The sequence below is a fragment of the Streptomyces sp. CBMA291 genome (assembly GCF_014596525.1).
Lineage (GTDB): Bacteria > Actinomycetota > Actinomycetes > Streptomycetales > Streptomycetaceae > Streptomyces.
The window spans coordinates 1-56,136 of the sequence record NZ_MSJP01000098.1 but is presented as its reverse complement, the minus strand read 5'-3'; the positions used below and the strand labels follow the sequence as shown (position 1 = coordinate 56,136).

At 71.9% G+C, this 56,136-nt stretch carries 52 protein-coding genes and 5 tRNA genes (1 of these 57 only partly in view); 12 read left to right on the top strand and 45 right to left on the bottom strand.

Annotation, left to right across the window (positions count from 1 at the left end):
• The 7 genes from lepB to BU197_RS23735 form a co-directional block, all read right to left on the bottom strand.
• Positions 1-795: the 5' portion of a signal peptidase I gene (gene lepB, locus BU197_RS23765; protein WP_188270339.1), read on the bottom strand. It extends 57 nt beyond the left edge of the window; only the first 795 of its 852 coding nucleotides appear in the window; its start codon is at positions 793-795; its stop codon lies beyond the left edge, outside the window.
• Between the two features lie 69 nt (positions 796-864).
• The gene (gene rplS, locus BU197_RS23760) at positions 865-1,215 is read right to left on the bottom strand and encodes a 50S ribosomal protein L19 (protein WP_017235933.1); all 351 of its coding nucleotides are present in this window, start codon (positions 1,213-1,215) and stop codon (positions 865-867) included.
• A gap of 125 nt (positions 1,216-1,340) precedes the next feature.
• A complete protein-coding gene (gene trmD, locus BU197_RS23755) occupies positions 1,341-2,162 on the bottom strand; it encodes a tRNA (guanosine(37)-N1)-methyltransferase TrmD (RefSeq protein WP_188270338.1) in 822 nt (273 codons plus the stop codon).
• Positions 2,159-2,788 (bottom strand): ribosome maturation factor RimM, encoded by a 630-nt coding sequence (rimM, locus tag BU197_RS23750; RefSeq protein ID WP_188270337.1) that lies wholly within the window; start codon positions 2,786-2,788, stop codon positions 2,159-2,161. Before rimM ends, trmD begins: the two co-directional genes overlap by 4 nt.
• A 139-nt stretch (positions 2,789-2,927) precedes the next feature.
• The gene (locus tag BU197_RS23745; RefSeq protein WP_014153811.1) at positions 2,928-3,167 is read right to left on the bottom strand and encodes an RNA-binding protein; all 240 of its coding nucleotides are present in this window, start codon (positions 3,165-3,167) and stop codon (positions 2,928-2,930) included.
• A gap of 2 nt (positions 3,168-3,169) precedes the next feature.
• Positions 3,170-3,613 carry a 30S ribosomal protein S16 gene (gene rpsP / locus BU197_RS23740; protein WP_188270336.1) on the bottom strand — a complete coding sequence of 148 codons (444 nt, stop codon included), beginning with the start codon at positions 3,611-3,613 and terminating at the stop codon, positions 3,170-3,172.
• A 155-nt stretch (positions 3,614-3,768) separates the two neighbouring features.
• A complete protein-coding gene (locus BU197_RS23735) occupies positions 3,769-4,362 on the bottom strand; it encodes a hypothetical protein (RefSeq protein ID WP_024755886.1) in 594 nt (197 codons plus the stop codon).
• Between the two features lie 413 nt (positions 4,363-4,775).
• Here BU197_RS23735 and BU197_RS23730 point away from each other — a divergent pair, with 413 nt between their 5' ends.
• Positions 4,776-5,585, top strand: a complete 810-nt coding sequence (locus tag BU197_RS23730) for a class I SAM-dependent methyltransferase (RefSeq protein WP_188270335.1) — start codon at positions 4,776-4,778, stop codon at positions 5,583-5,585.
• A gap of 151 nt (positions 5,586-5,736) precedes the next feature.
• On the opposite strand, the gene ftsH is transcribed toward BU197_RS23730, so the two are convergent.
• The 6 genes from ftsH to BU197_RS23700 form a co-directional block, all read right to left on the bottom strand.
• Complete coding sequence (gene ftsH / locus BU197_RS23725; RefSeq protein WP_188270334.1) at positions 5,737-7,665, bottom strand: ATP-dependent zinc metalloprotease FtsH; 1,929 nt, start codon at positions 7,663-7,665, stop codon at positions 5,737-5,739.
• A gap of 335 nt (positions 7,666-8,000) precedes the next feature.
• On the bottom strand, positions 8,001-9,554 hold the full coding sequence (ffh, locus tag BU197_RS23720; protein ID WP_188270333.1) for a signal recognition particle protein: 1,554 nt from the start codon (positions 9,552-9,554) through the stop codon (positions 8,001-8,003).
• Positions 9,555-9,690: 136 nt separating this feature from the next.
• Positions 9,691-12,450 (bottom strand): [protein-PII] uridylyltransferase, encoded by a 2,760-nt coding sequence (locus BU197_RS23715; protein WP_188270332.1) that lies wholly within the window; start codon positions 12,448-12,450, stop codon positions 9,691-9,693.
• Between the two features lie 284 nt (positions 12,451-12,734).
• A complete protein-coding gene (locus tag BU197_RS23710; RefSeq protein WP_188270331.1) occupies positions 12,735-13,073 on the bottom strand; it encodes a P-II family nitrogen regulator in 339 nt (112 codons plus the stop codon).
• Entirely contained in the window at positions 13,070-14,428 is a 1,359-nt protein-coding gene (locus BU197_RS23705) for an ammonium transporter (protein ID WP_188270330.1), read from the bottom strand. Before BU197_RS23705 ends, BU197_RS23710 begins: the two co-directional genes overlap by 4 nt.
• Positions 14,429-14,838: 410 nt before the next feature.
• Positions 14,839-16,308, bottom strand: a complete 1,470-nt coding sequence (locus BU197_RS23700; RefSeq protein ID WP_188270329.1) for a hypothetical protein — start codon at positions 16,306-16,308, stop codon at positions 14,839-14,841.
• Positions 16,309-16,736: 428 nt separating this feature from the next.
• Here BU197_RS23700 and BU197_RS23695 point away from each other — a divergent pair, with 428 nt between their 5' ends.
• The gene (locus BU197_RS23695; protein WP_188270328.1) at positions 16,737-17,387 is read left to right on the top strand and encodes a bifunctional DNA primase/polymerase; all 651 of its coding nucleotides are present in this window, start codon (positions 16,737-16,739) and stop codon (positions 17,385-17,387) included.
• Between the two features lie 144 nt (positions 17,388-17,531).
• Here BU197_RS23695 and ftsY read toward each other — a convergent pair whose 3' ends face one another.
• Positions 17,532-18,770 (bottom strand): signal recognition particle-docking protein FtsY, encoded by a 1,239-nt coding sequence (gene ftsY / locus BU197_RS23690; RefSeq protein ID WP_188270327.1) that lies wholly within the window; start codon positions 18,768-18,770, stop codon positions 17,532-17,534.
• A 179-nt stretch (positions 18,771-18,949) separates the two neighbouring features.
• Here ftsY and BU197_RS23685 point away from each other — a divergent pair, with 179 nt between their 5' ends.
• On the top strand, positions 18,950-19,918 hold the full coding sequence (locus BU197_RS23685) for an LLM class flavin-dependent oxidoreductase (protein ID WP_188270326.1): 969 nt from the start codon (positions 18,950-18,952) through the stop codon (positions 19,916-19,918).
• Between the two features lie 118 nt (positions 19,919-20,036).
• Here the strand turns inward: BU197_RS23685 and BU197_RS23680 are convergent, their stop codons facing one another.
• From BU197_RS23680 to BU197_RS23665, 4 genes are all read right to left on the bottom strand, one after another.
• Positions 20,037-21,464 (bottom strand): sugar porter family MFS transporter, encoded by a 1,428-nt coding sequence (locus tag BU197_RS23680; protein WP_188270325.1) that lies wholly within the window; start codon positions 21,462-21,464, stop codon positions 20,037-20,039.
• A 164-nt stretch (positions 21,465-21,628) separates the two neighbouring features.
• On the bottom strand, positions 21,629-25,180 hold the full coding sequence (gene smc, locus BU197_RS23675) for a chromosome segregation protein SMC (RefSeq protein ID WP_188270324.1): 3,552 nt from the start codon (positions 25,178-25,180) through the stop codon (positions 21,629-21,631).
• 209 nt (positions 25,181-25,389) lie between these two features.
• Complete coding sequence (locus BU197_RS23670; RefSeq protein WP_030690660.1) at positions 25,390-25,608, bottom strand: hypothetical protein; 219 nt, start codon at positions 25,606-25,608, stop codon at positions 25,390-25,392.
• 393 nt (positions 25,609-26,001) lie between these two features.
• On the bottom strand, positions 26,002-26,283 hold the full coding sequence (locus BU197_RS23665) for an acylphosphatase (protein WP_188270323.1): 282 nt from the start codon (positions 26,281-26,283) through the stop codon (positions 26,002-26,004).
• Between the two features lie 179 nt (positions 26,284-26,462).
• On the opposite strand from BU197_RS23665, the gene BU197_RS23660 reads away from it, so the two are divergent.
• Together BU197_RS23660 and BU197_RS23655 are read left to right on the top strand one after the other, a co-directional pair.
• Positions 26,463-27,425, top strand: a complete 963-nt coding sequence (locus tag BU197_RS23660) for a CAP domain-containing protein (protein WP_188270322.1) — start codon at positions 26,463-26,465, stop codon at positions 27,423-27,425.
• Between the two features lie 124 nt (positions 27,426-27,549).
• A complete protein-coding gene (locus BU197_RS23655) occupies positions 27,550-27,933 on the top strand; it encodes a winged helix-turn-helix transcriptional regulator (protein WP_188270321.1) in 384 nt (127 codons plus the stop codon).
• 32 nt (positions 27,934-27,965) lie between these two features.
• Here BU197_RS23655 and mutM read toward each other — a convergent pair whose 3' ends face one another.
• The 9 genes from mutM to BU197_RS23610 form a co-directional block, all read right to left on the bottom strand.
• A complete protein-coding gene (mutM, locus tag BU197_RS23650) occupies positions 27,966-28,826 on the bottom strand; it encodes a bifunctional DNA-formamidopyrimidine glycosylase/DNA-(apurinic or apyrimidinic site) lyase (RefSeq protein ID WP_188270320.1) in 861 nt (286 codons plus the stop codon).
• A gap of 290 nt (positions 28,827-29,116) precedes the next feature.
• Positions 29,117-29,929, bottom strand: coding sequence for a ribonuclease III (gene rnc / locus BU197_RS23645; RefSeq protein WP_188270319.1), 813 nt, complete (start codon positions 29,927-29,929; stop codon positions 29,117-29,119).
• 20 nt (positions 29,930-29,949) lie between these two features.
• Positions 29,950-30,123, bottom strand: a complete 174-nt coding sequence (rpmF, locus tag BU197_RS23640; protein WP_030496967.1) for a 50S ribosomal protein L32 — start codon at positions 30,121-30,123, stop codon at positions 29,950-29,952.
• Positions 30,124-30,125: 2 nt separating this feature from the next.
• A complete protein-coding gene (locus BU197_RS23635) occupies positions 30,126-30,803 on the bottom strand; it encodes a YceD family protein (RefSeq protein WP_188270398.1) in 678 nt (225 codons plus the stop codon).
• A 135-nt stretch (positions 30,804-30,938) separates the two neighbouring features.
• Positions 30,939-32,006 carry an ATP synthase F0 subunit B gene (locus BU197_RS23630; RefSeq protein WP_188270318.1) on the bottom strand — a complete coding sequence of 356 codons (1,068 nt, stop codon included), beginning with the start codon at positions 32,004-32,006 and terminating at the stop codon, positions 30,939-30,941.
• 110 nt (positions 32,007-32,116) lie between these two features.
• Positions 32,117-32,596, bottom strand: a complete 480-nt coding sequence (gene coaD / locus BU197_RS23625) for a pantetheine-phosphate adenylyltransferase (RefSeq protein ID WP_188270397.1) — start codon at positions 32,594-32,596, stop codon at positions 32,117-32,119.
• Between the two features lie 26 nt (positions 32,597-32,622).
• Positions 32,623-33,207 (bottom strand): 16S rRNA (guanine(966)-N(2))-methyltransferase RsmD, encoded by a 585-nt coding sequence (rsmD, locus tag BU197_RS23620; RefSeq protein ID WP_188270317.1) that lies wholly within the window; start codon positions 33,205-33,207, stop codon positions 32,623-32,625.
• A 67-nt stretch (positions 33,208-33,274) separates the two neighbouring features.
• The gene (gene recG, locus BU197_RS23615) at positions 33,275-35,476 is read right to left on the bottom strand and encodes an ATP-dependent DNA helicase RecG (RefSeq protein WP_188270316.1); all 2,202 of its coding nucleotides are present in this window, start codon (positions 35,474-35,476) and stop codon (positions 33,275-33,277) included.
• A gap of 41 nt (positions 35,477-35,517) precedes the next feature.
• Complete coding sequence (locus BU197_RS23610; RefSeq protein ID WP_223183485.1) at positions 35,518-37,218, bottom strand: DAK2 domain-containing protein; 1,701 nt, start codon at positions 37,216-37,218, stop codon at positions 35,518-35,520.
• A gap of 235 nt (positions 37,219-37,453) precedes the next feature.
• Between BU197_RS23610 and rpmB the strand changes: the two genes are divergently transcribed.
• Entirely contained in the window at positions 37,454-37,639 is a 186-nt protein-coding gene (gene rpmB, locus BU197_RS23605; RefSeq protein WP_003957616.1) for a 50S ribosomal protein L28, read from the top strand.
• A 165-nt stretch (positions 37,640-37,804) separates the two neighbouring features.
• Here the strand turns inward: rpmB and thiD are convergent, their stop codons facing one another.
• Both thiD and BU197_RS23595 read right to left on the bottom strand, forming a co-directional pair.
• Entirely contained in the window at positions 37,805-38,605 is an 801-nt protein-coding gene (gene thiD, locus BU197_RS23600) for a bifunctional hydroxymethylpyrimidine kinase/phosphomethylpyrimidine kinase (protein ID WP_188270315.1), read from the bottom strand.
• Positions 38,602-39,564 carry a thiamine-phosphate kinase gene (locus BU197_RS23595; protein ID WP_188270314.1) on the bottom strand — a complete coding sequence of 321 codons (963 nt, stop codon included), beginning with the start codon at positions 39,562-39,564 and terminating at the stop codon, positions 38,602-38,604. The genes thiD and BU197_RS23595 overlap by 4 nt, the downstream gene beginning before the upstream one ends.
• Positions 39,565-39,797: 233 nt before the next feature.
• Between BU197_RS23595 and BU197_RS23590 the strand changes: the two genes are divergently transcribed.
• Both BU197_RS23590 and BU197_RS23585 read left to right on the top strand, forming a co-directional pair.
• Positions 39,798-40,031: an Lrp/AsnC family transcriptional regulator gene (locus tag BU197_RS23590; RefSeq protein WP_188270313.1), complete on the top strand. Its 234-nt coding sequence runs from the start codon at positions 39,798-39,800 to the stop codon at positions 40,029-40,031.
• Positions 40,032-40,051: 20 nt separating this feature from the next.
• On the top strand, positions 40,052-40,534 hold the full coding sequence (locus tag BU197_RS23585; protein ID WP_188270312.1) for a DUF3515 domain-containing protein: 483 nt from the start codon (positions 40,052-40,054) through the stop codon (positions 40,532-40,534).
• A 103-nt stretch (positions 40,535-40,637) separates the two neighbouring features.
• Here BU197_RS23585 and BU197_RS23580 read toward each other — a convergent pair whose 3' ends face one another.
• The 3 genes from BU197_RS23580 to BU197_RS23570 all read right to left on the bottom strand — a co-directional run bounded on the left by BU197_RS23580 (position 40,638) and on the right by BU197_RS23570 (position 43,623).
• Positions 40,638-41,777, bottom strand: coding sequence for a D-alanine--D-alanine ligase family protein (locus tag BU197_RS23580; protein WP_188270311.1), 1,140 nt, complete (start codon positions 41,775-41,777; stop codon positions 40,638-40,640).
• 95 nt (positions 41,778-41,872) lie between these two features.
• The gene (locus BU197_RS23575; RefSeq protein ID WP_188270310.1) at positions 41,873-42,874 is read right to left on the bottom strand and encodes an NAD(P)H-dependent glycerol-3-phosphate dehydrogenase; all 1,002 of its coding nucleotides are present in this window, start codon (positions 42,872-42,874) and stop codon (positions 41,873-41,875) included.
• Positions 42,871-43,623 carry a lysophospholipid acyltransferase family protein gene (locus BU197_RS23570; RefSeq protein WP_188270309.1) on the bottom strand — a complete coding sequence of 251 codons (753 nt, stop codon included), beginning with the start codon at positions 43,621-43,623 and terminating at the stop codon, positions 42,871-42,873. Before BU197_RS23570 ends, BU197_RS23575 begins: the two co-directional genes overlap by 4 nt.
• 126 nt (positions 43,624-43,749) lie before the next feature.
• On the opposite strand from BU197_RS23570, the gene cofC reads away from it, so the two are divergent.
• Together cofC and BU197_RS23560 are read left to right on the top strand one after the other, a co-directional pair.
• Entirely contained in the window at positions 43,750-44,415 is a 666-nt protein-coding gene (gene cofC / locus BU197_RS23565) for a 2-phospho-L-lactate guanylyltransferase (RefSeq protein WP_188270308.1), read from the top strand.
• A gap of 10 nt (positions 44,416-44,425) precedes the next feature.
• Positions 44,426-44,635: a hypothetical protein gene (locus BU197_RS23560; RefSeq protein WP_188270307.1), complete on the top strand. Its 210-nt coding sequence runs from the start codon at positions 44,426-44,428 to the stop codon at positions 44,633-44,635.
• Between the two features lie 215 nt (positions 44,636-44,850).
• Here the strand turns inward: BU197_RS23560 and BU197_RS23555 are convergent, their stop codons facing one another.
• The 4 genes from BU197_RS23555 to leuC form a co-directional block, all read right to left on the bottom strand.
• Positions 44,851-45,567 (bottom strand): HU family DNA-binding protein, encoded by a 717-nt coding sequence (locus BU197_RS23555; RefSeq protein ID WP_188270306.1) that lies wholly within the window; start codon positions 45,565-45,567, stop codon positions 44,851-44,853.
• Positions 45,568-45,710: 143 nt separating this feature from the next.
• Positions 45,711-45,938 (bottom strand): hypothetical protein, encoded by a 228-nt coding sequence (locus BU197_RS23550; protein WP_188270305.1) that lies wholly within the window; start codon positions 45,936-45,938, stop codon positions 45,711-45,713.
• A gap of 104 nt (positions 45,939-46,042) precedes the next feature.
• Positions 46,043-46,636 carry a 3-isopropylmalate dehydratase small subunit gene (leuD, locus tag BU197_RS23545; protein ID WP_188270304.1) on the bottom strand — a complete coding sequence of 198 codons (594 nt, stop codon included), beginning with the start codon at positions 46,634-46,636 and terminating at the stop codon, positions 46,043-46,045.
• Positions 46,637-46,642: 6 nt separating this feature from the next.
• Positions 46,643-48,067: a 3-isopropylmalate dehydratase large subunit gene (gene leuC, locus BU197_RS23540; RefSeq protein WP_188270303.1), complete on the bottom strand. Its 1,425-nt coding sequence runs from the start codon at positions 48,065-48,067 to the stop codon at positions 46,643-46,645.
• Between the two features lie 140 nt (positions 48,068-48,207).
• Here leuC and ndgR point away from each other — a divergent pair, with 140 nt between their 5' ends.
• Complete coding sequence (gene ndgR / locus BU197_RS23535) at positions 48,208-48,924, top strand: IclR family transcriptional regulator NdgR (protein WP_015036427.1); 717 nt, start codon at positions 48,208-48,210, stop codon at positions 48,922-48,924.
• A gap of 205 nt (positions 48,925-49,129) precedes the next feature.
• On the opposite strand, the gene BU197_RS23530 is transcribed toward ndgR, so the two are convergent.
• The 9 genes from BU197_RS23530 to BU197_RS23490 all read right to left on the bottom strand — a co-directional run bounded on the left by BU197_RS23530 (position 49,130) and on the right by BU197_RS23490 (position 53,158).
• Positions 49,130-49,202: transfer RNA gene (locus BU197_RS23530), tRNA-Glu, on the bottom strand.
• 41 nt (positions 49,203-49,243) lie between these two features.
• Positions 49,244-49,315 (bottom strand) — tRNA-Gln (locus BU197_RS23525).
• Positions 49,316-49,334: 19 nt separating this feature from the next.
• Positions 49,335-49,410 (bottom strand) — tRNA-Glu (locus BU197_RS23520).
• 84 nt (positions 49,411-49,494) lie between these two features.
• Positions 49,495-49,567: transfer RNA gene (locus tag BU197_RS23515), tRNA-Glu, on the bottom strand.
• A 41-nt stretch (positions 49,568-49,608) separates the two neighbouring features.
• A tRNA-Gln gene (locus BU197_RS23510) sits at positions 49,609-49,680 on the bottom strand.
• Positions 49,681-49,772: 92 nt separating this feature from the next.
• Positions 49,773-50,495: an HAD family hydrolase gene (locus BU197_RS23505; RefSeq protein ID WP_188270302.1), complete on the bottom strand. Its 723-nt coding sequence runs from the start codon at positions 50,493-50,495 to the stop codon at positions 49,773-49,775.
• A gap of 26 nt (positions 50,496-50,521) precedes the next feature.
• Entirely contained in the window at positions 50,522-51,997 is a 1,476-nt protein-coding gene (gltX, locus tag BU197_RS23500; RefSeq protein ID WP_188270301.1) for a glutamate--tRNA ligase, read from the bottom strand.
• Positions 51,990-52,784, bottom strand: coding sequence for a fumarylacetoacetate hydrolase family protein (locus BU197_RS23495; protein ID WP_188270300.1), 795 nt, complete (start codon positions 52,782-52,784; stop codon positions 51,990-51,992). The genes gltX and BU197_RS23495 overlap by 8 nt, the downstream gene beginning before the upstream one ends.
• 161 nt (positions 52,785-52,945) lie before the next feature.
• Positions 52,946-53,158 carry a hypothetical protein gene (locus tag BU197_RS23490; protein WP_188270299.1) on the bottom strand — a complete coding sequence of 71 codons (213 nt, stop codon included), beginning with the start codon at positions 53,156-53,158 and terminating at the stop codon, positions 52,946-52,948.
• Positions 53,159-53,742: 584 nt separating this feature from the next.
• Between BU197_RS23490 and BU197_RS23485 the strand changes: the two genes are divergently transcribed.
• A partial coding sequence (locus tag BU197_RS23485) for a nitrate- and nitrite sensing domain-containing protein (RefSeq protein WP_188270298.1) occupies positions 53,743-56,136 on the top strand: 2,394 nt, incomplete at its 3' end.

Sequence of the window (56,136 nt, the reverse complement as noted above, 5' to 3'; positions counted from 1 at the left end):
TACGTCATGTCCGGGCGCCGGCGCGTCGTGTCCAGCGGCGGGTACTCCATGTCCAGGCGCCGGTACGGCGTCGAAGGCGCCGGTTCCGGCCACCGCGGACCAGCGGCCGACGGGCCAGCCGATCCAGTCGGCGCGTCCGATGACCTTGTCGACGGGGACCATGCCGCCGCCGGGGTCGCCGAGGTGGTCGCGGGAGTCGCTGGACTGACTGCGGTGGTCGCCCATCACCCAGAGCCTGCCGGGCGGGACGACGATGTCGAAGGGGACGCTGGACGGCTGGTCGCCGAGCATCAGGTACCGCTCCTCGACGGGGGCGCCGTTGACGGTGAGCCGGTCGTTCTTGTCGCAGCAGATCACCCGGTCGCCGCCGATGCCGACGACCCGTTTCACGAAGTCGGTCTCATCGGGTTCGGCGAGCCCGAGGGCCGCCGCCGCGTCGTGCAGGAGTCCGGTGACCGGGTTGCCCCGGGTCTCCTCCCGTACGAAGGAGCCGGTGCCGTCGAAGACGACGACGTCGCCCCGGCTCGGCTCGCCGCCGAAGCGGTACGCCAGCTTGTCGACCAGGATGCGGTCGCCGACCTGGAGCGTCGGCTCCATGGAGCCGCTCGGGATCAGGAAGGGCTGGAGTACGACATGGCTCAGGAGCAGCAGGAAGGCCACGCAGGCGGCCCCGATGAAGGCGGTGCGCCGCCAGGGGGACGGGGCCGGGGGGTGCTCGGAAACGCGCGCGGAGCGCGACCCGTCCTCCGTGTCGGAAGAGGGGTCGCGCTCCGTGGGCTGTGCTTCGGTGTCCATCGCTGGAAGAGCCTATCCGGCCAGTCCGTGCGAGGGCCCGGAAGCGAAGGGCGTGCCGGGAGCCGGGGCTCAGCGGTCGCGCTTCTCCTTGATCTTGGCAGCCTTGCCGCGCAGCTCACGCAGGTAGTAGAGCTTGGCGCGACGGACGTCACCGCGGGTCACGAGCTCGATCTTCTCGAAGATCGGGCTGTTGACCGGGAAGGTGCGCTCGACGCCGACGGAGAACGAGACCTTGCGGACCGTGAAGGTCTCGCTGACGCCCGAGCCCTGGCGGCGGATGACGACGCCCTTGAACTGCTGGATACGGGAGCGGCTGCCTTCGATGACGCGCACGTGGACGTTCACGGTGTCGCCGGGGCGGAAGGCGGGGAGGTCGGAGCGGAGCGCGGCCGCGTTGACCTGGTCGAGCAGGGAGGCCATGGAGGTCTCTTTCCTCGCTGATGCCACAGGTCATCAGCGGTACGTGATGGTGAAGGAGTGTCGTCCGTTTCGTACGGCGGCGTTCCCCCTGTGGCAGGGGCGCACGCCGGACGGACGACAGCGTCCTATTCTTCCATGTCCTGCGGCTTGCGCCAAAATCGGCCGCCGGGCTCGGGGGCCCAGCCGAGCATGGAGAGGATCTCGCGGTCCTTCTTGTCGAAGGCGGCGGGGTCGCAGCGCTCGATCAGGTCGGGCCGGTTCGCGGCGGTACGCCGGAAGGCCTCGTCGCGCCGCCAGCGGGCGATCTTGCCGTGGTGGCCGCTGAGCAGGACATCGGGGATGGCCCGGCCCCGCCACTCGGGGGGCTTGGTGTAGACGGGCCCTTCGAGGAGGTTGGCCATGGCGCCGGGGGCGAAGGAGTCGTCCCGGTGAGACTCCGCGTTGCCGAGGACGCCGGGCAGGAGCCGGGCGACGGCTTCGGTGACGACGAGGACGGCGGCTTCCCCGCCGGCGAGGACGTAGTCGCCGATGGAGACCTCGTAGACCGGCATCCGGGTGGCGTACTCGTCCATGACGCGGCGGTCGATGCCCTCGTAGCGGGCCGGGGTGAAGATCAGCCAGGGGCGCTCGGACAGCTCGACGGCCAGCTCCTGGGTGAAGGGGCGGCCGCTGGGCGTGGGGACGACGAGGACGGGGCCGTGGGCGCCGTTCTCGTAGCCGTCGGCGAGGGTCTGGTCGAGCGCGTCGCCCCAGGGGTCGGTCTTCATGACCATGCCGGGGCCGCCGCCGTAGGGGGTGTCGTCGACCGTGTTGTGCCGGTCGTACGTCCAGTTCCGCAGGTCGTGGACGTGCACGTCGAGCTGCCCTCGGGCGCGGGCCTTGCCGACGAGGGAGACGTTCAGCGGTTCGAGGTACTCGGGGAAGATCGTGACGACGTCGAGCCTCATGCCTGGCCCTTGCCGCTCTCGCCGTCCTCGGCGCTGTCGGCGTTCTCGGCGTCTTCACCGTCTGCGCCGTCCTCACCGTCCACGCCGTCCTCGTCCCGGGAGGAGGCGATCTCGGCGCGGTCGTCGATGAGGCCGGGCGGCGGGTCGATGACGGCCCGCTGCTCCTCCAGGTCGATCTCGGTGACGATCTCGCTGACGAACGGGATCATCAGCTCGGTGCCGTCGGGGCACTCGACGATGAAGAGGTCCTGGGACGGCAGATGGGAGATCTCGGTGATGCGGCCGATCTCGGTGCCGTCGACGAGGACCACGTCCAGGTCCATGAGCTGGTGGTCGTAGTACTCGTCCTCCTCCTCGGGCAGTTCCGCCGGGTCGACCTCGGCGATGAGGAGGGTGTTGCGCAGGGCCTCGGCGCCGGTGCGGTCGCGGACGCCCTCGAAGCGCAGCAACAGGCGGCCGCTGTGCACCCGGCCGGTCTCGATGGTCAGCGGCCCGATTCCGGCCGGGTCGGTGCGCAGGACGGCTCCGGGTCCGAGCCTCAGCTCCGGCTCGTCCGTCCGCACCTCGACGGTGACCTCGCCCTTGATGCCGTGGGCGCGGCCGATCCGCGCGACTACCAACTGCACTGCTCCACACTCTCCTGTCACACGCTCGTACGACGGTCACACGTACGTACGGCCAGCTTGTACGACAACGGGCCGGGGTGGGCTCTACAGCCCTCCCCGGCCCGTGCCGGCACAACTCAAGGCAATGCTGCCGACCTGCTCAGCGGACCTGGTCCACATCGACGAGGTCGACTCGGATGCCGCGGCCGCCGATGGCGCCCACGACCGTGCGCAGGGCGCGCGCGGTGCGGCCGTTGCGGCCGATCACCTTGCCGAGGTCGTCCGGGTGAACCCGGACCTCAAGCACGCGACCGCGACGCAGATCGCGCGAGGCGACCTGCACATCGTCGGGGTTGTCGACGATGCCTTTCACGAGGTGCTCGAGAGCCTCCTCGAGCATGCTCAGGCCTCGGTCGACTCGGTGGACGCGGCCTCGGCCTCGTCCGCCTTCTTGTCGGCCTTCTTGGCCTTCGGGGTGATGGCCTCACCCTTGTCGTCGCCGCCCTCAAGGGCCTTCGCGAACTCGTCGAACGTGGCGCGCTTGGCTTCCTTGGTCGCCGGGGCGAGCAGGGGCTTCTCCGGGGCGGGGAGGCCCTTGGCCTTCTGCCAGTCGCCGGTGAGCTTCAGGATGGCGAGGACGGGCTCGGTCGGCTGGGCGCCGACGGACAGCCAGTACTGCGCACGCTCGGAGTCGACCTCGATACGCGACGGGTTGTACGTCGGGTGGTAGAGGCCGATCTCCTCGATCGCGCGACCGTCCCGACGGGTGCGGGAGTCGGCGACGACGATGCGGTAGTGAGGCTGGCGGATCTTGCCGAGGCGCTTGAGCTTGATCTTGACTGCCACTGGAGTGGTGTCTCCTGGTCTTGACGTGGTTGGGCACTTTGAGATGCCACGTGGGGTTGCGGTACTCGGATGCCCGATGGACGCGTCAGCCGGAGGAGAGAGGGGTCCTATGCGACTGTCGAGTACAGCTAGCCATTGTGCCACACACCGCGAGGTCAGCTCGCGGCGCCCACGGTCTCCGGAATGCGGAAGGGCTTGCCGCAGCCGCCGCAGACGATCGGCGCCTGGGCGAGCACCGACGGCACCACCCGGACGTTCCGCCCGCAGTCGCAGACGGCCTTGACGCGTACGCCTCCGCCGGAGGAGCCGTGCCGGGCCGCCGGGCCGCGGAAGGAGCGCTTGGTGTCGGCCGCCGTGGCGACCGTGTGCGCCTTGAGGGCGCGCTGGAGCCGCTCGATGGTGGGCCGGTAGCGGCGCCTGGCCTCCGGATTGAGCGTGACCAGGGAGAAGCCGCTGCTCGCGTGTGGCTCCTCGGGGTGGTCGAGCCCCATCTCCTCGGCGATCGCGAGGAATCTGCGGTTGTGGTAGCGGCCGGCGCGGGAGGTGTCGCGGACACCCCGGGCGGCGGCGATGCCGTGGACTGCCTCGTGGAGCAGTCGCTCGAAGGAGAGTTCGGCGCCGCAGGCGGACGAGGACTCTCCGATCAGGGACTCGGGCGCGGCAAGGTCGGGCAGCTCGGGGTGGTGCCGCTGAATGTCGGCCCACGCCTGTGCCAGCTCTGCGGCGAGAACAGGTGGTGTCGTGCTCACGTCGCTTACAACGATCCGAAACGCTCTCGGGTTCCATTCCGGGGCATCTCAAATATTTTGCACGTACCCGTCAGTTGCCATCGATGCGTCGGGACGCGGGCCACTGCGCCGATCTGCGGAGAAGCCGCGCAGGGGACGCCAAGCCGGTGCCTAGTAGCGCATACGCCCCGGCGCGCGCACCCTGTGCGCACGCCCCTGGGGGCGGTTTTCCCGAGCCCGGTCGGACGAAAGGACAAGCGGGCGGGCGGAGTCGTCTCCCGGACCCTACCGGGTCCTGGCGCGCGGGCGCGCACCACCCCGCTCCGGCCGCTCCCCCGGGCGCACCGGTCCGGCGCGTGGACTGGACGCGGTCCGGGAGGCGCGGTTCCCTGGCTACGGGGGGCATTCGTCCGAGCACGGATCGAGGCGCTTTCATGACACCCACGCTCGTCCCGCACCACCCCGCGCGTGACTGGGCCGAGATCCAGGAACGGATGCTCGTCCCGCTCTACGAAGCCGTGTACGAGCGCCTCGGCGTGGGCGCGGGCTCCCGGGTGCTCGGGCTCGGCTGCGGCTCCGGGCTCGCGCTCCTGATGGCGGTGGCCCGGGGTGCCCGGGTCTCCGGCGCGGACCGGGACCACGCGCGCGTGGAGCTGGCCGGACGGCGGCTCCCCGAGGGGGTGACGGTCACCGGGGAGGCCCCGGAGGCCGGTCCGTACGACGTGATCACCGCCTTCCACGCGACGGACGGGCTCCTTCCGGAGCTGACGGCGCTCCTCCGGACGGCACGGCGGGGCACGGCGGTCGCCCTGGCCGGTTGGGGTCCACCGGAGCGGTGCGCGACGGAGCCGGTGCTGCGGATCGCCGCACGGCTCACGCCTCGTAAGCCGCCCGTACGGACCGGGCCCGCACCCTTCCCGGACCGGGCGCCGACGGTGCGGACCGAGCCCGCGCGGCTCTCGGACCGGGCGCCGACGGTACGGGCCGATCTGGACCGGCTGGTGGCGGCGGCCGGTCTGCGGCCGGTGGCCTCGGGGTGGGTGGCCTGCCCCTTCGGGTACGCGGACGAGGCCGGTGCGGTGCGGGGGCTGCTGTCGACGGGTGTCTTCGACGAGGCCCTGCGGGCGACGGACCCGAGCCGGGTGGGCAAGGAGATCGCGGCGGCCCTGGCCCCGTACGCCCGCGCGGACGGCACGGTCTGGATGCCGAACACCTTCCGGTACGTGCTGACCCGGGTGCCGTAGGGACCACCGGGCCCGTCCCGGGAGCCGTACGCCGGACCCGAGGCCCGTCCCGGGAGCCCGCATACCGGGACCCCGCGCGCTGGAAGCCGTACGCCCAAGGCAGTGCACCCGCCGCCCCCTGCCTCCCCCTGCCTTGCTGCCTCCCCGCCCCTTACCCCTCGCCCTCCTCCTTCGTCAGTCGGGTGATGCCCGCCGCGCGGTAGGCGGCGGCTTCCTCCAGGGTCTCGTTCTCCAGGAGGGCGGCGGCCAAGGCGTCGAGGCGGCCGCGGTTCTCCCGGAGCAGGGCGAGGGCGCGCTCGTAGCACTCGTCGACGATCCGGCGCATCTCCGCGTCGACGGTGTCGAGGGTCGCCGGGGCGGCGGAGAGCCCGTACGCCTGCTGGGCGTCGCTCGGGATCGCGGTCAGCCGGCCGACGGTCTCGCTCATCCCCCACCGGCCGACCATGCCCCGGGCGATGCCGGTGACCTGTTCCAGGTCGCTCTCCGCGCCGGTGGTGATCACCCCGTAGACGATCTGCTCGGCCGCCATGCCGCCGAGGGCGCCGATGATCCGGCCGCGCAGGTACTCCTCGGTGTACGCGTACTTGTCGGCGTCCGGGGTGGAGAGGGTGACGCCGAGGGCCCGGCCCCGGGGCACGATGGTGATCTTGCGGACGGGGTCGGCGCCCGGCTGGAGCATGCCGAGGAGGGCGTGGCCGCTCTCGTGGTACGCGGTCCTGCGCCGTTCCTCGGCGGGCATGACGAGGGGGCGTTCCGCGCCCAGCTGGACCTTCTCCAGGGCGTCGGAGAGGTCCGACTGGGTGACGGCCTTCTGCTCGCGCTTGACCGCGAGCAGCGCGGCCTCGTTGGCGAGGTTGGCGAGTTCGGCGCCGGTCATGCCGGGGGTGGTGCGGGCGACCTGCGCCAGGTCGACGTCCTGGGCGAGCGGGATCTCCCGGGTGTGGATACGGAGGATGGCCTCGCGGCCGCCCCGGTCGGGCGGGTTGACGTGCACGATCCGGTCGAACCTGCCGGGCCGGGTGAGGGCGGGGTCGAGGACGTCGGCGCGGTTGGTGGCGGCGAGGACGATGACGCCCTCGGAGCCGGTGAAGCCGTCCATCTCGGTGAGGATCTGGTTGAGGGTCTGCTCGCGCTCGTCGTGGCCGCCCATGCCGGAGCCGCCGCCCCGGGCGCGTCCGATGGTGTCGATCTCGTCGATGAAGATGATCGCGGGGGCGACCTTGCGGGCCTCGGCGAACAGTTCGCGGACCCGGGAGGCGCCGACGCCGACGATCATCTCGATGAACTCGGAGGCGGAGGCGGAGAAGAAGGGCACTCCGGCCTCGCCCGCGACGGCGCGGGCGAGCAGCGTCTTGCCGGTGCCGGGCGGTCCCGCGAGGAGGACGCCCCGGGGCATCTTGGCGCCCATCTCCCGGTAGGCCTGCGGGTTCTTGAGGAAGTCGACGACGTCGTTGAGTTCGCCCTCGACCTCGTCGATGCCGGCGACATCGGCGAAGGTGGTGCGCCGGCCGCCCTCCAGTTCGACCGGTTTGGGCGGGGTCTTGCGGCCGAGCATGCCGCCCGCGCCGCCCATGCCCGCGCTCATCCGCCGGGCGATGAACACCCACAGCACGACGAGCAGCAGCATCGGGGCGAGGGAGAGGAGGAGGTTGGAGAGGAAGCTGCGTTCCTGGACGACAGGCTCGGCGGTGACGACGACGTCGTGCTTGGTCAGCTGGGCCCACAGAGCGTCGTCGGCGAAGGCGGGCCGCTGGGTGCGGAACTTGGTGTAGTCGCCCTCGCCGCCGGGGACGGCCTGTTTCTCCTTCAGCTGCCCCTGGATGGCATCGCCCTTGGAGTAGATCTTGGTGACGTTCCCGGCGGCGACCTGCTTGTCGAACTCGGTGTACGAGATCGTCGGCTCGCCGCCCTCGTTGAAGAACGACAGGACGATGTTGGCGAGCAGATAGACCACGAGGGCGGTGAGGATGAGGCCTCCCCAGCCGCCCGGCATCCGCCGCTTCGGCGGCTGGGGAGGCGGTGCCCCCTCCGAGCGCCAGGGCTGGTCGGTCCGGTCGCGCGGGGGTACGGGGTTGGCCACGTGGCTCTCCTCGGGGCGGCTGTGGCCCCAGTATCGGAGAGCGGAGGGCGGGCGGCACGGCGGACGGTCCCCGAGGGTGACGGGGCCGGGGCCGAGGCCGGGACTACGGGCGGTCCCCCGGGAGGGTGACGCGGAGGCCGGGGACGGCGAAGGGCCCGGAGCGGTCTCCCACCACCCCGGGCCCTTCCCACGTGAGGCCCGCTCGGAGCCCTTTCCCGCGGGGAGGCCGCTCAGGGCCTCCCGTACGACTGACCGACCCGCTGACCCGCTGACCCGCTGACCGGCCGACCGTCGGTCAGGTCAGGTCAGGTCAGGTCAGGTCGAGTCGGCTCAGCTCAGCTCATGAACTTCTTGAACTCGTCGGGCAGCTCGAAGTCCTTCGGGGTCTGGCCGCCCGCCGGGAGGCCGAACGCGCCGCCCGCCTGGGACTGCTCGCGGCGATCGGCCGCCGCCTGCTCCTCGGCCTTGCGCTTCATCGGGTTGCCGCTCTTGCGCTTGCCCTTGGCCTGCTTGATCTGCTTCTTCTGCCGGCCGGGGCCGCCGCCCATGCCGGGCATGCCCGGCATGCCGGGGAGGCCGCCGCCCTGGGCCATGCGGGACATCATCTTGCGGGCCTCGAAGAAGCGCTCGACCAGGCCCTTGACGGCGCTGACCTCGACGCCGGAACCCTTGGCGATACGGGCGCGGCGGGAGCCGTTGATGATGGTCGGGTCCTGGCGCTCGGCCGGGGTCATCGACTTGATGATGGCGGCGGTGCGGTCGACGTCCCGCTCGTCGATGTTGGCGATCTGCTCCTTCATCTGGCCCATGCCGGGCAGCATGCCGAGGAGCTTGGAGATGGAGCCCATCTTGCGGACCTGCTCCATCTGCGCCAGGAAGTCGTCGAGCGTGAAGCCCTCGCCCTTCTTCGAGGCGAGCTTCGAGGCCATCTTGGCGGCCTCTTCCTCGTCGAAGGTCTGCTGCGCCTTCTCGATGAGGGAGAGCATGTCGCCCATGCCGAGGATGCGGGACGCCATGCGGTCCGGGTGGAACGCGTCGAACTCGTCGAGCTTCTCGCCGTTGGAGGCGAACATGATCTGCTTGCCGGTGACGTGCGCGATGGAGAGCGCGGCACCGCCTCGGGCGTCGCCGTCGAGCTTGGAGAGCACGACGCCGTCGAAGCCGACGCCGTCGCGGAAGGCCTCGGCGGTGTTGACCGCGTCCTGACCGATCATGGCGTCGACGACGAAGAGGACCTCGTCGGGGCTGACGGCGTCGCGGATGTCCGCTGCCTGCTGCATCAGCTCCTGGTCGATGCCGAGGCGGCCGGCGGTGTCGACGATGACGACGTCGTACATCTTGGTCCGCGCGTACTCGATCGAGTCCTTCGCGACCTGGACCGGGTCCCCGACGCCGTTGCCGGGCTGGGGGCCGTAGAAGGCCACGCCCGCGCGGTCGGCGACGACGGAGAGCTGGGTGACGGCGTTGGGGCGCTGGAGGTCGCAGGCGACGAGCAGCGGGGAGTGGCCCTGGCCCTTCAGCCAGAGGCCGAGCTTTCCGGCGAGGGTGGTCTTACCGGCACCCTGGAGACCGGCGAGCATGATCACCGTCGGGGCGGTCTTGGCGAACCGCAGTCGGCGGGTCTCGCCGCCGAGGATGCCGACGAGCGCCTCGTTGACGATCTTGATGAACTGCTGCGAAGGGTTCAGGGCCTTCGAGACCTCGACGCCGAGGGCGCGGGTCTTGACTTCCTTGATGAACTCCCGGACGACCGGAAGGGCGACGTCCGCCTCAAGGAGCGCGATACGGATCTCCCGGGCCGCGCCGTCGATGTCGGCCTCGGTCAGGCGGCCTTTACCCCGGAGGGTCTTGAAGGTGTTCGCCAAGCGGTCGGAGAGAGTATCGAACACGGCGCTCGTCGGTCCTTGGGGTCGGGGGCGGGGAATCGCCCTCCAGGGTATCCGGCCCGGCAAAGGAATAGTCCCCGCCCGTCGGGTCGGGCGGGTGGGGCGCGCCCCGGCGCGGCGGGGAGCGCGGCCCCGGCCCTCACGCCGGTGGCTTCGGCGGCTCCGGCTCCAGTGCCGCCTCCAGGGTCTTCGCGACTCCGGCGGCCTCCTCCGCGTCCAGCGGCGACCCGTCGGGCCGGGTGACGTACAGGGTGTCCACGGCGTTCGCGCCCAGGGTCGAGACATGGGCGCTGCGGACCCGTATGGCGGCTCCCTCCAGGGCGTGGCCGATCCGGTGGAGGAGTCCCGGGGCGTCCTGGGCGCGGACCTCGATCACGGTGGCGTGGCGGGAGGCGGCGGGGGCGACGGTGACGCGGGGCGGTGGGGCGGCGGGGCCCCGGCGCCGGGGTCGGGCGGCCTCGCGTGCGGCGAGGCGGGCGGGGAGGTCGAGGGTGCCGTCGAGCGCCCGGACGAGATCGGCCCGGAGCCGTACGGCCTCGGGCAGGGAACCGTAGGAGGCGGCGACCCGCCAGTCCAGGACTAGGACGGGTACGGGGCCGGGTACGGGCGTGGGACCGAGGCCGGGGCCTGGCGCGGGACCGGGTACGGGCTCGGGACCGGGTACGGGGCCGGGGCCTGGCGCGGGACTGGGTGCGGGCGCGAAACCGGGTGCGGGCTCGGGGCTGGGCACGGGACCAGAGCCGGGCGCGGGACCAGGACCCAGTACGGAGCCGGGCGCGGGACCGGAGCCAGGTGCGGGACCGGGGTCGTAGGCGGCGGGCAGGGTGACGGCGCGTAGCTCGGCGGTGCGGACGGTGAGCCGGTGGAGGGCGAGGACCCCGGCGACGGCGGGGAGGACGCCGGGCCGCTCGGGAACCGCGATACGGAGTTCGACGCCGACGGGTTCGGGTGCCTCGGCGTCGTGGGGCCGTTCGTCGTGGGGCCGTTCGTCGTGGGGCCCTTCGGCGTGGGGCCCTTCGGCGTGGGGCCCTTCGGCGTGGGGCCGTTCGGCGTGGGTGTGGAGGGTGAGGACGGGGCCCTTGGTGCGTAGTGCCTCGGCGGCCAGGCGTTCCTGTGCGGCGCCGGGGGCGGCGACGGCCGGGGGGTCCGGCGGTTGCTCCCCCGCGAGGGCGGCGGCGGTGCGCTCGACCAGGTCATCGACGAGTCCGGCGTGCCAGGCGGACCAGGCGGCGGGGCCGGTGGCGAGGGCGTCGGCCTCGGTGAGGGCGTGCAGGAGTTCCAGGGTGCCGGCGGTGCCGACGGCGGTGGCGACGGTCCGGACGGTGGCGGGGTCGTCGAGGTCGCGGCGGGTGGCGGTCTCGGCCAGGAGGAGGTGGTGGCGGACGAGGCGGGCGAGGGTGGCGGTGTCGGCGCGGTCGAAGCCGATGCGCGGGGCGAGGTCGCGGGCGAGGGCCGCGCCGGTGACCCGGTGGTCGCCGGGCAGGCCCTTGCCGAGGTCGTGCAGGAGGGCGGCGACCAGAAGGAGGTCGGGGCGGCCGACGCGGCGGGTGAGGGAGGAGGCGCGGACGGCGGTCTCGACGAGGTGCCGGTCGACGGTCCAGGTGTGGACGGGGTCGCGCTGGGGGCGGCAGCGCACGCGTTCCCAGCCGGGCAGGAGGCGGGCGACCAGGCCCTCCGCTTCGAGGGCTTCCCAGACGGGCAGGGTGGCCGCGCCCGCACCGAGGAGGGTGACGAGTTCCTCGCGTGCCTCGGCGGGCCAGGGCACGGGGAGCGGTGCGCCGTGGGCGGCGAGGTGGCGTACGGCGTGCGGGGAGAGCGGCAGGCCGGACTGGGCGGCCGCGGCGGCGGCGCGCAGGGTCAGGACGGGGTCGTGCGCGGGGCGTGCGGTGCGGGCGAGGACGGCCTCGCCGTCCATCTCGACGACGCCCTCGGCGAGCGGGGTGCGGACGGGGGCCCGTCCGGTGCCGGTCCGGCCGCCGAGGAGGGCCCGGAGGCGGGGTCTGCCGGTGCGGGCCCTGAGGAGGCGGTGGACCTCGCGCCAGGTGACGTCGGCGGCGTAGGCGATGGTCCGGGCGGCCTCGTAGACCTCGCGGAGCAGGGTGTCGGCGTCGGGGAGGCCGAGCCGGGCGGCGACGGCGTCCTGTTCCCGGAGGGTGAGCCGGTCGGTGGCGCGGCCGGTGGCGAGGTGGAGGGCGTCGCGGGTGTCGAGGAGGCGGCGGCGTGCGGCGTCGAGTCCTTCGTGGGGGGCGTCGGCGAGCCAGGAGGCGGCGACGGCGCGCAGTGCCTGGGCGTCGCGGAGCCCGCCCCTGGCCTCCTTGAGGTCGGGTTCGAGGAGGTACGGGAGTTCGCCGGCGCGTACGGCGCGTTCGCGGCAGAGGGCGTCGAGTGCGGGGAGGCGCCGGGGTGCCTGCTCGCGCCAGTCGGCGAGGGCGGTGGCGCGCAGGGTGCCCGCGAGGGCGTGGTCTCCGGCGAGGGGGCGGGCGTCGAGGAGGCCGAGGTGGGCTTTGAGGTCGGCGGTGGCGGTGGCGCGGGCCTCGGCGGGGGTGCGGACGGAGTGGTCGAGGGCGAGCCCGAGGTCCCAGACGGGGTACCAGAGGCGGTCGGCGAGGGCGGCGATGTCCGCCTTGGCGGCGGTGCCGTCGTGGAGCAGGAGGAGGTCGAGGTCGCTGCCCGGGGAGAGTTCGGCCCGTCCGTGGCCGCCGACGGCGACGAGGGCGGTGCCGGGGGGCGGGTGGGCCTCGGTGAAGAGTCCGGCCAGCCAGGCGTCGGTGAGCCGGGCGAGAGCGGCCCGCCGTCCGGGCCCGTCCCGCCCCTCCTCCCGGAGGAGCCGCAGCCGGGCGGCCGGGTAGGCGCCGGGTCCCGTATCGCCGGTGGCTTCGTGTGCTCCGGAGGTGATCATCCGTCGGCTCCTCGGCCTTCCGCCGCCCATCTACGCGGGCGGCCCGTCTACGCGGGTTACCCGTCCACACAGGTCGCCCGTCTACGCGGACGGCCCGTCCACACAGGCCGCCCGTCCACTCGGGCCGCCCGACCCGCACAGGCCGCCGCCCACAGGGGCCACCCGACCGCACAGGCCGCCGCCCAGGCGGGCCACCCGTCCACACAGGCCGCCCGACCCCACAGGCGCCACCAGGCGCCGCGCGTCCCTCCCCGTCCGGCCCCTCCCCGTCCCGCACCTCCCCCTCAGATCGCGTCCGGTCCCCGCTCCCCCGTGCGGACCCGTACCGCCGTCTCGACCGGGACGCTCCAGACCTTGCCGTCGCCGATCTTGCCGGTTCTGGCGGCCTGGACGACGACGTCGATGAGCTGTTCGGCGTCCTCGTCCTCGACGAGGATCTCGACGCGGACCTTGGGGACCAGGTCGACGGTGTACTCGGCGCCCCGGTAGACCTCGGTGTGGCCGCGCTGGCGTCCGTATCCGCTGGCCTCGGTGACGGTGAGGCCGTGGACGCCGAAGGCCTGGAGGGCCTCCTTGATCGCGTCGAGTCGGTGCGGCTTCACGACGGCGGTGACGAGCTTCACGCGTCCACCTTCTTGTGCGAGTTCGGGAGGGAGAGACCGAGGGCGGGGGCGTGGGCCGAGGCGCGTCCGGTGGTACCGCCGCCCGCGCCGCTGAAGTCGTAGGCGGTCTCGGCGTGTTCGGTCCGGTCGATGCCGGAGATCTCGTCGTCCTCGGAGACCCGCATGCCCATCGTCCTGTCGAGGGCGAGGGCGAGGAGGGCGGAGACGGTCAGGGAGTAGACGAGGACCGCGAGGACGCCGATGGCCTGCTTGCCGAGCTGTTCGAAGCCGCCGCCGTAGAAGAGGCCCTTGGCTTCGGACTGGACGCCGCCGGTGGCGAAGAGCCCGACGAGGAGGGAGCCGAGGATGCCGCCGACGAGGTGGACGCCGATGACGTCGAGGGAGTCGTCGTAGCCGAAGCGGTACTTGAGGCTCACGGTCAGGGCGCAGACGAGTCCGGCGACGGCGCCGACGGCGAGTGCGCCGAGGGGGCTGACGGCGCCGCCGGACGGGGTGATGGCGACGAGTCCGGCGACGGCTCCGGAGGCGGCGCCGAGGGTGGTGAAGGCGCCGTGGCGGAGCTTCTCGTAGGCGAGCCAGGCGAGCATGGCGGCGGCGGTGGCGACCTGGGTGTTGACGAACATGACGGCGCCGACGCCGTCGTCGTTGCCGAGCCAGGAGCCCGCGTTGAAGCCGAACCAGCCGAACCAGAGGAGTCCGGCGCCGAGCATGACGAGGGGGAGGCTGTGCGGGCGCATCGGGTCCTTCCCGAATCCGACGCGCTTGCCGATGACGAGGATGACGCCGAGGGCGGCGGCTCCCGCGTTGATGTGGACGGCGGTGCCGCCCGCGAAGTCGATGACGCCGAGTTCGAAGAGCCAGCCGCCTTCGCCCCAGACCCAGTGGGCGACGGGGAAGTAGACGAGGGTGGCCCAGAGGGCGACGAAGAGGGCCCAGGCGGTGAACTTGACGCGGTCGGCGAGGGCGCCGCTGATGAGGGCGGGGGTGAGGACCGCGAACATCAGCTGGAAGACGGCGAAGACGTATACGGGGATCGTGGAGCCGCCCCAGAGTTCGGTGACGCCGATGCCGCCGAGTCCGAGGTAGTCGGAGGACCAGCCGACGAGGGAGCCCGCGTCGGTGCCGAAGGCCACGCTGAAGCCGTAGAGGACCCAGAGGACCGTGACGATCCCGAGGCTGATGAAGCTCATCATCAGCATGTTGAGGGTGGATTTGACGCGGACCATGCCTCCGTAGAAGAAGGCGAGCGCCGGGGTCATCAGCATGACCAGGGCGGAGCAGATGAGCATGAACCCGGTGTTGGCGGCGGACAGCCCGGGGGCTTCCGAGGCCAGGGCCGTGAGGGCTGGGGCCATCGGCGTCTCCTCGTCGTCGTGCGGCCGGGGCGGTCCGGCGGCGGCTTCCGGCCGTGGGGGTGGCCGGTTATGTGCCAGAGGTTGACGGAGCGCGGTTTCCGTCGATGCCGCACGGTGTTTCGGAGCGGTGACGAAGGCGTGGAGCGTGTTACGCGGTGGTGAACGCCCCGGGAAGCGGGCGGGTCGCGGGCCCCCGGCGTCCTCCGGCAGACGCCCGGAAGCAGCGGGAGCAGCGGAAGCCATGGGAGCTGAGGGAACCGCGGGGCCTGCGGGGCCTGCGGGGCCTGCGGGAAAAGGGAACCGGCCGCGCCGGCGTCCGTGTGTCCTGGCGGCGGGGGAGCCGAGTCGGGCAGTACGGGACGTCCGGCGCGGCCGGGGTCTGGGGGGCGGGGCCGGTGGGACCGGTGGGGTCAGACGGCTTCGGCGCACTCCGGCAGGAGTTCGGTGAGCCGGTCGGTGAGCTGGACGACCTCGGCGATGTCGCTGTAGTTGCGGGCCGCGTAGTCGACGGTCTTGCGGAGCCGGGTGTTGACGCGTTCCGAGCGGATGCCGCCGGCGACTCCGAGGGCCTTCCCTGCGAGGGCGACGGATTGTTCCGGCTCGCGCTTGAGGAGGTGGACGGTGGCCATGCCGATGAGGTTGAGGGCGTAGGACCTCTGGTGGTCGGCGTCCTTCTCGAAGAGGGCGACGGCCCGCTCCATGAGGGGTTCGGCGAGGGAGGCGTAGGTCGGGGAGCGTCCGGCGACATAGGCGAGGTCGCGGTAGGAGTGCGAGTTCTCGCCGTGGAGTTCGGCTTCGGAGAAGAAACCGATCCAGTCGGGCTCGGGTTCGCCGTCGAGTCCGATGTCGGAGAAGGTGTCCTCGGCCATCCGCACGGCCCGCTTGCACTTGGCGGGCTGGCCCATGTTGGCGTAGGCGCGGGCCTCCATCGCGTACAGCATGGCCTGGGTGCGGGGGGTGGCGCAGTCCCGGCTGCCGTACTGGGCGAGGTGGATGAGTTCGAGGGCGTCGTCGGGCCTGCCGAGGTGGATCATCTGGCGGCTCATCGAGGACAGGATGTACGAGCCGAGGGGCTTGTCGCCCGCTTCCTTGGCGGCGTGCAGGGCGAGCACGAAGTACTTCTGCGCGGTGGGCTGGAGGCCCACGTCGTAGCTCATCCAGCCGGCGAGTTCGGCGAGTTCGGCGGCGCAGGTGAAGAGCCGTTGGGCGGTGGCGGGGGGCTGGGGCTCCTGGAGGAGGTCGGTGACCTCGTGGAGCTGTCCGACGACGGCCTTGCGGCGCAGTCCGCCGCCGCACTGGGCGTCCCACTTGCGGAACATGGCGGTGGTGGACTCCAGGAGGTCGAGTTCGATCTCCGAGATCCGGTTGGGGCGGCGGGCGTCGAGGACGGGGCGCTCGGTCTCGGCGACGGGGGTGGGGACGAGCCAGCGCTGCATCGGTTCGATGAGGGAGGGCCCGGCGGCGAGCGAGAGGGAGGAGCCGAGGAAGCCCCGGCGGGCGAGCATGAGGTCGCTGCGGGAGAAGTCGCTGAGCAGGGCGACGGTCTGGGGTCCGGCCCAGGGCAGGTCGACTCCGGAGACGGAGGGCGACTGGTGTGCGGTGCGCAGTCCGAGGTCCTCGACGGCGACGACGGAGCCGAAACGCTCGGAGAACAGCTCGGAGAGGATGCGCGGGATGGGTTCGCGGGGCTGTTCGCCGTCGAGCCAGCGGCGTACGCGGGAGGTGTCGGTGGAGATGTGGTGGGCGCCCATCTGGCGGGCCCTGCGGTTCACCTGCCGCGCCAGTTCGCCCTTGGACCATCCGCTGCGCACGAACCACGAGCCGAGCGGCTCGTTCGGGCGCTTGCCGGCGATCGTACCGTCTGCGCCGCTGCCGCCCACTGGAACGCCCCCATCCACCTGATCGCCTGTTGATTGCGAACCCTTGTCAGCATGCCGTGTCGCGCGCCTCCCGTCCGGCGTTCGCGCCCCTTCGAACTGGGAACCGGCTTGCCTCCGGCATACCCACGCGCGCAATCGCCCCGAGGGTTCGCGTACCGAAGGTAATCCTAAGATCGCCCCTCTACGAGGGCGATTCAAGAAACGCCACCATTCGCCACCCCTTCGAATGAACTCGCCACGCCTGGAACGCGATTCACTTGACATGCGACGAACCGGGGGCGGCGCACGGATACGCAGAGAGGCGCGTACCCCGGCCCGCACCACCTTTCGCACGACCATGCGCCGGGTTTCCGTGACGGAACGTGACGAAGAGTGCCGATGGCACTCCGGGTCGTAACCACCGGCCCGCTCGACCCGTTGGAGGGGACATGGGTTTCACGATCGGCATGCGTGAGATGCGGTCCGGCACACGCCGCCGCGTACGCACCACGGAGTGCACGGCGGTGGCGGAGTACACGGGGCTGTGGGGCTGGGCCGTGGTGCCCGGCGCGCGGGCCGTCTCCGGCCGCTGCTCCTGCGGCGACCTCGCCTGTACGGCCCCGGGCGCGCATCCGCTCTCCTACGCGCGGCCGGTCCCGGCGGGCGCGGGTCCCGACGACGCGGCGAAGGCCTGGTCGGAGTTCCCGGGCGCGGCCATGATGCTTCCGGTGGGCGACTCCTTCGACGTGATCGAGGTCGCGGAGGCGGCGGGGCGGCGGGCGCTGGTGCGCCTGGAGCGGATGGGGCTGCCGCTCGGCCCGGTGTGCGCGACGCCGACCGGGCGGGCGCGGTTCTTCGTGGCCCCGGGCGCGGCGGCCGAGCTGCCCCGGCTGCTGTACCGGATGGGCTGGGACGACGCGGATCTGGATCTGCACTGTCTGGGGCCGGGCAGCCACATCACCGCTCCCCCGTCGGACCTCGGCGGGCTCGGCCCGGTGCACTGGCTGCGGGCGCCGACGCTCGACACGGCGGGGGCGCCGCCGCAGGCGCGGCTGCTGCTCGGCACCCTGGCGTACATCTGCCACCGCACGCGCTTCTGACCCGCGAAGCCCCGGGCGGACGCGGAAGGCCCGGGGATACGCGGGTACACAGATATACGGGTACGCGGGTACACGGGCATACGGGCATACGGAAGGGCCCTCGCCGTCGGTCGGCGAGGGCCCTTCCGTGGGTCGTGCGGGGTGTCAGTCGCCGATCAGGGCGTCGACGAAGGCGCCGGGCTCGAAGGGAGCCAGGTCGTCCGGGCCCTCGCCCAGGCCGATCAGCTTGACCGGGACGCCCAGCTCGCGCTGGACGGCGATGACGATGCCGCCCTTGGCGGTGCCGTCGAGCTTGGTCAGGACGATGCCGGTGATGTCGACGACCTCGGCGAAGACCCGGGCCTGGATCAGACCGTTCTGGCCGGTGGTCGCGTCGAGGACGAGCAGGATCTCGTCGAGCGGGCCGTGCTTCTCGACGACGCGCTTGACCTTGCCCAGCTCGTCCATGAGGCCGGTCTTGGTGTGGAGCCGTCCGGCGGTGTCGATGAGGACGACGTCGACGCCCTCGGCGATGCCCTCCTTGACGGCGTCGAAGGCGATCGAGGCGGGGTCGCCGCCCTCGGGACCGCGGACGGTACGGGCGCCGACGCGCTCGCCCCAGGTCTGGAGCTGGTCGGCGGCGGCGGCGCGGAAGGTGTCGGCCGCGCCGAGGACGACGGACTTGCCGTCGGCGACGAGGACCCGGGCGAGCTTGCCGGTGGTGGTGGTCTTGCCGGTGCCGTTGACGCCGACGACCATGACCACGCCGGGCACGTCCGTCGGGCTGTCGGTCTTCACCGTGCGGTCGAGGTCGGCGCCGAGGAGGGCGACCAGTTCCTCACGGAGCAGTCCGCGCAGTTCGGCCGGGGTGCGGGTGCCGAGCACCTTGACCCGCTCGCGCAGCCGGTCGACGAGTTCCTGGGTGGGGGCGACGCCGACGTCGGCGGTGAGGAGGGTCTCCTCGATCTCCTCCCAGGTGTCCTCGTCGAGGTGCTCGCGGGACAGGAGCGTGAGGAGCCCCTTGCCCAGCGAGTTCTGGGAGCGGGCGAGGCGGGCCCGGAGCCGGACGAGACGGCCGGCGGTGGGCTCGGGCACCTCGATCCCGGGCGCCTCCGCCTCCGGAGCGGCGGGCTCCGCGACGACGGGGTCCTCGACGGCCGCCGGGGTCTCGGCGGCGCCCTCGGCAGGGAGCGGGACCTCCTCGACCGTGCGGCGTGGTTCCTCCCGCGGTGTCTCCGCCTCCTCGCCGACGTGCGGTTCGGCGGGCGGAGCGGTGATGGTCGGCGTGGTGGACGGCGGCTCGGCGGGCGGCAGCTGCTTCTTCTTGCGGCCGCTGATCACGAGCCCGCTCGTCACGGCGACCGCGACGGCCAGAGCGATGACTACAGCAAGGATGAGTTCCATAACCCGACCAGTATCGGCCACGGAGGCGCCGGGAGCGGAGCGTGTGCCCCGGATGGCTCCCCCGCGCCCGTGCGGCGCGCCCTCCCGGGGCGGGTCCCGTCCGCCGTCCGGAACCCTTCCCGTCTGACGTATCGTCAGATACCCTCCGCCCCTCCGCACACCCGCGAAGGGGGCCTCCCATGCCGTTCGGCGTCGTACGGTTCAACCTCGTCGATCCCCGCGCGACCCCCGCCTCCCTCTCCGGGCGCTACCGGGCGGCCCTCGCCATGGCCGCGTACGCCGACGGGCACGGGGTCGGCACCGTGCAGACCGAGGAGCACCACGGCACCGGGAACAACTGGATCCCCTCCCCCTTCACCTTCGCGGGCGCGGTCCTCGGGGCGACGGAGCGGATCTCCGTCACCGTCTCGGCGGTCATCGGCCCGCTCCACGACCCGCTGAGGCTCGCCGAGGACATCGCGGTCCTGGACCTGCTGAGCGGCGGCCGGCTCGTGACGGTGGCCGGAATCGGCTACCGCCCGGAGGAGTACGAGCGGCACGGGGTCCCCTGGGGGCGGCGCGGCGCGCTCCAGGACGAGCTGCTCGAAACCCTGCTCGCCGCCTGGACCGGGGAGCCGTTCCCGTACCGGGGCCGTACCGTACGGGTCACCCCGCGCCCCTTCACCCGGCCGCACCCGCTGCTCCTGGTCGGCGGGTCCTCACGGGCGGCGGCGCGGCGGGCGGCCAGGCTCGGACTGCCGTTCTTCCCCAGCGCGCACCTGCCGGACCTCGACGCGTACTACCGGGAGCGGTGCGCGGAGTACGGCACGGAGGGCTGGACGATGATGCCCGCGGCCGAGACCCCGCTGCTGCATCTCTCGGAGGATCCCGACCGGACCTGGGCGGAGCACGGGGAGCACTTCCTGCACGAGGCGCTGACCTACGCCTCCTGGCAGTCGAAGGACGTCCGCTCGGCCGTGCGGTCGGCGGCGACGACGGTGGCGGAGCTGCGGGCGGAGGGCGTGTACCGGGTCGTGACCCCCGGGGAGTGCGTGGCGCTCGCTCCGGAGAGCCCGGTGCTGCATCCGCTGTGCGGCGGGATCCCGGTCGAGGAGGGCTGGCGGAGCCTGCGCCTGTTCTGCGAGGAGGTACTGCCCCGGCTCGGCTGACCGGACCGGATGACACCGGAACCGGGAGCCGGGGCAGCCCGTACGGGACTTCCCATACGGGACTTCCCGTACTGGGTCTCCCGTACTGGCTCTCCCGTACGGGCCCCTGGAAGCCGGGTCAGCCCATCTCCTCCAGTGCCTTGCCCTTCGTCTCCTTGACGAACCGGAGCACGAAGGGGATCGAGAGGACCGCGAAGCACGCGTAGATGATGTAGGTGCCGGAGAGGTTCCAGTCCGAGAGGGAGGGGAAGCTCGCGGTGATGGCCCAGTTGGCGAGCCACTGGGCGGAGGCGGCGACGCCGAGGGCGGCGGCGCGGATCCGGTTGGGGAACATCTCGCCGAGGAAGACCCAGACCACCACGCCCCAGGAGAGGGCGAAGAAGAGTACGAAGACATGGGCGGCGACGAGGGCGACGACCGCCTCGGTGGTGGGGAGCTTGCCGTCGACGAGGTCGGCGGAGAAGGCCCACGCCTCGAAGGAGAGCGCGATCGCCATGCCCGCCGAGCCGACGAGGGCCAGCGGTTTGCGGCCGACGCGGTCGACCAGGACCATCGCGATCACCGTACCGACGATGTTGATGATCGACGTGGTGAACGAGTAGAAGAACGAGCCCGACGGGTCGATGCCGACGGACTGCCAGAGCGTCGCCGAGTAGTAGAACGCCACGTTGATGCCGACCAGCTGCTGGAAGAGCGAGAGTCCGATGCCGACCCAGACGATGGGCAGCAGCCTGCGGGAGCCGGGGACGAACAGGTCCCGGAAGGTGGACTTGTGCTCGCTGCGCATGGCCCGGTCGATCTCGGCGATCCGCTGGTCGAGGTCGACGCCCTGGCCCTCGACCTCGGCGAGGACCGACTTGGCCCGTGCGGTCTTCCCCACCGAGATGAGGAAGCGCGGGGACTCGGGGATGGCGAAGGAGAGCAGCCCGTAGAGGAGCGCGGGCACCACCATCACCCCGAGCATCCACTGCCAGGCTTCCAGGCCGCCGATCTTGCCGCGCTGGTCTCCGTCGGCCAGTTGGAGGATGCCGTAGTTGACCAGCTGGGAGATGGCGATGCCGATGACGATGGCCGCCTGCTGGAAGGAGCCGAGCCTGCCCCGGTAGGCGGCGGGGGCGACCTCGGCGATGTACGCGGGGCCGATGACGGAGGCCATGCCGATGGCGAAGCCGCCGATGACACGCCAGAAGGCCAGGTCCCAGAGGGCGAAGGGCAGCGCCGAGCCGACGGCGCTGACGGCGAAGAGACCGGAGGCGATCCGCATGCAGAGGATGCGGCCGATGCGGTCGGCGATCCGTCCCGCGGTGGCCGCGCCGATCGCGCAGCCGATCAGGGCGATGGCGATGACCTGGGCGAGGGTGGCCGAGCCGATGTCGTACCGGTTCCGGATCGCCTCGACGGCGCCGTTGATGACGGAACTGTCGTAGCCGAAGAGGAAACCGCCCATGGCGGCGGAGGCCGTGATGAAGATGACATGTCCGAGATGGTCCGGGTGGGCGGCCCGGCCTTCCGGCGACGGCGGGGGCGCCTGCGCGGTGCTGCTCACATGTACTCCTGGGTGGGACGAGCCTTCCGCTGGCCTCCCGGGCCGTCGGGCGCTCCGGACGGCCGGGCGTTCCGGCCCACCGGGCACTGCCGGACGACCGGGGCTTCCAGTGGCGCACACCTTCCGCCCGTCCACCACTTCAGCGCCGGGCGGACCCGCCCCGCTCAGCGGAGCCGCTGGCCGATCACCTTCGAGACGCCGTCGCCCTGCATCGACACCCCGTAGAGCGCGTCCGCGACCTCCATCGTGCGCTTCTGGTGGGTGATCACGATCAGCTGCGAGGACTCCTGGAGCTCCCGCATGATCCCGATCAGCCGCTGGAGGTTGGTGTCGTCGAGCGCCGCCTCCACCTCGTCCATCACGTAGAACGGGCTGGGCCGCGCCTTGAAGATCGAGACGAGGAGCGCCACCGCCGTCAGGGAGCGCTCGCCGCCGGAGAGCAGCGAGAGCCGCTTGACCTTCTTGCCCGGCGGGCGGGCCTCCACCTCGACGCCGGTGGCCAGCATGTCGTCGGGGTCGGTGAGCACCAGGCGGCCCTCGCCGCCGGGAAAGAGCCGCGAGAAGACGCCCTCGAACTCCCGGGCCGTGTCCCGGTACGCCTCCGTGAAGACCTGCTCGACCCTCAGGTCGACCTCCTTCACGACCTGGAGGAGATCCGTCCGGGTCTTCTTCAGGTCCTCCAGCTGCTCGGAGAGGAACTTGTGCCGCTCCTCCAGGGCCGCGAACTCCTCCAGGGCCAGCGGATTGACCTTGCCGAGCTGGTGGTACGCGCGCTCCGCCGCCTTCAGCCGCTTCTCCTGCTCCGAACGGATGAACGGGCGGCCCTCGGCCGGGTCCGCCGGGGGCTCCCCCTCGGGCGTCGGCGACGGCGGCACCGGCTGGTCGGGGCCGTACTCGGCGACCAGATCGGCCGCCTCCACCCCGAACTCCTCCAGGGCCTTCGCCTCCAGCTGTTCGATCCGCAGCCGCTTCTCCGCGCCCAGGACCTCGCCCCGGTGCACCGAGTCGGTCAGCTTGTCCAGCTCCGTCTTGAGGTCGCGGCCCCGCACCCGGGCGGCCGCCAGGCCCTCCTCGTGGCCGGCCCGCGCCGCCTGGGCGGCCACCCGCTCGGCCTCGGCGCGGCCGAGGGAGACCTCGACATGGGCGAGGAGCTGCCGGGCGCCGGACGCCACCGCGCCCGCGACCCGCTCCTCGTGGCGCAGCCGGGCCCGGTGCCGCTCGGCCCGTGCGCGGGCCTCCCGCTCGGCGCGGGCGGCCCGGTCGAGCGAGTCGGCCCGCCCGGCGAGCCCCTTGACCCGCTCCTCGTGGGTACGGACCTGGAGCCGCGCCTCCATCTCGCTCTGGCGGGCCAGGGAGCCGTCGACCGCGAGCCGGTCGCGGACGGAGGTGTCGGGCTCCTCGCCGTCGGCGAGGTCGGCCGTCTCCTCGGCGACGGTCAGCCGCTCGGCCAGTTCCTCGGCCTCGGCGTCCGCCCGTTCCAGCGACTCCTGGGCGCGGGCCGCGGCGGCGGCCGTCCGCTCGGCCTCCCCCGCCGCTCCCCTGGCCTGCCCGGCGAGCCGTCCGAGCCGCTGGGCGGTGTCGGACTTCTCCCGGTCGGCGGTACGGCGGAGGGCGTCGAGTTCCTCGACGAGCGCGGCGGCGGCCGTGCGCCGCTCCTCGGCCTCGCGTCGGGCAGTGGCCGATTCCTCGCACCGTACGGCCAGTTCGTCGAGTTCGGCTGCGGCCTCGGCGACGGATGCCTGGACTTCGAGGAGGCTGGGCGCGCCCGCCGAGCCGCCTCGTGCGAGGTGCGCTCCGAGCAGGTCGCCCTCGGCGGTGACGGCGGTGAGCGCGGGCCGGGTCCTGACGAGTTCGGCGGCTTCGTCGAGGTCGGCGACGACCACGGTCCCGGCGAGCAGCCGGTGGACGGCGGCGAGGAGTTCGGCGGGGCCCCGCACCAGGTCGGCGGCGTACGGGTGGCCGCCGGGGACGGGGGCGGGGTCCGGGGTCGGGTCCGGTTCGGGGGCGTCGGCGAGGAGCAGGGCGACCCGCCCGGCGTCCTGCTTGCGCAGCAGGCGGAGGGCTTCGGCGGCGGCGGTGGGGCCGGTGGCGGCGAGGGCGTCGGCGGCGGAGCCGAGGGCGGTGGCGACGGGGATCTCGTATCCCGGGGTGACGGTGAGGAGTTCGGCGGCGGGGCCGAGGAGGCCGTCGAGTCCGGCGTCGAGGAGGGTGCCCGTGCCGTCCTTGCGGCGCAGTCCGAGGGCGAGGGTGTCGTGCCGGGCGCGGGTGGCGGCGCGGGTGCGTTCGGCGGTGGCGACGGCTTCGCGGGCGGTGCTCAGCGCGGTGTCGGCCGCGGCGAGTTCGCGGCGGGCGTCCTCGTACCGCTCGTGCTGGGCGGTGTCGGCCGCGTCGATGCCGTCGACTTCGGCCTTGAGCCGCTCGTACTCCTCCTGGGCGGTGGCGGCCCGCTCGCCCGCCTCGTCGCGGGCGGTGGCGAGGCGGTCGATCTCGGAGCGGGCGGCGGTGGCGCGCGAGCGGGCCGCGTTGGCCTGGCCGTGCAGCCGGGCGAGGCCTTCGCGGCGGTCGGCGAGGGCGCGGGCGAGGTCCTTGAGGCGTCGTTCCTCGGCGGCGAGGGATTCTTCGAGGCCGGCCCGGTGGGCGACGGTCTCCTCCAGGGCGCTCTCGGCCGCTTCCAGGGCGGCTTCCAGTTCGGCTTCCTGTTCGCGGACGCGGACGGCCTCGCGCTCCAGGTCCTCCGGGTCGCGGCCGCGGCGCTCCTCGGCGGGGGCCGCTCCGGCGCTCTTCACCCGGGCGTCGGCGAGCGAGACGGTGCCCCGGACGCGTTCGGCGAGCTGGGAGAGGGCGTACCAGTTCTGCTGGGCGCGTTCCAGGCGGGGCCCCAGGGACCTGACTTCGGCTTCGAGTTCCGTCTCCCGGGCGAGCGCGGTCCGCAGGGCGTCCTCGGTGGTCTCCTTGCGGGCGAGGAGGGCGGCTTCGTCGGCGACTTCGGCGTGCAGGGCGCGCTGGAGGAGGACGAGGTCGTCGGCGAGGAGGCGGAGGCGGGCGTCGCGCAGGTCGGCCTGGATGACGACGGCGCGGCGGGCGACGGCCGCCTGCCTGCCGAGGGGCTTGAGCTGGCGGCGGAGTTCGTCGGCGAGGTCCTGCACCCTGGAGAGGTTGGCCTGCATCGCGTCGAGCTTCCGCAGCGCCTTCTCCTTGCGCTTGCGGTGCTTGAGGACGCCCGCGGCCTCCTCGATGAAGGCGCGGCGGCCCATCGGGTCGGCGTGCAGCACGGAGTCGAGCTGGCCCTGGCCGACGATGACGTGCATCTCGCGGCCGATGCCCGAGTCGGAGAGCAGGTCCTGGAAGTCGAGCAGCCGGCAGGTGTCGCCGTTGATCCGGTACTCGCTGCTGCCGCCGCGGAACATGGTCCGGGTGAGGGTGACCTCGGCGTAGTCGATGGGCAGCACGCCGTCGGAGTTGTCGATGGTGAGGGAGACCTCGGCGCGGCCGAGCGGCGGGCGGCCGGTCGTACCGGCGAAGATCACGTCGTCCATCTTGCCGCCGCGCAGCGATTTGGCGCCTTGCTGGCCCATCACCCAGGACAGGGCGTCCACGACGTTGGACTTGCCCGATCCATTGGGTCCCACGACACAGGTGATGCCCGGCTCGAAACGCAGGGTGGTGGCCGAGGCGAACGACTTGAATCCGCGGAGGGTCAGGGCCTTGAGGTGCACTCCGGGGACTCTACCGGGGCTCGCGCGTTTCACCTGCGAGGGTCGGGGGCAGATCCTCGGGTGAGGTGGGGTGGGACGAGGGGGAAACGGCGAGTGAAGAGGTGGGGGAAAGAGAGAAGGGACGCCGAAGCGCCCCTTGCGTGTCCGGCGGTGTCGATTCCGACCATGCCGGGTTGGGTGGTTCCACTCGGCCCCGGGGGGGCCGGTGGTCAGGTGAGCGCAGGCTCCGCCTGGGGTACGTCGAGATCGATGCTGTTCAGCAGCGACTCTCCCTGGTGCTGAGCGGCGGCAGCGGCGAGCGTGTCGTTCTCGGACTGGATCCGTACCAGCTCGGATTCAAGGTCCTGGACGCGCTGCTGAAGCCGTCGCATCTCGGCGAGGAGTCGCGGGTCGGAGCCGCCGACGTAACCGAGAAGCGCCTTTGCCATGATGGATGGTCCTCCACAATGAGTGACCGACCGAAGCGGTGTGGGTCGTTGGGGATTCGCACCCGCGGTGCTCGGCAGTACTGCTTGATCGTGCCGGATTCCACTGCCAAACAGCTAAGGTGCGCGGGGCTTCCAGAGTCTCACCAAAAAGTTTGACGGTCAACACGATCACACCCCGTTCGAAGGGGCGACCGAGGAGTGCCGGCCCGCGTGAGAAGCGGCGGGGGCGCTCGGACTCGGAGCCTCGGGGCGTCGCGATCATCCTTACCCGGCAGCCTTCCACGGCCCGCGCTCCTTGGCAACCACCAGGAGGTTTTCCCCTCCGGGCACCCTTCGCCGGGTGTCCGCCCGGGGCTCCTCCCGGTCACCGGGAGCGATCACCGAGGGGGTCGGTCAGCGGATGGCGAAGCCCTCGTACCCGCCGCGCGGAGTGGCCCAGATCTCAGTGACACCGTCCACGCGCCCGGGTGTGTCGTCGGAGTGGAGCCAGGCGAGCAGACGGTGGCAATTCTCACGCGGTCCCTCGGCGACCACCTGCACCCGTCCGTCGTCGAGGTTCAGGGCGAAGCCCACCAGATCGCCGATCTCCAGCGCGTTTGCCCTGGTGAACCAGCGGAAGCCCACTCCCTGCACCCGGCCGCGCACCCAGGCGGTCATCCGTACGTCGTCGCTCATGCCTGCACGCTAGCGGGCGGATTGCCAGATGAGCACATCGCCCTGGCAGTGCATGGACTACAGTCCCGAGCGGGTACGCCTCACCCTTTCGGGCGTGCGCCGTTCGACTGACGGGCCCCTGGGCGGACCGACAGCAAAGCCCAGCAAAGGCCCTCAGGACCAGCAGGAAGGCAGTGCAGATGGGACGCCACCGGCGCGCCGGAGCCGCACCCGCGGCGGAAGAACTCGCCGCCGGTACGCGTCGCGGACACCGGGGAGCCCGTCGCAGGCGGCGCGCCCCCGTGCGCACCGGTCTGCTCGGCGTCTCCGCCGCGCTCGCGGTGGGCGCGGTCGCCGTCGCCTCGGGGCTGCTGCCGGGCGGGGAGACCCTCACGGTCGGTGGTCCGAGCGCCACCGAGCGGCCGGGCCAGTCCCGTCTCGCGCCCGAGCTGACCACCCAGGGCGGGGCGACGCAGACCCCGACGGACAGGGCGGGCGCCTCGGCGGGCACGGGAGGCCGGACGGGCTCGGCGAGCGGAGCCGGTACGGGCGCGGGCACGGGTGCGGGTGCGGGTGCCGCGAAGACGGCTTCCCCCACGGCGACCCCGACCGTACGTCCCACCCCCACGGCAGTTCCGTCCACGCCCGCGCCGACGAAGCCCGCCGCCCCCCGGACGACGACGGCGCCGACCACCGAGGCGTCCGCGCCGAAGCCGGATCCCGCGCCGTCCACCGGGGCGCCGACCACGAAGACCCGGGGCGCGGCCCCCGCGACCACCGACCGGAGCGCCGCCGCCGAGGCGGAGGTCCTCCGGCTCGTCAACGTCGAGCGGGACCGGGTGGGCTGCCGGCCGGTGACCGCGAGCACCCGGCTCGCGTCGCTCGCCGGGGCGTTCAGCGCGGACATGGCGGCCCGGGGCTTCTTCGACCACACGGACCCGGACGGCGACACGCCCTGGGCCCGCGCGGAGCAGGCAGGCGTCACGGGTATGGGCGGCGAGAACATCGCCCGGGGCCAGGCGGACGCGGCTGCCGTGATGGCCTCCTGGATGAACAGCGACGGCCACCGCGCGAACATACTGAACTGCGACTTCACCGTCCTGGGCGTCGGCGTGCAGTTCGGCGACGGCGGTCCTTGGTGGACGCAGGACTTCGGGTACTGAGCCCCCGGCGCGGGGCTTCGGCGGCCGGACCGCCCACCCTCCCCAGGAGCTGGCTCCTGGAAAGCGCTACCTGTGAGAGAGCGCCCTCATGGTCGTAAGCGCTCCCCCGGAGTACGGTGTGGACATGACTGACGACCTCGCCTACGACGTGTTCGCGCGGGCCTGTCCCTCGCGGGGGACGCTTGAGCATGTGACGGGCCGCTGGGGCAGCCTGACCCTGGGGGCGCTGTACGACGGGTCGTTCCGCTTCAACGAGCTGCGGCGCCGGGTCGACGGGGTGAGCGAGAAGATGCTGTCGCAGACCCTGCACGCGCTGGAGCGCGACGGGCTGGTGCACCGCGAGGCGCAGCCGACGAATCCGCCCCGGGTCGACTACCGGCTCACCCCGCTCGGCCGGGAGATCGCCGAGCGGCTGATCGGTCTGATCGGGCTGGTGGAGGGACGCATGCCGCAGGTCGAGGCGGCCCGGGAGAGCTACGACGCGCGGCGGGCCGCGACCACCGTCTGATCCCGCCTGGAGTCTCCCTCCCCCAGTCGGTCCTACGCCGTGGGGCGTGGCGGGCGCTGGCAGCGGGGGCAGAAGTAGCTGGAGCGGTTCATCCAGGGGCGGCGGCGCATCGGTGTGCCGCAGCGGTGGCAGGGTTCGTCCTCGCGTCCGTACGCGTCGAGCGACCGGTCGAAGTAGCCGGACTCCCCGTTGACGTTCACGTACAGGCTGTCGAAGCTGGTGCCGCCCGCGTCGAGGGCCGCGTTCATGACGTCCCGGACGTGCCCGAGCAGTTCGGCGGAGCGGGGCCGGGTGAGGGTGGCCGTCGGGCGGTCGTAGTGGAGGCGGGAGCGCCAGAGCGCCTCGTCCGCGTAGATGTTGCCGACGCCGCTGATCAGCGACTGGTCCAGGAGGGCCCGTTTGACCGTCGTGCGGCGCAGGCGCAGGGCGCGCTGGAAGGCGTCGTCGTCGAATTCCGGGTCCAGCGGGTCGCGGGCGATGTGCGCGATGACGTCGGGGAGGCCGTCGGGGCTCTGCTCGTGCAGCGAGAGGCCGCCGAAGGTGCGTTGGTCGACGAAGCGCAGTTCGGTGCCCGCGGTGTCGTCGAAGCGGACCCGGATCCGCAGGTGCTTCTCGTCGGCGGAGTCCTCCGGCTGGACGAGCAGCTGGCCGCTCATGCCGAGGTGTCCGAGGACGGCGGTGCCTGATTCGGCCAGCGGCAGCCAGAGGTACTTTCCGCGCCGCCGCGCCGCCTCGAAGCGCTGTCCGCGCAGCCGGGCCGCGAAGTCCTCGCCGCCCGCCGGGTGGCGTCGTACGGCCCGGGGGTGCAGCACCTCGACCTCGGTAACGGTCCGCCCGGCGACCCAGCGTTCCAGTCCGCGCCGGACGACCTCGACCTCGGGCAGCTCGGGCACGGGACTCCTCGGGACGTCTTCGGATCGGGGTTTCAGCCTACCGCCGGGCGGTCGGCGGTCGGACGCCCGCGCGTACGGGCACGGGCGGGGCCCGTACGCACACGGGCGCCGCACACCGCATGAGCGCCGGGCAAGGGTCCGTACCCGCACGGGCGCCGGGCAGCGACCCCGTACCGCACGGGCACCGGGCGGGGCCCGTACCGCACGTCCGCCGGGTGCGGATTCCGCCGGAAAACGCCGGAACCCCGCCCTGGGGCGGGGTTCCGGTGGGAAGCGGGTGGGGACGGCCGTCAGGCCGACGCCCGGTGGGCGGTCGAAGAGGGGTCGGCGACCTCTTCCTTGCCCTGGTCGGCGGTGGCCTTCGCCGCCGCCTCGCGTTCGTCCGCGGCCGCGCGAATCGCGCGCCACGCGGATTCCGCCGCCTGCTGTTCCGCTTCCTTCTTGCTGCGGCCGGTGCCGGTGCCGTACGAGACACCACCGACGCGGGCGGCAGCAGTGAAGATCTTCTCGTGGTCCGGGCCTTCCTCGGAGACGAGGTACTCCGGGACGCCCAGGCCCTCGGCCGCGGTGAGTTCCTGGAGACTGGTCTTCCAGTCCAGGCCGGCACCGAGGTTCGAGGACTTCTCGATCAGCGGGTCGAAGAGCCGGTGCACCAGCTCGGACGCCGCTTCGAGGCCCTGGTCGAGATAGACCGCGCCGATCACCGCTTCAAGGGTGTCGGCGAGGATGGACGCCTTGTCCCTGCCTCCCGTGCCTTCCTCGCCCCGGCCGAGCCGGATGAAGGAGCCGAGTTCGAGTCCGCGCCCCACGCCCGCGAGGGCGCGAGAGTTGACCACAGCGGCCCGCAGTTTGGCCAGCTGGCCTTCCGGCAGGTCGGGGTGGGTGCGGTACAGCGTGTCCGTGACCACGAGACCGAGCACGGAGTCCCCGAGGAACTCCAGCCGCTCGTTGGTGGGCAGACCGCCGTTCTCGTACGCGTAGGAACGGTGGGTCAGCGCACGCACCAGAAGGGCGGACTCGAGCCGATAGCCGAGCCGCCCTTCCAGAAGCGTGTGGGACGAGGCATGGTCCGTCTTGTCGTCCGTCTTGCGGGACTCAGACATTGCGCCTCTCACCAGCCCAATCAGACCGAGAGGACCTGGCGCTTGTTGTAGGTGCCGCAGCTCGGGCACGCGATGTGCTGCTGCTTCGGCTCCTGGCAACGCTCACACGAAACCAGGGTGGGGACCGCAGCCTTCCACTGCGACCGGCGGTGGCGCGTGTTGCTGCGCGACATCTTCCGCTTCGGAACAGCCACGGCTACTTCTCCTGCTTCTCGGCGGCGCTTCGGACGTCCCCGTCAGAGGCTTTGCCGCTCATGTTGTCCTTCTCATCGGTTCCCAGCGAACCGGCGAGTCCCTGCAATGCCGCCCAACGGATGTCGACGGCGTCATGGTGGTGGTCCGGGTTCTCGTTCAGGTTGGTCCCGCATTCGGAACACAGACCCGCACAGTCCTCCCGGCACACCGGCTGCATCGGCAGTGCGAGCACCACCGCATCACGCAGCACGGGTTCGAGGTCGAACATGCCGTCCTCGAGGGGGATCATGTCCTCTTCGCCCTCGTCCTCGTCTTCCGCGGCCGCCTTGGAGCGGCCCCGGTCGTCGGACTCGGGGTACGAGAACATCTCCTGGAAGTCCACGTCGAGATCAAGCTCGACGGGCTCCAGACACCTTACGCACTCCCCCTCGGCCGATGCACGGGCGGTGCCTGTGACAAGCACCCCTTCCATGACCGACTCAAGACGGAGATCGATTTCCACCGGAGAGCCCAGGGGCACTCCGATGACTCCCTCGACGCCGAGGTCCCGGGGGGCCTCGACCGTGCGGGAGAGCCGCTGGAGGGCGCCAGGACGCCGCCCCAGCTCGTGTGTGTCGAACACGAGGGGGTTGCGGTGGTCGAGGCGCGTGCTCAGGGCTCTTCCTGCTTTCGGAATCATGCTGCGTCGGGGGTGGCTGCCGAACGTGGGCAGCAAGGATCGCGGAATACGCGCGACCGAAGAGCCAGGATACTGGACGCTTCGCTCAGGGCCCAATCGGGGGCTTGATCCCCCGCTGCCCGGTTTCCGGCCCGGTCAGTGCCCCTGCTCGTACCGTCGGAGCTGCTCCAGGTCGATCATGCTCGTGTCGAAGAAGCTGGTCTCGTCGAGCGCGGCGGCCTGCTGCGGCTGCCCGCCGGGCTGCTGGTACGGGTAAGGATCCTGCTGCGGGTAGCCATAGGGGTCCGCCTGGGGGGCCTGCGAGGGCGCCTGGGGGTACCCGTACGGGTCGGGCTGCTGCGACTGCTGCTGGTAGGCCGCGTACGGATCGGCCTGGGGGACCTGCTGCGGGTACCCGTAGGGGTCCGCCTGGGCGGGCTGAGGGACCTGGGAGCCCGGGTGGCCTTGCTGCGGGAGGGGGGCCGGTTCGGGATCGGCCAGCTCCGCGAGTCCGGCCAGGTAGTCGGCGTCGCTGGTGTGCACACCGCCGCCGCCCAGACCGTCCTGCGCGGCCATGTGCTCGCCGAGCGCGTCGGTGGCGATCCGGCCGTGCAGCTTGCGCCGGCCGTGCCCGACGGCCTCCAGGGTCTTGCTGAGGACCGCCTCGAAGGCGCCGAGCTTGGCGTCCACGTACGCGTCGGCGCGGTGGATCAGGGTCTGCGGGTCCGCGCTGTACTCGGGGGCGTCCTCGTCCGCGTAACCGTCCTGGTCGAGCCCGGGGCCCCGGCCCAGGAGCTTCTCCCGGCCCCGGTCGACCGAGCCGATCGTCTTGTTGAGGACGACCTCGAAGTTGGCCAGCTTGGAGTCGACGTAGTCGTCGGCCTCGGCGCGGACCTCCTCGGCCTCGCGGCGGGCCTCGGCGAGGATGCGATCGGCCTCCTCCTGCGAGAGCCGGGCGACCTGGGTGTCGGAGACGATCGACCCCCGCTCGGCGCGGGCCGCCTCGATGATCCGCTCGGCCTCCTGGCGGGCCTGCTCGACCATCTGCTCACGGTCGCCGATCAGCTCCCGGGCCTGCGCGAGGGAGCCCGGCAGGGCCTGACCGACCTCTTCGAGCAGGGCGAGCAGCTCGGCGCGGTTGACCACGCAGGACGCCGACATCGGCAGGGAACGGGCGCCCCGCACGGTCGCCACGATCTCGTCGAGCTTCTTCTGCACGTCCACCTGGTGCTCGCCACTCTCTACAGCTGGATGGAGACGGACGGGACGACTGTAAGGGCAGTCGGCGCCCGTCCGACACCAGGTGACGGAGGGTCAACGGCGGTGGCCGCGCGTCACTTTGCCCGCAGGCGCTCGGCGAGCCTCTCCAGGACCGTCGGCGGGACGAGGTGGGAGACGTCGCCGCCCCAGGCGGCGACCTCCTTCACCAGGGAGGAGGAGAGGAAGCTGTACGTCGGGTTGGTGGGGACGAAGAGGGTCTCCACGCCCGTGAGCCCGATGTTCATCTGCGCCATCTGCAACTCGTAGTCGAAGTCGCTGACCGCGCGGAGGCCCTTGACGATGGCGGGGATGTCACGCTGCTTGCAGAAGTCGACGAGCAGCCCGTGGAAGGACTCCACCTCGACGTTGCCGAAGCCGGAGGTCACCTCGCGGATCAGCTCGATCCGCTCCTCGACCGTGAACAGGCCCTTCTTCGACTGGTTGATCATCACCGCGACATGTACGACGTCGTACAGCTTGGAGGCGCGGGCGATGATGTCGAGATGTCCGTTGGTGATGGGGTCGAATGACCCAGGACAGACGGCGCGGCGCAACTTTGGTCCCTCGCTCTCCGGTCCGGTCATCGTGCGTCTTCGCACGTAGAGGCGGCGCGACCGTACCAAAACGTTCCCTCGCCGTAACGACGGGAGCGCAGTGGTTCGAAGCCCTCCGGCCAGCCGAACTCCCCGCCTCTGGTGCTGCGCTCCACGGTGACGAGGGCGTCGTCCGCGAGCCAGCCCCCCGAGCGGAGTGTGAGGAGTATCTCGCGCAGCTCCTCGTCGGTGACGGCGTACGGGGGATCGAGAAAGACCAGGTCGTAGGGGTCGGCAGGGGCCGGGCCCGTGACGATCTGCTCCGCTCTGCCGGTGCGCTGCTCGGCACCGGGCAGTCCGATCGCCTTCACGTTCTCCCGGATGGTCCGGGCCGCGCGCGGCTCCGCCTCGACGAGCAGGGCGTGGGCGGCGCCCCGGGAGAGCGCTTCGAGGCCGACGGCGCCCGAGCCCGCGTACAGGTCGGCGACCCTGGCTCCGTCGAGGGTGCCGAGGAACGCCTCCCAGGTGGAGAAGAGGCCTTCACGCGCCCGGTCGGAAGTGGGGCGGGTGCCGTTGCCGGGCGGTACGGCCAGGCGGCGCCCGCCGGCCGTACCGGCGATCACGCGGGTCATCGATGTCCTCGTTCTCCGTAAACCATTGCGTACGCGACAGCTTATGGCGGCCTTCCGCCCCGCGCCGTCAGCCCTTCTCCAGGTACTCCTCCCGGTCCTTGTCGAGGAGGGCGTCGAGCGCGGTCCGCGTCGCGGGATGGGCGGTGAGATCGGGGTCGGCGAGGACGAGGGCGGTGGCCTCCTCGCGGGCGGCGGCGATGACCTCCTCGTCGTCGATGACGGTGAGGACGCGCAGCGAGGACCGGGCGCCGGACTGGGCCTGGCCGAGGACGTCGCCCTCGCGCCGCTGCTCCAGGTCGATCCGGGAGAGCTCGAAGCCGTCGAGGGTGGCCGCGACCGCGTTGAGCCGCTGCCGGGCGGGGCTCGCCTCGGGCATCTCGCTGACGAGGAGGCAGAGCCCGGGGGCGGAACCCCGCCCGACCCGGCCGCGCAGCTGGTGGAGCTGGGAGACGCCGAACCGGTCCGCGTCCATGATCACCATGGCGGTGGCGTTGGGGACGTTGACGCCGACCTCGATGACGGTGGTGGCGACGAGGACGTCCAGCTCGCCCGCGGCGAAGCGGCGCATCACGTCGTCCTTGTCGTCGGGGTGCATCCTGCCGTGCAGCACGGCGATCCGGAGCCCGGCGAGCGGCCCGGCGCCCAGCTTCTCCGCCACGTCGAGGACGGCGAGCGGCGGGCGCTTCCCGTCGTCCCCGGCGGCCCCGGAGGCCCCTGCGGTCCCGGTCTTCTTCCGGTCCTCCTCGTCGCCGATGCGCGGGCAGACCACGTACGCCTGATGGCCCTTGGCGACCTCCTCGCGGACCCGTTCCCAGGCGCGGGTGAGGAAGTGCGGTTTGTCGGCGGCGGGGACGACATGGCTGGCGATCGGGGACCGCCCGGCGGGGAGCTGGTCGAGGACCGAGGTCTCCAGGTCGCCGAAGACGGTCATGGCGACCGTACGCGGAATGGGCGTGGCGGTCATCACCAGGAGGTGCGGGGGCTGCTTGCCCTTGCCCCGCAGGGCGTCGCGCTGTTCCACGCCGAAGCGGTGCTGTTCGTCGACGACGACCAGGCCCAGATCGTGGAAGGCGACCTTGTCCTCGATCAGGGCGTGGGTGCCGATGACCAGGCCCGCCTCGCCGGTGACCAGGTCGAGCAGGGCGTGCCGGCGGGCGGCGGCGCCCATGGAGCCGGTGAGGAGCACGACCTTGGTGGCCCGGTCGGCCCCGCCGAGCATCCCTCCCTCGGCCAGCTCCCCCATCATCTCGGTGATCGAGCGGTGGTGCTGCTGGGCGAGGACCTCGGTGGGGGCGAGCATCGCGGCCTGTCCCCCGGCGTCCACGACGGCAAGCATGGCGCGGAGCGCGACCATCGTCTTTCCCGAGCCGACCTCGCCCTGGAGGAGGCGGTGCATGGGGTGCTCGGTGGCGAGGTCGGCGAAGATCTCGGCGGAGACCTTCCGCTGCCCCTCGGTGAGGGTGAAGGGCAGCCGGGCGTCGAAGGCGTCCAGGATGCCGTCGGGGGCGGGCTTTCGGGCGACGGCGGGCAGCTGGGTGTCGGCGTGCCTGCGGCGGGCGAGGGCGACCTGGAGGACGAAGGCCTCGTCCCATTTGAGGCGGTCGCGGGCGGTCTCGATGTCCGCCTTGGTACGGGGGCGGTGGACGAGCCGGAGGGCGTCGGGCAGCTCGGCGAGGCCCCGGCCCTCGCGCAGGGCCTCGGGGAGCGGGTCGACGGCGTCGGCGGCGCTGGGCAGGACCGCGTCGACCGCCTTGGCGATCTTCCAGGACTCCAGTTTGGTGGTGGCCGGGTAGATCGGGATGAGGGCGCCCGCCCAGGCGTCCACGGTCTGCTCGCCGTCGCCGCGGAGGAGTTCGTACGCGGGGTGGGCGAGCTGGAGGCGCCGGTTGAAGAGCGACACCTTCCCGGCGAACATCGCGCGGGTGCCGGGCAGCAGGTCCTTGTGCGGCTTGTGCACTCCCTTGCCGAAGAAGACCAGTTGGAGGCGGCCGCTGCCGTCGGTGATGGTCACTTCGAGGCGCTGGCCGCGCCCCTTGGCCCCGTTGAAGGTGAGCACCCGGGCGTCGGCGACCTGGGCGACCACGGTGACGTGCTCGTCGAGCGGCAGGTCGGAGAGCGTGGTCAGCTCCCCCCGCTCGGCGTACCGGCGGGGGTAGTGGTGGAGCAGGTCGCCGACCGTGTGCAGGTCGAGGGCTTCGGCCATGACCTTGGCGGTGGCGGGGCCGAGGGACTTCTTGAGTGGTTCGTCGAGCGCGGGCACGCGTTCCATTGCACACCACGACACCGACAGACGGGGCGGGGACCGGCGTGTCACTCCACTCCGATGAGCAGCGGCGGGGCTCCGGTGCCCGCGTGGTACGTGGTGGTGTCGACGGCCAGATAGCCGCGCCGGACGTGGTGTTCGAGGTCGGGGGCGAGGCCGGGCGGGGTGTCGTCGGCGACGACGAGGGTGACGAGTTCGCCGCCCGCCGAGAGCATCCGGTCCAGGACGGTGCGGGCGGTCTCGGTGAGGTCCTTGCCGATGACGGCGACGTCGCCCTCGATGAGACCGAGGACGTCGCCCGCCTGGCAGACGCCGGCCGAGGTGAAGGACTGGTGCTCGGCGACGGCGAGTTCGGCGTAGCGGGTGGCTCCGGCGGCGGCCGTCATGGCGACGACGTCCTCGTCGAAGCGCCGGTCCGGTTCGTGGACGGCGAGGGCGGCGATGCCCTGGACGGCGGCCCTGGTGGGGATGAGGGCGACCCGGATGCCCTCGGCCCTGGCGCGTTCGGCGACGGCGGCGGCGGTCTGGCGCAGTTCGGTGTCGTTGGGCAGCAGGACGACCTCGCGGGCGTGGGCGCGGCGGATGGCGTCGAGGAGTTCGTCGCCCGCCGGGGGCTCGCCGGGCCTGCTCCGCACGGTGGTGGCGCCCGCTTCGGCGCAGAGTCCGGCGAGGCCTTCGCCGGGGACGACGGCGACGACGGCCCGCTGGGCGCGTTCGCCCTGGTCGGCGGCGGCTGCGTCGGCGGCGAAGTGGCTGATGCGGATGCGGTGGGGGCGGCCGGCCTCGATGCCCGCCTCGACGGCGGCGCCGGGGTCGTCGACGTGCACGTGCACGTTCCACAGGCCGTCGCCGCCGACGACGACGAGGGAGTCCCCCAGCGCGTCGAGCCGGGCGCGCAGCAGCCCGACGGCGTCGTCGTCGGCCTCCAGGAGGTAGATGACCTCGTAGGCGGGACCGTCTTCGGCGGGGCAGGGGTCGCCGGGGGCGGAGGGGGCGCGAGCGGGTACGGAGCCGCGAGCCGGTACGGGGGCGGGGTGGGCCTCGTCCGCGGATACGGCTCCGATGGCGGGCGCGGTCCCGGTCCCAGGTCCAGTTCCGGTTCCGGTTCCCCCCGTGCCTCCCGTCACCGTCTCCACCAGGGCTCCGAGGACCGTGACGAGCCCCCGGCCGCCCGCGTCGACGACGCCCGCGCGGGCCAGGGCGGTCAGCTGGGCCGGGGTGGCGGCGAGGGCGGTGCGGGCGCCCCGGTGGGCCGCGGTGGCCACCTCGGCGAGCGTTCCGCCGTCCGCGCAGGCGGCCGCCGCGGCGGCGGCCACGGTGAGGATGGTGCCTTCCACGGGGCGGGCGACGGCGCCCCTGGCCGCGTCGGAGGCCTCGGCGAGGGCGCGGGCGAGGTGGTCTCCGTCACCTCCCCTGGCGAGGACCCCCGCCATGCCGCGCAGGAGCTGGGACAGGATGGTGCCGGAGTTGCCCCGGGCGCCGAGGAGGGCGCCGTGCGCCATGGCCCGTACGGTCTCGGCGGTGTCGGGCGCGGAGGCCGCGAAGACGGCCTCCACGGCCTCGTGGGCGGCTTCCGCCGTGAGGTACAGATTGGTGCCGGTGTCCCCGTCGGGGACGGGGTAGACGTTGATCGCGTCGATCTCCTCGCGCTCCCCGCCGAGGGCGTCGAGCATCCGCGCGCACCAGGTCCTGACCGCGTCGGCGTCCAGCTCGGCGAGCTTCTCGGGGGGCGGAAGGGCTCGCGACAACGGGGGTCCTCCTTCGGCGGTAGCTCACCGCAGGGTAGACCCGGAGGGACCCTCCGGGAGGCGGGCCCCGGGGCGGGGTCCGCTCGGACCGTGGTAGTTTCGTTCTACCGAAGCAGGCGTTGTATGCTGCTTCGGTTGCCCGGTTCAAACCGGGCCGTTCCCCGGCAAGCCACTTCAGACTCCTGATTCCGGTGCGCCGGATTTCACTGTAATTCTGAAGTCTTTGGAGTGACCCGTGGCTGCCAACTGCGACGTCTGCGGCAAGGGGCCGGGCTTCGGCAACAACATTTCGCACTCGCACCGCCGTACGTCCCGTCGCTGGAACCCGAACATCCAGCGCGTGCGTGCCGTGGTCGGTCGGACGCCGAAGCGGCTCAACGTCTGCACCTCGTGCATCAAGGCCGGCAAGGTCTCGCGCTAATCGCGACGTTCTGTCGTAGCGCAGCCCCTGCGGTTGCCTTGAAAGGCCGGTTCACCTCGGTGAACCGGCCTTTTGCCATGCCCGGAAACGGACGCTGCCGGTAGGAGACCCCTGCGGTCTTGGGGTCTGCGGGCTGCGCCCAGGGGTCCCCCGGCGCCTCCCCCCTCAGTCCCTGAACCGCCAGCCGTGGTCGACCGGGCCGATTCCGGTGCCCAGCGCGAATCCGGCGCCTATTGCTCCGGTCACATACTCCTTGGCCTGCCGGACGGCCTCCGGCACGGCGAGGCCCTTGGCGAGCCCGGAGGCGATCGCCGAGGCGAGCGTGCAGCCGGTGCCGTGGGTGTGCCGGTTGTCGTGGCGCGGGGCGCGCAGCCAGTGTTCCCGCTCGCCGTCGGTGAGCAGGTCGACCGCCTCCGTGCCGGTGGGCAGGTGTCCGCCCTTGATCAGGACCCACTCGGGCCCGTACGAGAGGACGGCTTCGGCGGCGGTCCTCAGATCGCTCTCGTGCACGACGTGGACCCCCGTGAGCTGTGTCACTTCGTCCAGGTTGGGCGTGGCGACGGTCGCCCGGGGCAGCAGTTCGCGGCGTACGGCGTCGAGGGCGGAGGCCGCGAGCAGCGGATCGCCGTGCTTGGAGACGCCGACGGGGTCGACGACGACGGGCGCGGTGGTCTCCGAGAGGAGTGCGGCGACGGTCTCGACGAGCCCGGCGGAGGCCAGCATGCCGGTCTTGACGGCGTGGACGCCGATGTCGTCGACGACGGACCGGTACTGGGCGCGTACGGCCTCCACCGGGAGTTCCCAGACGCCCTGGACGCCCCGCGAGTTCTGGGCGGTGACGGCGGTGAGGACGCTCATGCCGTGGACGCCGAGCGCCAGCATGGTCTTCAGATCGGCCTGGACGCCCGCGCCGCCGCCGGAGTCGGAACCGGCGACGGTCAGCGCCAGCGGCGGCGCGGCGCTCACTCGGTCTCCCCGAAGTGGTCCCAGCCGCCGGCCGCGTGCCAGGGCGCGCCGTCCACGGTGACCTGCGGAAGCGCGGAGGGGTGGAGGACCTCGCCGATGACCTTCCAGCGGGCGGGGAGCTTCACGTCGGGCGGGAAGGTGGCCACGATGGCGTGGTCCTCTCCCCCGGTGAGCACCCACTGCATGGGGTCGACGCCGACGGCCTGGCCGATGTCGTTCATCTGGGTGGGGATGTCGATGAGGCCGGAGCGCAGGTCGATGCGGACCTTGCTGGCCTCGGCGATGTGGCCGAGGTCGGCGATGAGGCCGTCGCTGACGTCGCACATGGCGGTGGCGCCGAGTCCGGCGGCGGCGGGGCCCGCGTGGTACGGCGGCTCGGGTCTGCGGTGGGCCTCGACGAAGGCACGGGGGGAGCGGAAGCCCCGGGAGAGGACGGCGAATCCGGCGGCGGACCAGCCGAGCCAGCCGGTGTAGGCGACGACGTCGCCGGGCGCGGCACCGCCCCGGGTGACCGGGTCGTGGTTGCGGAGGTCGCCGAGGGCGGTGATGGAGACCATGATCGTGTCGCCGCGTACGACGTCTCCGCCGACCACGGCGGCGCCCGCGACCTGACATTCGTCGCGCAGGCCGTCCATCAGCTCGGTGGCCCAGGTGACGGGGAGTTCGGCGGGGACGACGAGGCCGAGGAGGAGGGCGGTGGGGACCGCGCCCATGGCGGCGATGTCGGCGAGGTTCTGCGCGGCGGCCTTGCGGCCGACGTCGTACGCCGTCGACCAGTCGCGGCGGAAGTGGCGTCCTTCGAGGAGGATGTCCGTGCTGGCCACGACCCGCCGGTCGGGTGCGGAGACCACGGCGGCGTCGTCGCCGGGTCCGATCCGTACCGCCGGGGTGGACGTGAGCCGGGACGTGAGCTCCTTGATGAGCCCGAACTCGCCCAGCTCTCCGACTGTGCCCTTCACCGCGCCTCACCTCGTGTCTTCGTGCCGTTCCGCGGTCGGCCGCGCGTCCGTGCGCGTCGCGGGTCGCGGACCGTCACCGTGCTGGGTACCGTCAAGTAGACCGTCAATTTCCGTCCTGCGTGCGCCACCGGGCGGGCGCCTCGGGTCGCGCGGGTCTCCCCGCGGCCCGCGGCGACGCGGTACCGTGGCGTCCCTTTCTCCCACAAGATCCTCGTGGTCGCCCTGGAGGTTCCGTGGTTCAGGCGTACATCCTCATCCAGACCGAGGTGGGCAAGGCGTCGTCCGTCGCCGAGACCATCTCCAAGATGCCGGGGGTGATCCAGGCGGAAGACGTGACCGGGCCGTACGACGTGATCGTGCGCGCGCAGGCGGACACGGTCGACGAGCTGGGCCGCATGGTGGTCGCGAAGGTCCAGCAAGTGGACGGCATCACGCGCACCCTCACCTGCCCGGTCGTTCATCTGTAGCCCCCGTCTACGCTTGGCCGGTGAAGTCTTCCCACCGGCCCTTCGGCCTGTCCGCCGCCGTCACGGCAGCCGTTCTGCTGCTGGCCGCCACCGGCTGTTCCTCTTCGGACGCCACGGCGTCCGTCGCGGTGCCCAGTCCCCCGGCGTCGGAGGCCGCCTTCTGCCAGGCTCTGGCGAAGGAGCTTCCGGGCACCGTGGCGGGGCTCGGGCGGAGTGACCCGGAGCCCGGCTCCGAGCTGACCGCCGGCTGGGGTGACGGTGCGATCGTACTGCGCTGCGGGGTCCCCCGGCCCGAAAAGATGAGCGATCCGAAAGCGCAGGCCGTGGAGGCCGACGGGGTGAACTGGCTGCTGGAGCGCACCGAGGGCGGCGGTCCCCGTTTCACCTCGACGTACCGCGAGGCGTACGTCGAGGTGACGATGGACGAGCGGTTCACGCACGACGCGACACCGCTCGCCGATCTCGCCCCTGCCGTACGGAAGACCGTGCCGTCGAGCCTGTGAGGGCCGCGGCGGCACGGTCTACCGGTGGTGGGCAGGCACGGGCCCGCGGAAGCGGGAGCGGCGCGGACCCGTGAAGGGGGTCAGCACGGGCCCGTGAAGGGCGTCAGCGCAGGCCCGTGGAGCGGGTCAGGGCCGCCTGGATGAGGCGGTCCACCAGCTCCGGGTAGCTCACGCCGCTCTCCTGCCACATGCGCGGGTACATGGAGATGGGCGTGAAGCCCGGCATGGTGTTGATCTCGTTGATGACGAAGTCGCCGTCCTCGGTGAGGAAGAAGTCCGCGCGGACCAGGCCCTCGCAGGACACGGCCTCGTAGGCGGCGACGGCGAGGCGCTGGATCTCGGCGGTGGCCTCGTCCCCGATGGGGGCGGGCACGATGCCGGAGGCCGAGTCGATGTACTTGGCCTCGAAGTCGTAGAAGTCGTGGTCCGTGACCGGGGGGATCTCGGCGGGCACGCTGGCGCGCGGGCCGTCCTCGAACTCCAGGACGCCGCACTCGATCTCGCGGCCCCGCAGCAGCGACTCGACGAGGATCTTCGGGTCGTGGCGGCGGGCCTCCTCGACGGCCTCGTCCAGACCGGAGAGGTCGTCGACCTTGGTGATGCCCATGGAGGAACCGCCGCGGGCGGGCTTCACGAAGAGCGGCCAGCCGTGTTCGGCGGCGAACTCGACGATCTTCTTGCGGGCGGCGGCCGGGTTCTGCTCCCACTCGCGCGGCCGGATGACCTCGTACGGGCCGACGGGCAGACCGAAGGAGACGAAGACCCGCTTCATGTACTCCTTGTCCTGGCCGACGGCGGAGGCGAGGACGCCCGCGCCGACGTAGGGGACGCCGGAGAGTTCGAGCAGGCCCTGGAGGGTGCCGTCCTCGCCGTAGGGGCCGTGCAGCATCGGGAAGACCACGTCGACCTCGCCGAGGGCCTTGGGCACGGAGCCGGGCTCGGAGAGGACGACCTCGCGGTTGGCCGGGTCGACGGAGAGGACGACACCGCCCTCGGTGTTCTCGGCGAGCTGCTCGACGTCGGGCAGGGCGCGGCCCGCGATGGCCATGCGCTCGGGGGCGTCGGCGGTGAGCGCCCAGCGCCCGTCCGTCGTGATGCCGATGGGCAGCACGTCGTACTTGTCCCGGTCGATGGCGCTCAGGACGGCGCCCGCCGTGACGACGGAGATGGCGTGCTCGGAGCTGCGTCCGCCGAAGACGACGGCCACGCGCGGCTTGCGGGGGCTCTGGGTGTTCTCGCTCATATCGCGTTGAGCGTACCTTGCGGCTTCCGAACTCCTGAGCGCCCCGCTGCCGCTCCGCGCGTACGGCGCAGCGAAGCCTTGCCCGCGCGGCCCGTTCAGCGGCGCTCGGGCTTGGCGCTGCGCGACATCAGTTCCTTCAGGGCCACGACCGGCGGCTTTCCGTCGTGGACGATGGAGACGACGGTCTCGGTGATGGGCATGTCGACGCCGTGGCGGCGGCCCAGATCGAGCACCGACTCACAGGACTTGACGCCCTCGGCGGTCTGCTTGGTGGCCGCGATGGTCTCCTGGAGGGTCATGCCCCGGCCGAGGTTGGTGCCGAAGGTGTTGTTCCGGGAGAGCGGCGAGGAGCAGGTGGCGACGAGGTCGCCGAGGCCCGCGAGACCGGAGAAGGTCAGCGGGTCGGCGCCCATGGCGAGGCCGAGGCGGGTGGTCTCGGCGAGGCCCCGGGTGATGAGCGTGGCCTTGGAGTTGTCGCCGAGCCCCATGCCGTTGGCGATGCCGACGGCGAGACCGATGACGTTCTTCACCGCGCCGCCCAGCTCGCAGCCGACGACGTCGGTGTTGGTGTACGGGCGGAAGTACGGGGTCATGCAGGCGCTCTGGAGGCGGCGGGCTACCGACTCGTCGACGCAGGCGGCGACGGCGGCGGCGGGCTGCCGGCCGGCGATCTCCATGGCCAGGTTGGGGCCGGTGAGGACGGCGACCCGCTCGGCGGGCACCTCGGCGACCTCGGTGACGACCTCGCTCATCCGCTTGGCCGTGCCGAGTTCGACGCCCTTCATCAGAGAGACGAGGACGGTGTCGGGGGCGAGCAGCGGACGCCAGGCGGCGAGGTTGCCGCGCAGGGTCTGGGAGGGGACGACGAGGACGGTGAATTCGGCGTCCGCGGCGGCCTCGGCGGCATCGGTGGTGGCCGTGATGCCCCGGGGAAGCCCGATGCCCGGCAGGTAGTCGCTGTTGGTCCGGGTGGCGTTGATCTCCTCGGCCACCGCGGCGCGGCGGCCCCAGAGGCTCACCTCGCATCCCGCGTCGGCGAGCACCATGGCGAAGGCGGTGCCCCAGGACCCGCTGCCGAAGACGGCTGCCTTGGTCACTTCGTCCCCTCCCCCGCGGCCTTGCGCCGCTGCTCCTGACGGGCCCTGCGGTGGTCGTACGGCTCGGCGGGCGCCTGCTCGCCCCGGACCTCCTCCAGGAGGGCGGTGATGGCGGCCATGATGACCTCGGTGGCCTCGCGGAGCACCTCGGGGGTGGGTTCGAGACCGTGGAAACGGGAGAGGTCGACGGGCGGCCCCGCCTGCACGACGAGCGTCTTGCGGGGGAAGAGCCGGAGCTTCTTCTCCTTGGCGTACGGCGGCATCGCCAGGTTCGCGCCCCACTGGGCCACCGGGATGACGGGAGCCTGGGTGAGCAGCGCGACCCGGGCGGCGCCGGTCTTGCCCGCCATGGGCCACATGTCGGGGTCCCGGGTCAGGGTGCCCTCGGGGTAGAAGGCGACGCACTCGCCGCGCTCGATGGCGTCGACGGCGGCGCGGAAGGCGTCGAGGGCGTTGGTCGTCTCGCGGTAGACCGGGATCTGGCCGGTGCCGCGCAGCATGGTGCCGACGAAGGAGCCCTTGAACAGGCCCGCCTTGGCGAGGAAGCGCGGGACCCGGCCGGTGTTGTACTGGTAGTGCGCGTAGGACAGCGGGTCCAGGTACGAGTTGTGGTTGACGGCGGTGATGAAGCCTCCGTCGGCCGGAATGTGCTCCGTTCCACGCCAGTCCCGCTTGAACAGAACCACCAGGGGGGGTTTGGCGATGACCGCCGCGAGGCGGTACCAGAAGCCGATTCTGCGGCGGGGCACGCGGACACCTTTTCTCTGGACGGGCTGGCAGGGGGTCAAGTGTCGCCTCCCGCTCCTGCTGTGTCGAGTGACACGGTACGCCCCGGGCCCTGGGGCGGGCGGGGTGGGCGGGACAGAATGAACCCGATGAACGCGACGCACCCGACGCACCCGGACACGGCCGACGGCTGGTCCCTCGTCGTGCCCCTGAAGCCGCTCGCGCTGGCCAAGAGTCGCCTCGCCGCGACCGCCGGGGCCCGGCTGCGCCCCCGGCTCGCCCTCGCGTTCGCCGAGGACACGGTGGGGGCGGTGCTGAGCTGTTCCCGGGTGCGGGATGTGGCGGTCGTCACGGACGATCCGTGCGCCGCCGCCGCGCTCGGGGCGCTGGGCGCGCGGATCGTGCCCGATTCCCCGGCGGCGGGGCTCAACGCGGCGCTCGCGCACGGGGTGCGGACGGTGCGCTCCCGGCGTCCCCGCGCCCGGGTGGCGGCGCTCAACGCGGATCTGCCCGCCCTGCGTCCGGCGGAGCTTGCCCGGGTCCTCGACGCGGCCCGGGATTATCCGCGGGCTTTTCTCGCGGATGCCGCGGAAATCGGCACGACATTCCTCGCGGCCGGTCCCGGAGTGGAATTGGAGCCTGCTTTCGGGGGTGCTTCGAGGCTTCGGCATTTGTCCTCGGGAGCGGTGGAAATCACACTCGCCGGGGTGGATTCCGTACGTCGTGACGTGGATACCGGCGAGGATCTCGCGGCGGCGGAGGCACTGGGACTCGGCCCCCGGACGGCGGCCCGGTGGCTGCCCGCGGCCGGATAGGCTGCCGCCCATGCAGGCGACCGCGTTCACATACGACCCCGAGACCCGCAGCGGCAGCGTGCTGCTCGACGACGGCACCCCCGTGGAATTCGGGGCGGAGGCGTTCGAGGCGGGCGGGCTGCGGCTGCTGCGACCGGGCCAGCGGGTCCGGATCGAGACCACGCCCGGCGCGCCGGGCGGCGGGCCCCTGATCACCCTGGTGACCCTTCAGACCTTCTGAGCCGTACGGCGGGGCCGGGGGCCCGAGCCGTACGGCGGGGCCGGAAGCCCCGCCGTCACGGCATCCGGCGCTCCCTCGCCGTGTCCGGCACTTCCTCACGGCGTCCGGCCCCACGCCGCGGCGTGGGGCCTGGGCTCGTGGGCGCCGGCAAGGGACGCGCCGCGGGCCGGGCTCCCCGGAAGGGAGCCCGGCCCGGCGGGTGTCCACCCTGAGTGTTACTTCTTGGCGGCGGCCTTCTTGGCGGTCGTCTTGCGAGCCGTCGTCTTCTTGGCGGGTGCCTTCGTCGCCGTGGCCTTCTTGGCGGCGGGCGCGGTCTTCTTCGCCGTGACCTTGGTGGTCTTCTTGGCGGCGACCGTGGTGGTCTTCTTCGCGGGCGTCGCCTTCTTGGCGGCGGCCGTCGTGACCTTCTTCGCGGCCGTCGTGGCCTTCTTCACGGCGGCCTTCTTGGCGGTGGCCGTCGTGGTCTTCTTCGCGGGCGTCGCCTTCTTGGCGGCGGCCGTCGTGACCTTCTTCGCGGGCGTCGCCTTCTTGGCAGCGGCCTTCTTGGCGGTGGTGGCCTTCTTGGCCGCGGCCTTCTTCACGGTGGCGGAGGCGCCACCGGTCAGGCTGCCCTTGGGGGCCTTCTTGACGGAGACCTCGCCGCCCTTGGGCAGCTTCTTCGAGCCGCTGACCAGGTCCTTGAAGCCCTGTCCCGCACGGAAGCGCGGGACGGAGGTCTTCTTGACCCGGACCCGCTCGCCCGTCTGCGGGTTGCGGGCGTAACGGGCCGGACGGTCGACCTTCTCGAACGAGCCGAAACCCGTGACCGAGACCCGGTCGCCCGCGACCACGGCACGGACGATGGCGTCCAGCACGTGGTCGACGGCGTCGGCGGCCTGCTGGCGACCGCCCATCTTGTCGGCAATCGCTTCTACGAGCTGCGCCTTGTTCACGTCTTCCCCTTCGGAGACATTGCCAGAACGAAAGTGTTCAAGCTTTTTCGCACGTTAGGCATGTATATACCGCAAATCAAACACGAAACGGTCTAATCACCCTAGTGCCGCAACGCGGAAGATCCGCTGCGGAGTTCTCGGTGTCAGTCGTCCGATGGGAATCGGCCCTCGTCGAGGTCCTTCATCAACCGGTCCAGACGCGTTGCCGCGTCCTTGAGATCGTGCTTCGCCGCGGCCGTCACGACCAGCAGCTTCCGGGACAGCGCCATCCTTACGCCCTCCGGGACTTGCAGTGAGCGCACCCTTGTGTGCGCTTCCTTCAATCGGGCGGCGACTGCCTTGTAGAGCTCGAGTTGGCTGTCGCGTTCCATGCACCGATTGTGCCATCTAGGGCGAGTTGTCGCCCGACAGGGTCTCAACAAGCGACTGCGCCCCCCACCGGGCGGTGGGGGGCGCAGTCTCAGGAACGTGCTGCTCAGGCCGTCATTGTACGGGGCTTGAAGGCCGGCCTCGCCTTTTCGTAGGCCGCGATGTCCGCTTCGTTCTGAAGGGTGAGGCTGATGTCGTCGAGGCCGTTCAGGAGCCGCCAGCGGGCGTTCTCGTCGAGTTCGAAGTCGGCGTCGATCCCGTTCGCCAGGACCTTGCGGCGCTCCAGGTCGACGGTGACCTCGGCGGTCGGGTCGGCCTCGGTCAGCTCCCAGAGGGCGTCCACGGTCTCCTGCGGCAGGACCACGGTGAGCAGTCCGTTCTTCAGCGAGTTGCCGCGGAAGATGTCGGCGAAGCGGGCGGAGATCACGGCCTGGAAGCCGTAGTTCTGGAGCGCCCAGACCGCGTGCTCACGGGAGGAGCCGGTGCCGAAGTCGGGTCCGGCGACCAGGACCGAGGCACCCTGCCGCTCGGGGCGGTTGAGGATGAACTCGGAGTCCTTGCGCCAGGCCTCGAAGAGACCGTCCTCGAAGCCGTCGCGGGTGACCTTCTTCAGCCAGTGCGCGGGGATGATCTGGTCGGTGTCGACGTTGCTGCGGCGCAGCGGGACGGCCCGGCCGGTGTGCGTGGTGAAAGCTTCCATGGTTCCTCAGACCCCCGCGGTGGTGGCGACGTCGGACAGATCGGCCGGGGAGGCCAGCCGGCCCAGGACCGCGGTGGCGGCGGCGACCTGGGGCGAGACGAGGTGCGTACGCCCGCCCTTGCCCTGCCGTCCCTCGAAGTTGCGGTTGGACGTGGACGCGGAGCGCTCGCCCGGCGCCAGTTGGTCGGGGTTCATGCCCAGGCACATGGAGCAGCCCGCGTGCCGCCACTCGGCCCCGGCCTCCTTGAAGACCTTGTCCAGGCCCTCCTCGACGGCCTGGAGGGCGACCCGGACCGAGCCGGGGACGACCAGCATGCGGACGCCGTCGGCGACCTTGCGGCCGGCCAGCAGACCGGCGGCGTTGCGCAGGTCCTCGATGCGCCCGTTGGTGCAGGAGCCTACGAAGACGGTGTCGACCTTGATGTCCCGCAGCGGCTGCCCTGCGGTCAACCCCATGTATTCCAGGGCCTTTTCCGCGGCGAGGCGCTCCGAAGCGTCTTCGTACGAAGCCGGGTCGGGGACGTTCGCCGAAAGCGGCGCACCCTGGCCGGGGTTGGTGCCCCAGGTGACGAACGGGGCCAGCGAGGCGGCGTCGATGACGACCTCGGCGTCGAAGGCGGCGTCCTCGTCGGAGCGCAGGGTCTTCCAGTACGCGACGGCGGCGTCCCAGTCCTCGCCCTCGGGCGCGTGGGCGCGGCCCTTCAGGTAGGCGAAGGTGGTCTCGTCGGGGGCGATCATGCCCGCGCGGGCGCCGGCCTCGATCGACATGTTGCAGATGGTCATCCGGGCTTCCATCGAGAGCTTCTCGATGGCGGAGCCGCGGTACTCCAGGATGTAGCCCTGGCCGCCGCCGGTGCCGATCTTCGCGATGATCGCGAGGATCAGGTCCTTGGCGGTGACGTCCTCGGGCAGCTCGCCGTCGATCGTGATGGCCATGGTCCGGGGACGGGCCAGCGGGAGGGTCTGGGTGGCGAGGACGTGCTCGACCTGGCTGGTGCCGATGCCGAACGCCAGCGCGCCGAAGGCTCCGTGCGTGGAGGTGTGCGAATCGCCACAGACGACGGTGGTGCCGGGCTGGGTGAGTCCCAGCTGCGGTCCCACCACGTGGACGACACCCTGCTCGACGTCGCCCAGCGGGTGCAGGCGGACGCCGAACTCGGCGCAGTTGCGCCGCAGGGTCTCCAGCTGCGCGCGGGAGACGGGGTCCGCGATCGGCTTGTCGATGTCGAGCGTGGGGGTGTTGTGGTCCTCGGTGGCGATGGTGAGGTCGAGGCGCCGCACCCGCCGGTCGTTCTGGCGCAGGCCGTCGAAGGCCTGGGGGCTGGTCACCTCGTGCAGCAGGTGCAGATCGATGAAGAGGAGGTCGGGCTCGCCCTCGGCGCGCCGGACGACATGGTCGTCCCAGACCTTCTCCGCGAGTGTCCTACCCATCGCTTTCCCTCCGGCCGACGTCTGCGTCGGCACAACTAGAGACCCGTTCCGCGGACCGCTCGGCGGCCGCCGGACCAGAGTGACAAGTTCCTGGGAAAATTGAACTTGCGTTTCACAGAGTGAGACGCGAGTATCGTTGCATGGACAACTCTAGCGGCGTAGGCGTTCTCGACAAGGCAGCCCTTGTCCTGAGCGCCCTGGAGTCCGGTCCGGCCACCCTCGCAGGTCTGGTCGCGGCGACGGGACTCGCACGACCCACGGCACATCGTCTCGCCGTGGCACTGGAACACCACCGCATGGTGGCGCGTGACATGCAGGGCCGGTTCATTCTCGGACCGCGTCTCGCGGAGCTGGCGGCGGCGGCCGGCGAGGATCGTCTCCTCGCGACGGCGGGCCCGGTGCTCACGCATCTGCGGGACGTCACCGGCGAGAGCGCCCAGCTCTACCGGCGCCAGGGCGACATGCGGATCTGTGTGGCGGCGGCCGAGCGGCTCTCGGGTCTGCGGGACACGGTCCCGGTCGGCTCGACACTGACGATGAAGGCCGGTTCGTCGGCGCAGATCCTGATGGCCTGGGAGGAGCCCGAGCGGCTGCACCGGGGCCTCCAGGGCGCCCGCTTCACGGCGACGGCCCTTTCGGGTGTGCGACGCCGCGGCTGGGCCCAGTCGATCGGCGAGCGGGAGCCGGGTGTCGCGTCCGTCTCCGCGCCCGTGCGCGGCCCGTCGAACCGTGTGGTGGCCGCCGTGTCGGTCTCCGGCCCGATCGAGCGTCTGACCCGCCACCCCGGCCGTATGCACGCGCAGGCGGTCATCGACGCCGCCGCCCGTCTCTCCGAAGCGCTCCGCCGCACCGGCTGATCCTCCCGTCCCCTCGTACGATCCCGGCCCACCGCTCCAACGCCGCAGCGGTGGGCCGGAGTTGTACCCCGGCCCCGGACGGTCCCGACAGTCCCTACGGTCCGGCCAGTCCGGACGGTTCCGCCGGTCCGGACAGCTCCGACAGCGCCGACGGCTCCGGACAGCGAAGAAGCCCTCCCCCGAAGGGAAGGGCTTCCTCATCTTGTACCCCCGACCGGATTCGAACCGGCGCTACCGCCTTGAGAGGGCGGCGTGCTAGGCCGCTACACAACGGGGGCAAGATCTTGCTCCATGCGATGAACCGCCTGGATTTACTGCGCTGGCCTACCTGGACTCGAACCAAGACTAACTGAACCAGAATCAGTCGTGCTGCCAATTACACCATAGGCCACTGGAACCAAAGGACCAGTTGGTACCCCCGACCGGATTCGAACCGGCGCTACCGCCTTGAGAGGGCGGCGTGCTAGGCCGCTACACAACGGGGGCCCTAGCGATCCCACCCGGCCAGAGCCGGGTGATGTCACCGTGGATTCACCGGGAGCTACCCAAGTGTTCCACAGGATGGATCAGTACCCCCGACCGGATTCGAACCGGCGCTACCGCCTTGAGAGGGCGGCGTGCTAGGCCGCTACACAACGGGGGCTTTGTGGATGCCAATCCACGGTTGCAGATGAGCTCTGCGAGCTGGCCTACCTGGACTCGAACCAAGACTAACTGAACCAGAATCAGTCGTGCTGCCAATTACACCATAGGCCACCGGGACAACCTCCCCGCGAGGGGGATCTTGTTCCGCTTGCGCTTTCCGGGTTCTTGCCTTTCGGCTTGTTCCCCTCGGCGCAGGAAGAACATTACCCGAAGGTGGACCCCGCTCCAAAACGGGTACCCCCGCCGAGCAGGGAAGGGAGCTGGCGGAGGCTCGTGATCCGGTCCAGACCGGGGCGTCCGCCGGTGTCCGCGCGGTCCAGCCAGATGCCCCGAAGCCCCGCCTCCGCCGCGCCCCTCGCGTCGATGTCGGGCTGGTCCCCCACGTACGCCACTTCACTCGGGCGCAGGTCAAGGGCCGTACAGGCGGCGTGGAAGGCCTCGGGGGCCGGTTTGGCCACGCCCAGCTCGGCGGCGCACAGAACGGTCTCGAAGCGGTCCCGTATGCCCAGGACCCGGAGTTTGCGGTCCTGGTTGCGGATGCTGGAGTTCGACAGGATCGCGTGACGATAGTCATCGGCCAGGACGTCGAGGACGGGCAGGGTGTCGGGGAAGAGCGTCCAGGCGGTCTCGTAGTGGACGAGGTACCGGCCGAACCAGGCGTCGGCCTCGGCGGCGGTGAGCCCCGGCGCCCCGAGGAAGTCCCGGACGCGGTCCCTGCGCTGTTCCTCGAAGGCGATCCCGCCCGCCTCGAAGCGGCGCCAGTGGAGCGTGGTCAGCTCCCGCCAACGACGGAGGGCCTGGTCGACGGAGTCGAATCCGTCCACCAGGCCCTCGGCCGTCAGGTGTGCGCCCATGCCGAGGTGATCGGCACGGGCGTAGTCGAAGAGCGTGTCGTCGACGTCCCACAGCACCGCGCGTATGGCCATGGCAGGACCGTACCGCGCGGAGCGGGTCAGGCGGTGAGCTTCGCCAGGGCCGCGTCGACGCGGGCCAGGGTCTTCTCCTTGCCCAGGACCTCCAGCGACTCGAAGAGCGGCAGGCCGACCGTGCGGCCGGTGACGGCGACCCGGACCGGGGCCTGGGCCTTGCCGAGCTTGAGGCCGTGGACCTCGCCGGCGGCCAGGACCGCGTTCTTCAGGGACTCGGGGTCGCTCCAGTCGGCGTCCACGAGCTTCTCGCGGGCCGTGGTGAGCAGGGCCGCGGGCTCGCCCTTCATCGCCTTGTCCCACGAGGCCTGGTCGAAGACCGGCTCGGGCAGGAAGAGGAAGTCCACGTTGGCCGTGATGTCCGAGAGGACGGTCAGCCGGGTCTGGGCGTGCGGCGCGATGGCCTCCCAGGCGGCGGTGTCGAAGTCCTCGGGCGCCCAGGGGGCGCGGGGGGCCTGGAGCCAGGGCGCGCAGGCCTGGGCGAAGGCCGTCGGGTCCAGCATCCGGATGTGGTCGGCGTTGATCGACTCGGCCTTCTTGAGGTCGAAGCGCGCCGGGTTGGCGTTGACGTCGGCGATGTCGAACTTCGACACCATCTCGGGGATGGTGAAGAGGTCGCGGTCGGCCGAGAAGGACCAGCCGAGGAGCGAGAGGTAGTTCAGCAGGCCCTCGGGGAGGAAGCCGCGCTCCCGGTAGAGGTTGAGGGAGGCCTGCGGGTCGCGCTTGGAGAGCTTCTTGTTGCCCTCGCCCATGACGTAGGGCAGGTGGCCGAAGGAGGGGATCTCCTTGGCGATGCCCAGCTCCATCAGCGCCTTGTAGAGCGCGACCTGGCGGGGGGTGGAGGAGAGCAGGTCCTCGCCGCGCAGGACGTGGGTGATGTCCATCAGGGCGTCGTCGACCGGGTTGACCAGGGTGTAGAGCGGGGCGCCGTTGGCCCGGAGGATGCCGTAGTCCGGCACGTTCTCCGGGGTGAAGGTCAGCTCGCCGCGGACCAGGTCGGTGAAGGTGATCGGCTCGTCGGGCATCCGGAAGCGGACGATCGCCGCGCGGCCCTCGGCCTCGTAGGCGGCCTTCTGCTCGGCGGTGAGGTCGCGGCAGTGGCCGTCGTAGCCGGAGGGGCGGCCGGCGGCGCGGGCGGCGTCGCGGCGCTCGTCGAGCTCCTCGGTGGTGCAGTAGCAGGGGTACGCGTACCCGCCGGCGAGCAGCTTGTCGGCGACGTCCTTGTAGATGTCCATCCGCTGCGACTGGCGGTAGGGCTCGTGCGGGCCGCCGACCTCCGGGCCCTCGTCCCAGTCGAGGCCGAGCCACTTGAGGGAGTCGAGCAGCTGGTTGTACGACTCCTCGGAGTCGCGCGCCGCGTCGGTGTCCTCGATGCGGAAGACCATGGTGCCCTCGTTGTGCCGGGCGAAGGCCCAGTTGAAGAGGGCGGTGCGGACCAGGCCCACGTGCGGGTTGCCGGTCGGCGAGGGACAGAAACGGACGCGGATATTCGCGTTAGCCACGCTTGATCACCTTATTGGTGAGAGTGCCGATGCCTTCGATGGTGACGGCGACCTCGTCGCCGACGTTGAGGGGGCCGACCCCGGCGGGGGTGCCGGTGAGGATGACGTCGCCGGGGAGCAGCGTCATGGCCTCGGTGATGTGGACGACCAGGTCCTCGATGGAGCGGATCATGTCGCTCGTCCGGCCCAGCTGGCGTTGTTCGCCGTTGACCGTGGCCTGGACGGTCAGGTCGCCGGCGTCCGCCAGGCTGAGGCCGGTCTCCACCCAGGGGCCCAGGGGGCAGGAGGTGTCGAAGCCCTTGGCGCGGGCCCACTGCTTCTCGCGCTTCTGGGCGTCGCGGGCGGTGACGTCGTTGGCGCAGGTGTAGCCGAAGACGACGTCCTTGACGCGCTCCCGGGGCACCTCGCGGCACATGCGGCCGATCACCACGGCCAGCTCGGCCTCGTGGTGCAGCTCCTGGGAGAAGGAGGGGTACTCGATGGCGTCGCCGGGGCCGATCACCGAGGTGGTGGGCTTGAAGAAGGCGACGGGGACGTCGGGGACCTCGTTGCCGAGTTCGGCGGCGTGCTCCGCGTAGTTGCGGCCGATGGCCACGACCTTGTTGGGGAGCACGGGCGGGAGGAGCCGTACCTTGCTGAGCGGGACCTTGGTGCCGCTCAGCTCGAAGTCGGTGTACGGGATGCCCTTGATGATGTCGAGGACGAGGCCACCGGACTCGACGGTTCCCTCGCCCTCGACGGCGCCGAAGGCCACATTGCCGTCGATGGAGAATCTGGCGATGCGCACGAGTGCTGTCGCCCCTCACTTGATGCTGGCTGGAGTCTGACGCTCCAGGCTAACGCGGCGAGGGGACTGTCGACCTGCGGTATCACGGCCTCCCATGACACGCGTCACAGGAGGCGGGGGTCACGCCCGGGTCGTCTCTTCCGGAAGGGGAAGGCCCCGGGTCAGCGGGCCAGGGTGACGTAGGGCTGGGGCTCGAACGGCGCGGGGGGCTGCATGAGGATGGTGCGGCGCGGGTTGGCCGTGCGGGCGGGGAGTTCGACCGCGTACTCAGGCTGGGCACCCCGGCCGAGTTCTGCGGCGTCCGTGAGGTGGACGAGGGTGGAGCGGCGGGGGTTGGCCGTGTTTCCGGGCGTCCCGGGCGTCGTCGTCTTCATCGCGGTGATCTGACCTTGTTCCGGTACGGGCGCCTCGTACGGGCGCGAACTCGTACGGGCGCGAGGGGGTGTAAAGCGTCAGGCTAAGCATGGGATTCCCCGCGTACGCAGGGCCTGGACGCCGATTACTGTGTGAGTTTGCTCACCCATGGGTGGGCATTTCCGGCATTCCGGGCGGGGTCCCGCTTCCTTAGAAAGGGACATTACGCCACTGAATGTTCTATTCCGCTCCTGATCATGGCGACTGGGACACAGGGGTACGCCCACTCATTGGAGAGGAAAAGTCCGAATCCTCCGTGATCATCTTCTACATCGGGTGACCCCGCGGGCACGGGTTGTCATTCACTTCCCGGTGCGACACGCGGCCCTTGTTGGAGATCCTCCTCTGTGCTGGAATTCCCGCACCGCCGCGGGTTTTACAGGCCGACGCGCAGGGGGCGCAACGCAGCGTCGGCCAAGTGGCGGAGAAGGGGGAACTGCGCCGGTCACGACGACCACCTGGGGCGTTCCACGCGCCCCGCCGACGCCGAAACCGTCCTCTCCGTTCACCCGGAAGGACGCCTGGTCCAGAGGTTGCGACGCTAGTGCAGGGACGTTTCAAGAGGGATGGCTCCGGGTCCGCCCAGGCCCACCAGGGCCGCGCGGATGCTCCGGCGGAGCAGGAACCGCGCGCCGGGACCGACCGCGGTCCCTCGGCCCCGCGCACCCCCCACCAGGGCAAGAATCCGAACCAGGACAAGAAGCAGGACAAGAAGCAGGGCAGGAGCCAAGGCAAGAAGCAGGGCAAGGACCCGGGCCGGCCGCAGGGCCAGGGCCCGTCCGGCGAGACCGGTGACGGCGGCAGGCATCCGAACGCCGGTGCCGCCCCCGCCGAGTCGGCCGAGGCACCCGTCAAGCCCCGCGCCGAGAACGAGGTCGGCCCGCGAATAGCCCTGCGCAACTGGCGCATCTCCACGCGTCTGGTCGCCCTGCTCACCCTCCCCGTGGTCGCCGCGACGACCCTGGGCGGCATCCGCATCAACGAGTCGCTCCACGACATGGAGCAGCTCGACCACATGCAGCTGCTCACCAAGCTGACCCGTGAGGCCACCGACCTCGCCCAGGCCCTCCAGGCCGAACGCGACCTCTCCGCGGGCCCGCTGGCCAACGGGCGCCCGGTCAGCGACTACCAGATCGCCAACAACCGGCGGAAGACCGACCGCGAGTACAAGGCCTTCCTCGAGGCCACCGAGGACATCCCGGCGACCGAGGGCGACGAGGCGCTGCGCAGCATCCGCCAGAACGTCAGCCAGATCGCCTCGCAGGTCATCCAGCTCAACACGATCCGCGGCAACGCCTACGAGAAGGGCGTCTCGCACTCGGTGACGGTCGAGGCGTACAGCCGTCTCGTCCGCTCGCTGCTCAGCCTGTCCCAGGACATGGCGCAGGCGACCAGCAACCCCGAGATGATCAAGCGGACCCGCGCGCTCGCCGCGTTCTCGTCCGCCAAGGAGTACGCCTCCATCCAGCAGGCGATCATCGCCGGCGCCCTGCCGCAGAGCGACAAGACCCCCGGACGCATCCAGCAGGGCGACCGCCTCTACGGCGAGGCCGCGCTCAACTCCGAGGGCGTCGAACTCAAGTCCTTCCAGGCGATCTACGAGTCGACCGGCGGCGACGCCAACGAGCTGACCGCCTCCCTCAACAGCGGCAACCCATCGATCCTCGCGGCCGAGAAGTACGCCGAGCGCGTCCTGAAGTCCGACGACGCGATGCCCAGCGGCGCCAAGCGCGGCCACCTCAACTTCACCGACGAGTACGGCACCAAGATCGCCGCCATGAACCGCATCGAGCGCGGGCTGCTCGGCGACATGGAGACCATGGCCCGTGAGCTGCGCCAGGAGTCGCAGCGCGAGGCCATCGTCAACGGTGCGCTGATCCTCCTCGTCCTCGGCGTCTCGCTCGTCGGCGCCTTCGTCGTCGCCCGGTCCATGATCCGGTCGCTGCGCCGCCTCCAGGACACCGCGACCAAGGTCGCCCAGGACCGGCTGCCCGAGCTGGTCAAGCAGCTCTCCGAGTCCGACCCGCAGGACGTCGACACCTCCGTCGAGTCCGTCGGCGTGCACTCCCGGGACGAGATCGGCCAGGTGGCCGCGGCCTTCGACGAGGTGCACCGCGAGGCGGTCCGGCTCGCCGCCGAGCAGGCCCTCCTCCGGGGCAACGTCAACGCGATGTTCACCAACCTCTCGCGCCGCTCCCAGGGCCTCATCCAGCGTCAGCTCTCGCTCATCTCCGAACTGGAGTCCCGCGAGGCCGACCCGGACCAGCTGTCCTCGCTCTTCAAGCTCGACCACCTCGCGACCCGCATGCGCCGTAACGGCGAGAACCTCCTCGTCCTCGCGGGCGAGGAGCCGGGCCGCCGCTGGACCCGTCCGGTCCCGCTGGTCGACGTCCTGCGCGCCGCCGCGTCCGAGGTGGAGCAGTACGAGCGCATCGAACTGTCCTCGGTCCCCGCGACCGAGGTCGCCGGCCGGGTCGTCAACGACCTCGTGCACCTCCTCGCCGAGCTGCTGGAGAACGCGACCTCGTTCTCCTCCCCGCAGACCAAGGTCCGGGTCACCGGTCACGCGCTGCCCGACGGCCGGGTGCTCGTGGAGATCCACGACACCGGCATCGGCCTCTCCCCCGAGGACCTCGCGGCGATCAACGAGCGGCTCGCCTCGCCGCCCACCGTGGACGTCTCGGTCTCCCGCCGCATGGGTCTGTTCGTGGTCGGCCGCCTGTCCCTGCGACACGGCATCCGCATCCAGCTGCGCCCCTCCGACTCGGGCGGCACCACCGCCCTCGTCATGCTCCCGGTCGACGTCGCCCAGGGCGGCAAGAAGCCGATGCCCAAGCCGGGCGCGGGCGGTCAGGGCACGGTGCCTCCGGGCGCCGCGGCCCAGGGCGGCCGGCTCCCCGCGGGTCCCGGGGCGGCCGGTGGCCCCGCCGGTGGCGGC

Excerpts from the sequence above, each read along its gene's own strand:
- trmD (WP_188270338.1), bottom strand. The coding sequence starts at position 2,162 with ATGAGGCTCGACGTCGTCACGATCTTCCCCGAGTACCTCGAACCGCTG.
- BU197_RS23505 (WP_188270302.1), bottom strand. The coding sequence starts at position 50,495 with ATGGCCATACGCGCGGTGCTGTGGGACGTCGACGACACGCTCTTCGAC.
- BU197_RS23665 (WP_188270323.1), bottom strand. The coding sequence starts at position 26,283 with ATGAGCGACGACGTACGGATGACCGCCTGGGTGCGCGGCCGGGTGCAG.
- leuD (WP_188270304.1), bottom strand. The coding sequence starts at position 46,636 with ATGGAAGCTTTCACCACGCACACCGGCCGGGCCGTCCCGCTGCGCCGC.
- BU197_RS23490 (WP_188270299.1), bottom strand. The coding sequence starts at position 53,158 with ATGAAGACGACGACGCCCGGGACGCCCGGAAACACGGCCAACCCCCGC.
- leuC (WP_188270303.1), bottom strand. The coding sequence starts at position 48,067 with ATGGGTAGGACACTCGCGGAGAAGGTCTGGGACGACCATGTCGTCCGG.
- rsmD (WP_188270317.1), bottom strand. The coding sequence starts at position 33,207 with ATGACCCGCGTGATCGCCGGTACGGCCGGCGGGCGCCGCCTGGCCGTA.
- BU197_RS23550 (WP_188270305.1), bottom strand. The coding sequence starts at position 45,938 with ATGGAACGCGACAGCCAACTCGAGCTCTACAAGGCAGTCGCCGCCCGA.
- BU197_RS23580 (WP_188270311.1), bottom strand. The coding sequence starts at position 41,777 with ATGAGCGAGAACACCCAGAGCCCCCGCAAGCCGCGCGTGGCCGTCGTC.
- BU197_RS23660 (WP_188270322.1), top strand. The coding sequence starts at position 26,463 with ATGGGACGCCACCGGCGCGCCGGAGCCGCACCCGCGGCGGAAGAACTC.
- rnc (WP_188270319.1), bottom strand. The coding sequence starts at position 29,929 with ATGTCTGAGTCCCGCAAGACGGACGACAAGACGGACCATGCCTCGTCC.
- BU197_RS23685 (WP_188270326.1), top strand. The coding sequence starts at position 18,950 with ATGCCGTTCGGCGTCGTACGGTTCAACCTCGTCGATCCCCGCGCGACC.
- BU197_RS23705 (WP_188270330.1), bottom strand. The coding sequence starts at position 14,428 with ATGGCCCCAGCCCTCACGGCCCTGGCCTCGGAAGCCCCCGGGCTGTCC.
- recG (WP_188270316.1), bottom strand. The coding sequence starts at position 35,476 with ATGGAACGCGTGCCCGCGCTCGACGAACCACTCAAGAAGTCCCTCGGC.
- BU197_RS23745 (WP_014153811.1), bottom strand. The coding sequence starts at position 3,167 with ATGCTCGAGGAGGCTCTCGAGCACCTCGTGAAAGGCATCGTCGACAAC.
- ftsY (WP_188270327.1), bottom strand. The coding sequence starts at position 18,770 with ATGGAACTCATCCTTGCTGTAGTCATCGCTCTGGCCGTCGCGGTCGCC.
- BU197_RS23560 (WP_188270307.1), top strand. The coding sequence starts at position 44,426 with ATGCAGGCGACCGCGTTCACATACGACCCCGAGACCCGCAGCGGCAGC.
- ndgR (WP_015036427.1), top strand. The coding sequence starts at position 48,208 with ATGGACAACTCTAGCGGCGTAGGCGTTCTCGACAAGGCAGCCCTTGTC.
- BU197_RS23715 (WP_188270332.1), bottom strand. The coding sequence starts at position 12,450 with ATGATCACCTCCGGAGCACACGAAGCCACCGGCGATACGGGACCCGGC.
- BU197_RS23670 (WP_030690660.1), bottom strand. The coding sequence starts at position 25,608 with ATGGCAAAGGCGCTTCTCGGTTACGTCGGCGGCTCCGACCCGCGACTC.
- BU197_RS23635 (WP_188270398.1), bottom strand. The coding sequence starts at position 30,803 with ATGATTCCGAAAGCAGGAAGAGCCCTGAGCACGCGCCTCGACCACCGC.
- cofC (WP_188270308.1), top strand. The coding sequence starts at position 43,750 with ATGAACGCGACGCACCCGACGCACCCGGACACGGCCGACGGCTGGTCC.
- BU197_RS23730 (WP_188270335.1), top strand. The coding sequence starts at position 4,776 with ATGACACCCACGCTCGTCCCGCACCACCCCGCGCGTGACTGGGCCGAG.
- BU197_RS23655 (WP_188270321.1), top strand. The coding sequence starts at position 27,550 with ATGACTGACGACCTCGCCTACGACGTGTTCGCGCGGGCCTGTCCCTCG.
- BU197_RS23695 (WP_188270328.1), top strand. The coding sequence starts at position 16,737 with ATGGGTTTCACGATCGGCATGCGTGAGATGCGGTCCGGCACACGCCGC.
- rplS (WP_017235933.1), bottom strand. The coding sequence starts at position 1,215 with ATGGCCTCCCTGCTCGACCAGGTCAACGCGGCCGCGCTCCGCTCCGAC.